This is a genomic window from Bacillus cereus, from assembly GCF_015071065.1.
Lineage (GTDB): Bacteria > Bacillota > Bacilli > Bacillales > Bacillaceae_G > Bacillus_A > Bacillus_A cereus_BA.
This window is the reverse complement of record NZ_VOVA01000023.1, coordinates 1-48,324: the sequence shown is the minus strand read 5'-3', so window position 1 is coordinate 48,324 and position 48,324 is coordinate 1. Positions and strand designations below refer to the sequence as shown.

Genomic DNA, 48,324 nt, shown 5'->3' with positions numbered 1-48,324 from the left:
GAAGCGACTTTATTAATATAACATTTCGTTATATTTTCGTCAACAACTTTTTTCAATAAGTTGTTTTTCGTTTATTTCTTTTGTTACCTTTCGTGGCAACGGATATAAATATACCAGTTTGATTATTAAAATGCAATAGTTTTTCTAATAAAATTTTTAACTTAGTAAAAAAGTATAAAAACAGCACCTTTCTTCTATATAAGTATAGTTTTTTAATCTGACATCCATTTAATGAGCAACAATCTCACTTTCCTTTTAATAGAAGATTTCTCTCCCCTCAAATAAAGAAATAAAAAAAGCTTTGGAGAAATCTCCAAAGCTTAGTCTTGTTTATGGCGCATAGCTGGGAATAATAGTACGTCACGAATAGATGGTGCGTTTGTTAATAACATAACAAGACGATCAATACCGATTCCTAATCCGCCCGTAGGAGGCATACCATACTCAAGAGCTTCGATATAGTCATCATCCATCATATGAGCTTCATCATTACCTTGCTCACGTTCTTTTAATTGAGCTTCAAAACGTTCCTTTTGATCGATTGGATCATTTAGCTCAGTGAATGCATTTGCATGTTCACGAGCAACAATGAATAATTCGAAACGATCTGTGAATCGTGGATCTTCATCATTCTTTTTCGCAAGTGGTGAAATCTCTACCGGATGACCGTAAATAAATGTCGGTTGAATTAATTTATCTTCTACTTTTTGTTCGAAGAATTCATTAATAATATGACCAACTTCCATTGTATTCTTAATTTCTACATTATGTTCTTTCGCAAGTTCACGCGCTTCTTCTACACTCATTGGATTCCAGAAATCTGCTCCAGAGTGTTGCTTAATTGCATCTACCATATGAAGACGTGTCCATTCCGGTTCTAGATTAATTTCATAATCACCATATTGGATTGTTGTTGTACCCAATACTTTTTTCGCGATATGAGCAACCATATTTTCTGTTAGTTTCATAATATCATTATAATCAGCGTACGCTTCATATAATTCAATCATCGTAAACTCAGGGTTATGACGAGTTGATACACCCTCATTACGGAATACACGGCCGATCTCATAAACTTTTTCTAATCCGCCCACAATAAGACGTTTTAAATGAAGTTCAATTGCGATACGCATATATAATTCCATATCTAACGCATTATGGTGTGTAGTGAAAGGACGAGCAGACGCTCCGCCCGCAATCGCGTGCATCATAGGCGTTTCTACTTCAAGATAACCGTTGTCATCTAAATATCTTCTCATTTCACGAATGATTTTACTACGGGTAACGAACGTTTCACGGCTTTCCATACTTGTAATTAAGTCCAAGTAACGTTGACGATAGCGTTGTTCAACATCTTTTAATCCATGGTATTTATCCGGTAATGGACGAAGAGATTTCGTTAAAAGTGTAAATCCTGTTGCTTTTACTGAAAGTTCTCCAACGTTTGTTTTGAATACTTTACCTTCAATACCTACTAAGTCACCTAAATCCGCTGTCGTAAATAACTCGTACTCTTCATCTCCAACAGTATCTTTACGAACATAAATTTGAACTTGTCCATGTAAATCTTGAATGTGCGCAAATCCCGCTTTTCCTTTACCGCGTTTTGTCATAATACGACCAGCGATAGAAACAGTGATTTCTTTCTCTTCTAATTCTTCTTTAGAAAATTCTCCATATAGACTTACTAAGTCAGTTGTTGAATTTGTGCGTTCAAATCGTTTACCGAACGGATCGATTCCTTGCTCACGTAAATTATGTAGCTTTTCACGACGAACAAGCAATTGGTCGTTTAATTCTTCGTGGTTCATGTTATCCATGATATTGATATCACTCCAGCTCTATAAATTTTTACAATATATACAGTATAGCATTTTCTACTCAACTAGAAAAACTGCCAGCAACTAACTGGCAGTTCTTCTTTCTTTCACGTAATTATAGGAAGTGTATAGAAGAATGTCAATCTCCTATGCCCCCTTATTAACCAACATAAATTGTTTGTTGTTTCGCTTCTACTTCTTCTACAAATGCACCTAATAAATTCGCAAGGTCTTCACGTGTGTTACAAATATTGATACCATTGCGCACACTCGCATTACCACGAACACCTTTTAAATACCAAGCTGCATGCTTTCTCATCTCTCTTACAGCGACATTTTCGTTCTTTAAATCGATAAGACGATCTAGATGCAACATACATACATCAATTTTCTCACGCACTGTTGGTTCCGGCATTAATTCACCTGTCTCTAAATACTTTACCGTACGATAAATCATCCATGGGTCTCCAAGAGCAGCGCGGCCAATCATAACTCCATCTACACCAACTTCATCAAGCATACGCTTTGCATCTTGCGGTGTTTCCACATCACCATTTCCGATAACCGGGATATTCACAGATTGCTTTACTTGTTTAATAATATCCCAATCTGCTTTCCCTTCATACATTTGCACTCGTGTACGTCCATGAACTGCTACCGCTTGCCCACCAGCACGCTCAACAGCTCTAGCGTTTTCAACTGCGAAAATATGATCTTCATCCCAACCAATACGCATTTTAACTGTAACTGGTTTTTCAACAGCATCTACAACTGCCGCTACCATCTCATATATTTTATTTGGATCTAAAAGCCACTTTGCTCCCGCATCACACTTAGTGATTTTCGGTACTGGGCAACCCATATTAATATCGATAATGTCTGCTGTCGTATATTTATCTACGTATTTCGCAGCATCTACAAGAGTTTCTTTCTCTCCACCAAAAATTTGTAAACTTAATGGCTTTTCTCTCTCATCGATATATAACATATCTAATGTTCTTTTGTTATTAAGTAATATTGCCTTATCACTTACCATTTCAGCACAAACTAAACCTGCACCAAATTCTTTTACTGTCAAACGGAATGCAGAGTTACACACTCCCGCCATCGGTGCTAGTACAACCGGATTTTTCATCTCAATATTTGCAATCTTTAACACCCGACTTACTCCTTCCTTTACGATCACTTCGGCATCAATTCGTCTATTGAAACGTTTAATGTTTTAGCGACTTCTACTACAAAATCTTGGGAAGGTGATCTATTGCCCCTCTCAACTTCACCTAAAACCGATACAGATACCCCTAATTCTTTCGCAAAACCTTCTTGCGTATAGCCTTTTAGCTTTCGAAAAGCACGAATGCGTCTTCCCCATTTTTCTGCTTCCATACCGTTACTCCCTCTCGCCTTTTCATTTCTTCTACTTGTGAACGTGAAATGTTTTGTTTTATATCTTGATTAATCTCTAACAACGGAACGATAACAAAAGCTCTTTCGAACATCCGCGGATGCGGAACAATAAGATTCTCTGCTTCAATATTTTCTTGATTATATAGTAAAATGTCAAGGTCGATGGTCCTCGGGCCCCACCTAATTTCCCTTTTTCTTCCTAGGTCATTCTCTACCTTTTGTGTTACTTTCAATAATTCTTGTGGTGATAAATTGGTAGAAATTTTTATAACTAAATTTAAAAAGCAATTTTGGTCAGTATAGCCAACCGGATCAGTTTCATATACAGACGAAACATCATCAACTTGGATATGCTGGTTTTTATTTAAAAACTGAATTGCTTCAGTTAAATAAGTATAACGCTCCCCAATATTCGAACCTAATGCAATGTACGCTATATTATTCATGGACGTGCTCTCGTAATTTCTACCGCTACAGCACGATAATGCCCCGGTATCGGCGGATCCGGTTTAATTACCTTAATTGTACACTGTGAAATACTCTCATATTGTTTCAATATATCTGTAGCGATATTTTCAGCGATACTCTCTACAAGCTTATACGTTCTATCTTCAACAACTTTTCTACACAGTTCGAAAAGCTCCCCGTAATTGACAGAATGCTCTAAGTCGTCACTTTCTCCTGCACGTTTTAAATCCAACTCCACCGTTAAATCCACTTTAAATCTCTGACCTAATTTATTTTCTTCTGGGAATACACCATGATAACCGTAAAACTCCATATCATGGATATAAATTTTATCCAATTACTTTACCCCCTTACCAATCATCGCGTCCATCATCTTAGCCATACGCGCCATTTCTTTCACATCATGAACACGGATAAACTCACAGCCCTTTTCAATACCAAGACAAACGGTAGCGCCCGTTCCTTCGAGACGTTCCTCCACTGGTAAATCTAATACATGGCCAATAAAGGACTTTCTTGAAGTACCTAATAGAACTGGGTAACCTAGTACATTTAACTGTTCTAAATTACGCATCGCTTCTAAATTTTGTTCAGGTGTTTTCGCAAAACCGATACCTGGGTCTAAAATAATATTCTCATCTCGCACACCAGCATCTTTAGCAATTTTAATACTTTCATACAAATCAGCAATCATATCAGCCATTAAGTTGCGGTAGTTCATATTACCTCGGTTATGCATTAAGATAATGGGCACATCATAATAGGCTGCAACTTCAGCAATCTTCGGTTCCGCCTTCGCTCCCCAAATATCATTAATAATATGAGCACCAGCTTCAATCGCTTGTTTCGCCACTTCAGCTTTATACGTATCAATAGAAATAGGTAGCTTTACTTCTTTTGACACTGCCTGAATCATTGGAACAACTCGCTTTATTTCTTCTTCTACTGAAACTTTAGCGAAACCCGGGCGGGTAGATTCACCACCGATATCAATAATATGAGCACCTTCATTTTTCATTTCTTTCGCATGGCGCACCGCGGCATCTACTTCGTTGTAACTCCCACCATCAGAAAATGAATCTGGCGTTACATTTAAAATCCCCATAATTAATGTCTTTTCATTTAAATTCAATGTATATTCGCCGCAGCGCAAATCATAATCCCACTTCAAACTAGACATCTCCTCTTCGCAATTCATTTCTGCTCCACAATTTCTCTCTCTGCACTTCATAAAGATCCATAAGTCTTTTTGTAACCACTCCCACTTTACCCGGGAAATCTTTCTCCTCTATACGATAAAGGGGGACAATCTCTTGAATAGAGTTCGTTACGAACACTTCATCCGCTGAAAGCAATTCATCTTTTGTAAAGAAACCTTCCTTTACTTCTATATCTAGCTCTTCAGCAGCCTTTATAATAAACGCACGAGTGATTCCGTTTAAAATCCCTGTTTCTAATGAAGGAGTATATAAAATATCTCCTTTAACAAAAAAGAGATTCGAAACAATACCCTCTGCAACATAACCTGTTTCAGTAAGAAAAATACCTTCCTTATTCACAACATTTCCAATTTCGCGTTTCCCTAAAATATTATTTAAATAATGATGGGACTTCAAGCGAAATGCACCCTCTGGTGTATTTCTCACTTGCTTTAAAATAACTCCTTCTTTTTCCACTACATTCCCTGGAGCTACTAACGGTTTTATAAAAACAATAACAGACGGTTCTTCATATACTTCCGTTTGTAATCCTATTTCATCTATACCCGCCGATACATTTAAGCGCACATATGCATGCTTTAACCCATTCTTAACGAGTAGATTCTTTAAAATAAGCATCACTTCATCTTTTGTCATTGTCCATTTGATTTGCAATATATCGAGCGCATCCATTAAGCGTTCATAATGATCATCCAATAAAAAGGGATGACCATTATAAATACGAAACGTCTCAAAAACCCCAAGTCCATATAGGTAACCGTGATCATACGGAGAAATTTTCGCTTCACTCGCTTCTACATACGCGCCATTTACGTAAATTAACACGATGTCACACTTGGGCTATATTTGCGAATGAAATTCTGTAGCAACTCTTTCCCGTGAGAAGTCATAATAGATTCCGGATGGAATTGTACCCCTTCAATCGGCAACGTTTTATGACGAAGCGCCATAATTTCACCTTCTTCAGTCCAAGATGTTATCTCTAAACAATTCGGTAACGTCTCTTTTTTAACGATAAGAGAGTGATAACGTGTCGCGGTAAATGGATTTGGAATATCAGAAAAAATCGTCTGCCCATCATGATGCATTAAAGATGTTTTTCCATGCATCAAACGCTCTGCCCTGACAACATCCCCTCCAAATACTTGCGCAATTGATTGATGTCCAAGACAGACCCCCAAAATCGGCAGTTTACCTGCAAAATATTTAATAACATCCATACTGATTCCTGCCTCATTAGGACTACATGGACCTGGCGAAATCATTAAAAAATCCGGTTTCATATTCTCAATATCCGAAATAGTCACTTCATCATTACGCTTAACAACAAGCTCTTGTCCAAGTTCTCCAAGAAACTGCACTAAATTAAATGTAAAAGAATCATAATTATCAATCATTAATATCATTTCTCTCACCTAACCGTTTCTTCGCTACTTTCTTTTGCACGCCATAAAGCGATTGCTTTTTTTAACGACTCTTTATATTCATTTTCTGGATTTGAATCAATTACAATACCCGCTCCAGCTTGCACATGCGCTTGTCCATCTTTAGCAAGTAGTGTTCGGATTACAATATTCAATTCCGCATCTCCAGAATAACCAATCCAACCAATTGAACCCGTATAAATTCCTCGGCGAACAGGTTCTAATTCTTCAATAATTTCCATCGTACGTATTTTTGGGGCACCAGTAATTGTCCCACCAGGAAATACAGCCTTCACCAAATCGAAAGCATCCTTATCTGCTTCCACCTCACCACGCACATTAGAAACAATATGCATAACGTGTGAGTATTTTTCAATTACCATAAATTCATCTACTTCAACAGTGCCATATTTACAAACCCGGCCCAAGTCATTTCGTTCTAAATCCACAAGCATTACATGCTCTGCTCTTTCCTTTTCATTTTCAATTAATTCTTTCGCTAATTCTTCATCCTCTTGCTCACTCGCTCCTCGAGAGCGCGTACCGGCAATTGGTCTTGTACTCACTTCTTTTCCTTGCTTTTTAATTAGCAATTCAGGCGAAGCACTAACAATTTGAAAATCTCCAAACTCCAAGTAACCCATATATGGAGATGGATTAATTTCACGGAGACTTGTATATATTTCTAATGGATGTGTTTGTAATGTTCTTTCTTGTCTTGTCGACAAGTTTACTTGAAACACATCACCCGCTCCAATATATTCTTGAATACGTTCAACGGCCTTCATAAAGCCCTCTTCCGTAAAAGCGACTGCTTCATTTTTCTTTTCAGGACATTCAAACGGCATAGTCACTTCGGGGGCTTCTTTCATCCAAAGACCCTTCCATTCATTTAATCGTTCTTCTGCCTCTTCACACTCATCTACATAATGCGTAATAATCCATAATACTCTCTCCTGTTGATCATACACAAACACCTCATCAAATAACAAAAAGAATATGTCAGGTATATTAATATCATCCTTCGCAAGAGAAGAAAGTTTTTCAATATAACGGATACAATCATAACTAAAGTATCCAATTGCCCCACCTTGAAAAGGTGGGTACTCCGGATTATAATCCGTTTTCCATTTCTCCATATACGCTTGCATTAAATCTAATGGATTCCCTCGTTCTATTGTTTCCTTACCACTTTCACTTATATGTAACGTCTCATTCTTACCCTGAATTACCGCTACTGGATCCAGCCCCACAATGTTATAACGACCACCACGTCCACTTTCTAACAAAATATGTTGCGGCTTATCCTGAGAAAGAAATTTATATTGCTTAAAGAAATCTAACTGATATGGAATAGAAAGCGCTAAAGATTTTCTTCGTTGCATATCAACACCCCGTCTTCTGTTATCCCACCCTCTTAAGCCAATCAACTCAAACTACATAAAATTATTTATATAGAGAATGATTATACTTGAGGGCTAGTGAAAATAAATAAATTAATTATACTACTTCTTATTTTACATGAAGTTTTCTAGTCATTCACTCTTTTCCTTTTTCCAATCAAAAAAGAAAAAGCATCCTTTTTTAAGGATGCTTTTCAAATCACATTCAATTATGACTCAAATTGATAAAGTGGTGTACTTAAATAACGTTCACCGTTACTTGGGATAATAACAAGTACCTTTTTCCCTTTACCTAATTTCTTCGCAACTTCTGTCGCTGCATAAACGACTGCTCCCGAAGAGATACCAACTAAAATACCTTCTTCTCTAGCCACTCTTCTCGCATATTCAAACGCTTGCTCCGTTTTCACTTGAATAATTTCATCATATACTTCTACATCCAATGTCTCCGGAACAAACCCCGCTCCAATTCCTTGGATTTTATGTGGTCCTGGCTTCCCGCCAGATAATACTGGTGAATCCGCAGGTTCTACCGCGTAAATTTTGATATCTTTATAAGCTTCTTTCAGTACTTCACCGGCACCTGTAATTGTTCCACCTGTACCAATACCTGCGATAAACGCATCTAATTGATCCCCCATCTGTTCAACAATTTCTGGACCTGTTGTTATACGATGGATTTCTGGATTCGCTTGGTTTTGAAACTGTTGTGGTATAAAGTACCCATGTTCTTCTGCTAATTCAGTTGCCTTTCGAATTGCTCCGCCCATTCCTTCAGGTCCTGGAGTCAATACTAATTCAGCACCGTAAGCGCGTAATAAATTACGACGCTCAATACTCATTGTTTCTGGCATTACTAAAATTGCCTTATATCCTTTAGCAGCTGCTACCATCGCTAAGCCAATACCTGTGTTACCGCTTGTCGGCTCAATGATTGTATCGCCTTCTTTTAATAATCCTTTTTTTTCAGCGTCTTCGATCATAGCTAACGCAATACGATCTTTAACACTGCTCCCCGGATTCATAAATTCTAATTTTAAGTATACATCTGCGCTGTCTGATTCTACGATGCGGTTCAACTTAACGATCGGCGTTTTCCCGATTAATTCTGAAACTGATTGTGCCACTCGCATTCCTGTCACTCCTAACACCGAGTATTTTTATTGGTTTTATCTATATTTAGATTTTGTCAGAAAATTCCCTATTTGTCAATCTATTTGGGCGGCTGATTCTCCACCTAAACTTCTTTATTACAGGTTCTCAATTAGGCTTGTAATATCTTCTTTAGCGAATTTATATCGTTCATTACAGAAGTGACAGTGAACTTCCGTCTCTTCTTCTTCTGCACGAATTTGTTCTAACTCCGCTTTACCTAAACTAATTAGCACACTTTCAATGCGCTCGCGTGAACATGTACAATTAAATTGAACATCCATTGTTTCTAGCACTTTCACTTTATCTTCTCCAAGCACTTCATATAGTAGCTCTTCTGGAGAAAGCCCCTGTTCAATCAATTGTGATACAGGAGGGATTTTTTGCAAACGCTCTTCAATAAATGAAATTGTTTCTTCCTGCGCACCTGGCATAATTTGAAGAATGAATCCACCCGCTGCCAATATGCTATCATCGCCATTTACGAGAACACCGACACCTACAGAAGAAGGTGTCTGCTCAGAAACCGCGAAATAATATGTGAAATCTTCCCCTAGTTCTCCTGAAACAATTGGAGATTGACCGATAAATGGTTCTCGCATACCGATATCTTTAATTACCGTTATAAATCCTTCTGTACCTACCGCTTGATATACACGTAATTTCCCTTGTTCCGTTCCTTCAAAATCAACATGTGGATTCGTTACATAACCACGTACATCCCCATTTGCATGAGCATCGACTAAGATAGGACCAATCGGGCCGTTACCCTCTACTTTAATCGTTAGCTTCTGCTCGCCTTTTAACATAGCACCCATCATTGTACCCGCAGTTAAAGAACGACCAAGTGCCGCTGAAGCTGTTCTCCATGTATCATGACGTTTTTGCGCCTCACTTACTGTATTTGTTGTACGTACACTATAAGCACGAACCTCTCCATTAAACGCTAACGCTTTTACTAAATAATCTTTCATACTTATTTATTCACCCTTCTCATGTTGTAAATTCGCATTACGTTCATATAACATATACAAACCTTTTAACGTTAAAAACGGATCTACAATATCAATTGCATTTGATTCTTCTGAAATTAATTTTGCTAATCCACCTGTTGCAATAACTTTCGGTTCTTGCTTAGCTTCTTCTTTCATACGCTTAACAATACCTTCCACTTGTCCAACGTATCCATAAAGAATACCTGATTGCATTGCACTTACTGTATTCTTCCCGATAACACTACTCGGTTTTGTAATTTCAATACGAGGAAGCTTTGCTGCCCTGCTATATAAAGCCTCTGCCGAAATCATAATTCCTGGCGTAATGACGCCACCCATATAATGCTTCTCTTCGTTAATATAACAATATGTAGTAGCCGTACCAAAATCAACAATAATAAGCGGACTTCCATATAAGTGGATTCCTGCTACTGCATTTACAATTCGGTCCGCGCCTACTTCACGTGGATTTTCATATTTAATATTCAAGCCAGTTTTTATCCCAGGCCCCACTACAAGCGGTTTAATTTTAAAATACTTTTCACACATACGCTCTAAAGCGAACATAATTGGCGGTACGACTGAAGACACAATAATACCTTTCACATCTTCAAAAGAAAGACCTTCATGCTCAAGTAACTGCTTTACAAGCATCCCATACTCATCTTCTGTTTTATGACGATCTGTTTCCATGCGCCAATGCTGACGAAGTTTCCCCTCTTCAAACACACCTAGTACCGCATTTGTGTTCCCTACATCCAATACAAAAATCATATTCTCACCACTTATCTTATTTAATCTTTATTTGTGCAGTATGTATAAAACTTATAAAAACATCATATCACACATACTTATATAATCAGTTTTTCTATACTCATCATTGTACAAAAAGATTACTCTCTATTTCAATTTTTAATAATAGTTTCATTTAAATTCTTTTGCCACTTAAATTCATTCCACAAAAAAAGGAGTGACTATTGTCACTCCTTCGTTTCTTACTTATCTTCTGTATCTTCATCGTCTTTCTTCACATTGATGTTTACTTTCACATCATCTGAAGGTGTTGGACGCTCAGGTAATCTGCCATAATCATATAAATGATTAATTTGCTCTGCATCTAATGTTTCTACTTCAAGTAACGTTTTCGCGATAATATCAAGCTTATCTCGTTTTTCAGTAAGAATTTGTTTCGCACGAGCATAACAGTCTTTAATAATTGTTTGCATTTCCACATCAATTTCATGCGCGATTGCATCACTGTAGTTTTGTTCTGAATGGAAGTCTCTTCCTAAGAATACCTGACCACCTTGTGAGCTACCAAATTGCATCGGTCCAAGCTTATCACTCATCCCGAATTCTGTAACCATACGTCTTGCAATACCAGTCGCACGTTGGAAGTCGTTGTGAGCACCTGTACTTGCTTCACCAAATACAATCTCCTCAGCTACTCGACCACCAAGTAAACCAGTGATTTTATCAAGTAACTCTGGTTTTGTCATGAAGTAACGATCTTCCTTCGGAAGCATTACCGCATATCCACCAGCTTGACCACGAGGGACAATTGTTACTTTATGAACGATATCTGCTTCATCAAGGACAACACCAATTACAGTATGGCCAGCCTCATGGAATGCAACAATATTACGTTCTTTTTCAGAGATAACACGACTTTTCTTAGCTGGACCTGCAATAACACGATCCGTTGCTTCATCGATGTCACTCATATCAATTTTCTTCTTATCTTGACGCGCAGCTACTAAAGCAGCTTCGTTTAATAAGTTTTCAAGATCGGCACCAGAGAATCCTGGTGTACGAGTTGCAATTGCTCTTAAGTTGACATTCTCATCAAGCGGTTTATTACGAGCGTGTACTTTAAGTACAGCTTCACGACCATTTACATCTGGACGATCTACAGTAATTTGACGGTCAAAACGACCTGGACGTAATAATGCTGGATCAAGAATATCAGGACGGTTTGTCGCAGCGATGATAATAATACCTTCGTTTGCACCGAATCCATCCATTTCAACAAGCAATTGGTTCAACGTTTGTTCACGCTCATCATGACCACCGCCAAGACCCGCGCCACGTTGACGTCCTACTGCATCAATTTCATCAATGAAAATGATACAAGGAGCATTTTTCTTTGCATTTTCAAATAAATCACGTACACGGGATGCACCGACACCGACGAACATCTCTACGAAGTCAGAACCACTAATAGAGAAGAACGGAACGCCTGCTTCACCTGCAACAGCACGTGCTAGTAAAGTTTTACCTGTACCTGGAGGTCCCACTAATAGAACACCCTTCGGAATACGGGCACCAACTTCAGCGAACTTACGAGGGTCTTTCAAGAATTCAACTACCTCAACAAGTTCTTGTTTCTCTTCATCCGCTCCAGCAACATCTCTGAAACGAATTTTTTTCTTTTCATCATTGTATAGCTTCGCCTTGCTTTTTCCGAAGTTCATAACACGGCTACCGCCGCCCTGAGCTTGGTTTAATAAGAAGAAGAATAAAATGAAGATAATGACAAACGGAATGATGGAAGTAAAGAACGTCACCCAAGCACTTGTTTCTTCTGCTGGTTGATACTTAACTTCAGCCCCTTGCGCTTTATCATTAATTTTCTTTTGTAATTCCTCAGTATTTGGTGCATAAGTAACAAATTGTTCTCCTTGGCTAGAAGTCTTGAATTGTCCCTTTACCTCAAACACACCATTTTTCGGTTGAAGCTGCACATTACGCACTTCACCTTTTTCAAGTTGAGTAATGAATTTATCGTAGCTAACTGATGTCGTTTTTTGCGTCGAACCATTAAAATAGCTTACGATCCCAATTACTACTAAGAATATCAGTAAATAAAAGATGGTATTACGGAAGATACGATTCATTCCTAACCTCCTCTCACGGCATAAACACTATAGTAAATCGTAACATAGAAAAAATTCCCTATACAATTGTAACGCCTATATTTAATTAATTTGAGTAAACACTTGGTTTTAATACTCCTACATAAGGAAGATTACGGTATTGCTCTTTATAATCTAATCCATATCCTACAACAAATTCATGAGGAACAGTAAATCCAACATAATCTGCTTTCAGATCAACCTTACGGCCTGTTGGCTTATCTAATAACGTAACAATCTTTACAGATTTCGCTTTACGATATTTAAACAGGTCTACTAAATAGCTTAGTGTAAGACCGCTATCAATAATATCTTCGACGATTAAAATATCGCGACCTTCTACAGAAGTATCAAGATCTTTTAAGATTTTTACTTCGCCTGTCGAAACTGTAGAGTGACCATAGCTAGATACAGCCATAAAATCCATTTCAAGATATGTATCTGTTCTCTTTAATAAATCTGCCATAAATGGCATTGCGCCCTTTAGTACACCAATCGCAAGAGGTACTGTATTTTTGTAATCCTCTGCAATAACTGCACCTAGTTCGTGCACCTTTTCCTGTATTTGTTCTTCAGAAATTAATACTTTTTCGATATCTTGATTCATCATTTCATTATCCTCCCGGAAGACTCCTTGCTTTTGTAGTGAATAATCATGTATTTACCCTTCTTTGCTATCTCTTTCGAAGTAGCAAATGCAGATCGTTTCAACAAGGGCACCCAAATAATATTTCCACTTGCGTCACAAACGATCGGCCATTCTTCTCTTTTTTCTTTCGGTACTTTTGCTTCGATAAAAACAGCTTTTATCTTTTTTGTACCAGCCATACCTTGCATTGACATGCGATCTCCATTTTCCCTAGACCGAATACGAAGTGGATACGATATATCATTATACTTAGCAACAAATACTGTTTCATTCATGTTACTCGGTATATCTTCGCTCACCTCTGTTACAAGTTTATCCCCATTCGGCAATATAATTGTCCCAGGTACTGATAAATCTTGCGAAAAAGGAGAAACAATTTCTTGTTTAAATCCAAAACTACATTCTTCGTATGTGCGAACAATTTTCAAACCACCTGGAAAATCCAGTGAACCTGAAGGTTGTGTCCGCTTAAAAAATTCAATCACCTTGTCAATATGTATAGAAGAAAGCGAAGATGGAACCTTATATTCATAAAGATAGTTTAATATTAGTTGAATCCCTCTTCTTTGTAAAGGCATAGACATGGATTCAAAGGCAGGAATTGATAAGCTAATTTGTTTATCGCTTCTTTTTGTAATTACTTTATTCATTTTCTCAAAAGCTAATTCCTGCAAATAAGCCTCATCCTCTTGCATCTGCACGCTAAATTTTTGGAATTTCTCATGCATTTGTGGATTTTCTTCTTTCAAATAAGGAAGGACATATTTACGTAATCGATTCCTTGTATATACTTCCTTTTTATTACTCGGATCTATACGCGGAATAACTTTTAATTTATTACAGTAATCAACAATTTCTTCCTTAGTTACCCCAAGTAACGGCCTAATTAAATATCCATTATGAAAAGAACGCTTCACTGCAATTCCTGCGTATCCTTTCGGAGTACTCCCTCGTACAAGGCGCATTAAAATCGTTTCTACTTGATCATCTCCATGGTGACCAAGAGCTACATATCTCGCATCATATTTCTTCATTATTCTTTCCAAAAATGCATATCTGCATTCTCTAGCAGCAACTTGTGCATTCATTCCATATTGCTGTTGATATTGCGACACATTAATCCTTAGCGTTTCACAAATAACTCCTAGCTCTTTGCAAAGACCCTGTACAAACTGTAGATCCTCATAAGATTCATTACCTCTAAACATATGATCCACATGTGCTACTACAATTTCGAGCCGTTTTTCTACCCTTTTTTCTAGCAAATAATATAAAAGAGCCAAAGAGTCAGGACCACCAGAAACCCCTACAACAATTGTTGAATGTTTCTTTAATACATCATGCTGCTTTACAAAGTCGTCTACCTTTTTAACAAATGCATCTTTCAACTTCGTAATCACCTTTCATTAAACAAGAACAACAACATTAGTTACCTTGTATATAATGGTACAACTTTTACAAACATTGTGCAAAAAAAAGATGCACAAAATCCACATTTTTATCTTACATCCCTCCTGTATATTTAACAAAGTAATCACATTACCTTTTTAATCAAAAAAACCTAGGTATCTACCTAGGTTTTTTTGATTATTTTATTGCGCCTGCATTCCTACTATTGGAATCGTAGCCCACTTCGGCATATTTTTCTTTACTTTCGCCACCACAATAGTCATATCATCATTTATATAACCATCACTAGAGCGAATCACTTCTTCCATAATAATATCAGCAATTTCCTGCGGATCCTCTGTTTGTAGTTCTTTAATTTTACGTTTTATCCATAATTCGTGATTCTCCACATGTTGCGCGCCCTCAAAAATGCCGTCACTCATCATGATAAGAAGATCACCCGTTTTTAATTGCTCACCAACCACATCAACTTCAACATCTTCAATGATTCCCATCGGTAAATTACTTGCCTCAATTTTCAAAATATTATTTCCGCGTTTAACAAAACTCGGCGTCGATCCAATCTTTAAAAACTTCGCACTCGCATCCCGTAAATCTACCATAGCCAAGTCAAGCGTTGTATACATCTCCTCTGTCGTCCTTAAAGAAAGAATTGAATTGATGGACTTAATCGCTATTTCTTCATCAATACCTGATTGAAGTATCTTTTGTAATAATTTTACCGTTTCCCTACTCTCCATATGAGCCCTTTGTCCATTTCCCATACCATCACTAATCGCAAGTGCATATTTACCAACGCTCAAATCCATCATCGCGTAGGAATCACCTGAAACAAACCCACCACCTTTTGCAGCTGTGGCCAATCCTGTATCAAGAGAATACGTCTTCGCTGAACCAAATGATATTAAACTGTGCCCATTTGGATATGAGGATTTCTCTTCATGCTTAACGACGATATTCTCTTTTAAAATATCTGAAAGCATTGGAGCAACCAACTTCTCACATTCTCCATGTTCATTAGATGCAGCTGGAATCAACATTTCAATATCAATACTTCCTCTATCTAAACAATAAATATCAACATGCTCCACTTCGACACCGAAATCACGAAACGCTTGTAAAATTTGCTCCTCCTGTGCTTGATGGTTCTCTCTTTCTCGTTGTATCTCCTTAGCGAAATCTTCCATCACTTTTGATACACCCAGTAATTGCTCCGCTACAATTCTACGATTTTCCTTCATTTGTTTTCTTAATTTCTGCCCCTCATAGAAGTGATCTAATTCACCCGCTACTAAATCTGTTACTTTCTTCCCTCTCACACAATGCTTGTCCCATTCACGAACTAACTTCCGATTATGCTGCAGCGTTCCTTCTTCTGTTTCACTCATTATTTGTTTCATATAATCGTATGTTTTATCAAAATTAACTACCCAACATTGATCCTTCTTAAAGCATGTTTGGCATGTTTTTGCAGTAATTGTACTTAAAAATAGATCAGCTTCTGTTTCTTTATCTTCCTCCTCCACATACCCGTATACAGAAAAGCTATTAGACAAAGCAGCAAATACATTAGCAAATTGATTGATTTTGTTTGCTGTAACATCGCGTACTCTTCTTAAATATTGTTGTTGATCTTGTGAATGTTCCTGTGTACCAGGCATAAATTTAGCAATACGATCCATAACAAGCTTCGGTGTTAATAAGAAGAAAACAATCGCTACACCAGATTCAATTAAAGTTGTTACAATACTTGTTTGCTTGTCTACATATAATGTAATTAAGCTTGTACCAATTAATAAGCCTAAACTAACTCCTATACGCTTCCCTTCTTTTAACAATCCCCCAAGCAATCCTGAAAAGGCAAGGAGACTAAGTTGAGACAAGCTAGCCACATTCGCTAAACTTAATATTAACCCAGTGACAACTCCTACTGTGGACCCTGTAGCTGCCCCTGCAATAAAGGCAAATACTAATACTAAATATCTAGTGAAAATATGTTGAATAGAAGCATCATAAACAAACCAATCCGTTGTGCCCGTTAAAACAGATGCTAGTAATATAATTAAACAAACAATTTCTTCTGTTTCTAACGCTTGTTGCTTCCCTTTCCTTTCCACTAAAAGCGGAACACTTTGTAAAAATATCATCGTTAATACGAAGCTAAGCCCCGCTTCGATCGTACTGACGAGCAGATCATACATGGTGACGGTTTGCTGTGCAAAATATACAACAACTAAATGTGCGGTTAATGCGGAGATAAATACTTGGAATGGTACAAGTCCAACAGTTTTACGTGTAAACCGACTAAAGAAGATATTATAAATAAAGAAGGTAAAGATCGATGCAAAAGTAAAAAATAAATTATCTATTGAAACTGAAAGTGCTCCCCCCATTAGGGCTAAGAACGCGAGCGGCATTTTATCTCGCTTCATAACATAAACAGCAGCAAAAAATGGCAATGCAAACGGTAAAATGTTTGTTAATATATATGCTCGTCCCAAAAGAAAACCAATAACAGCAATAATGAATCCCCATCTAAAGAAAACTTGTTCAAACTTCATTCGCAACTTACTCGTCCATTTTATTGTTCCAAGCTGACTTTCATTCATCGCCAATGCACTTGTATTCATAGTATTCCTTCCTGCTTTAGGCATATTTTTAACACCACCTGCATAGTTTAATTACTGTTATTATAAGAGATGATTATTGGGATTTTTGTCAAAACAACAGTTTTGACTTTTATAATCGTTCGACTTTTTATTCGAAATAAATCTACATATATACATAGTATTTAATTTATTTAAAGTAAGTTGAAAGAATGTTCAGAAAATATAGGGTGATTTTGTAGAAGTATTGTACATCTTAATTTATATTTAACAAAAAAAGATCATGCAAATTTGCATGATCTTTTCAGATGACCCGTACGGGATTCGAACCCGTGTTACCGCCGTGAAAGGGCGGTGTCTTAACCACTTGACCAACGGGCCGTTAAATTAAATATAGCGGCGGAGGGGATCGAACCCCCGACCTCACGGGTATGAACCGTACGCTCTAGCCAGCTGAGCTACACCGCCATGTCGTCGTATTTAACGGACAATTAGTATCTTACATCAGATACGTTTTAAAGTCAACACATCTCAAAAACTTTTTTAAAAATATATTCTCTCACATAAAAAAGTACCCGAGTAATTACTCGGGGTACCTCTCTATATGTTAAGAATTAAACGGATTTATTATCCGCGACGTGCGCCACGGCCACCACGTTTAGATTCTGTGTTACGCTTTAAAGAAGTTAAACGATCTTCACTATCTTTTAAAAAGCGTGCCATTTTTTGCTCAAATGTTTCTTTTGGAGCTCGTTCGTTACCGCCACCGCGGTTATCTCTGTTGGAAGAACGATTATTACGTTGTGGACGTCCAGAACGTTGTTGATCACCACCACGTTGTTGGTATTCACCACGTGGACGATCTCCTTCTGTTTTTTCACGTTCTTTCGCTTTCTTAATAGATAGACCAATTTTGCCATCTTTTTCAACATTGATAACTTTTACTTCTACTTGGTCGCCTACTTTTAAGTGATCGTTAATATCTTTCACATAATTATCAGCAACTTCACTAATATGAACAAGACCTGTTAAGCCTTCTGGCAGCTCCACAAAAGCCCCAAAATTTGTAATACCTGTTACTTTACCCTGTAACTTGCTGCCTACCTCGATTGACATAAAAAAAATGCTCCTCCTTAGTGGTTAAAAAGTCAAATTTTACTTTATTATATATAATCCTAAAATGTAGTGTCAATAAGACATACTCTACTTAGAAACAGGAAAAATTATCTCCCCTTTTCCGGAGAAGAAATAATCCCTTCTAGCAATCTTTAAAACGTACTCTTCATCATTCAACTTTTGAACTTCATCTTTTAGATTCTTTTCTTTTTTCGTTAATGAATCCAGTTCTTTTTTCATGTCCTTAACTTTTGCTTCTTTTGCTTTAATGGAACTGTTTTGTTGATAAAACGTCACACTAATACTAGCAATAATTGTAAAAGCAAAGACAAGAAAAACCGCTAAACGGCGATAAAGTCGCTTCCTGTTCTCATCCGTTTGTATTATATGTTCTTTAACAGGATTTGGACTCTGTTTTTCGATTGTTCTTTGTCTCAGTTCCCTCATTTCCGAGGTCCCCCTAACTTCTTTTTTATACGCTCCCATAATTGGAAGATATGTCCCTTCAATTTTGCTACATATTGCAGGAACCCTACACGCTTCATTATAAAAAGTTTAACACGATTAGGGAGAAGTTTCCATATGAGCGAAGCAATAAATCGAACAGGCGAGAAAAAAACTTTCCATATGAAAAGTAATATCCAAATCACCATTTTCCATAACACATGTCCAATTGAAAGCAGTATACGAAATAAGAATAATATAAATGCAATAAATAGCTGTGCTATAATAATAACAGGTTTTATCATGAGTAGCTGTATAATTCGAACAAAAAATTGTGTTGTTTGTACAAAAATATAGATGAGAAAATTTAACATCTTCATGTATAATGCTTTCAATAAGCTTTGATATGCTGCAAAACCACATAGTAACGCCAAAAATACATATATACGTAGTTCGGCTTCATTCACACGCAGTAATACATAAAAAACGAATAATGCTTGGACAATCCAAAATAGTATATCATGTATAAATACAAGCCAACGTCTACGCTCTTGGCGCTTTAAAAACCGTTGATATGTATCTAAAGATGCACCAATCCAAGCACCCATTCCAATCATTGAAAGCATTGTATACAACTGAATTGTTAGGCTCATTTAAACAACTTACTAAAGAAGCCTTTAGTTTTCTCCCCTTGGTTCTCATCAATATACAGCATCTCATGAACTTTCCCTTTAATTGATACAACACCCTTTTCTACATCTAAATTCTTCATTTGCAAATTTTGACCACGAATTGTTAAAAAACCCATTACAGTCTCAAGTAAAAACTCTTCGCTATCAAAACTCTCTACTTGCTTTACACCAGTAATATCGATTACACGCCTGCCACGCATGATAATATCATGCTCTACAGAAACATTTTGTTGATTAGAAGACATAGGTGAGTAACCATTATTCACGAAAATCCCCCCATAGCTTTATACTAGCTAATAGTAATGTATGAAGGGATAACCTATTTTAGAACAAGCCTTCTTCCGCTTTCACTTTTTCCTCACGAACGAGACTATACATGTTTGCTGCATCTTCTTTTTTAGTTGTTTCTTTCAATTCATTTACTTTCACAGTTACTATTTTTTGCCCGAAACGAATTGTTAATTCATCCTCTACCTTCACATCTGAACTCGCTTTTGCCACTTGGCCATTAATCGAAATTCTTCCTTGGTCAGACACTTCTTTTGCTAATGTTCTTCTTTTAATTAAACGTGATACTTTCAAAAATTTATCTAGACGCATATCAAATCCCCCTATTAACGCTCTGTTTGTTTTGCCTCTTCCCATAAAATATCTAACTGTTCTAATGATAAATCTTGCATTTCCTTATTCATTTCAGCTACTTTTGCTTCCATATATAAAAAGCGATCCATAAATTTCTCATTAGTTGAACGTAACGCTTCTTCTGGATCTAATTTATAATGACGAGCTATATTAACAAATGCAAATAGTAAATCACCAAATTCACCTAGCATCTTTTTCTCATCCATGTTTACAACTTCTTGTTGGAATTCTTGCCATTCTTCTAAGGCCTTCTCTATCATCGGCTGCACATCAACCCAATCAAATCCAACCTTTCCAGCTTTCTTCTGAATTTCATAAGCACGCATTAGCTGTGGCAAGCTGTTTGGAATACCCGCTAAAACCGATTCTTTCACGAATCCCTTTTCTTGTTTTTTAATTTCTTCCCAATTTGCAATCACTTCATCAGCATTATTTACATCCGTATTCCCAAACACATGCGGATGACGACGAACCATTTTCTCAGCTAACGTCCGAATAATATCATCTATAGAGAACCAACCTTCATCCTCTCCAATTTGAGCATGAAGCATAACTTGTAATAATATATCACCCAGTTCTTCTACTAAATGATCATCATCCTCTTCATCAATTGCTTCTAGCACTTCATACGCTTCTTCAATTAAGTATTTCTTTAAAGATTGATGAGTTTGCTTTTTATCCCATGGGCAACCATTCGGTCCACGCAGTTCCGCAATAATTGCTCTAAGCACATCAAACTGCTGATACAAAGACGCACGTTCCTTAACCGGAGGTACATATACACTCGTTAAATTATTTAACTCTGTTTCATGATCTAACATGTACAACGGTACCTTTTTTACTTGCTCAAATGAAGTCCCTGCAGCTGTTACGATATACACTTCGTAATCATCTGGCAAAATCTCCATTAACATCAGTTTCACATCTGAAGCAACGAACGCATCATACACTTGGCAAAAGATTAAATGTTGACGTAATTCTAATTGCCCTCTTTCAAATGATGTAGCATCAATTAATTGGAACCCTTCAATCGGATCAATTTTTAGACTTGCAAACATCGGATCAAGGAAACTTTGTCCACCTTCAATTCGCACTTCAATATTTGCTACTTCTCCTTTTTCCAAAAGTAGCTGAACTGTTCTTTCTGCTACAAGCGGATGACCTGGAACAGCGTAAATAATTTCTGCGCCTTTAGCTTGTTCTAGCAATGTATTCGCGATTGTTTCATATACGATTTCAAATGTATCATGTGCCTCATATACATTATCAAAGGCCGTATACTTTATACCTTCTTTCTCCAATTCTTCTATAACTGGATGTTCCTTCGTTCTAACAAACATATGGTCTGCTTCTTTTATCTTTCGATATACACCCATCGTTAACTGATCTAACTCACCAGCACCTAATCCTAAAATAGTAATGATTCCACTCACAACCAGTCACCTCTATCCACTCTTCTTCAATGAACCTTCTTTTTTCTCTTGTTTCATAACGGTTCCTAATTCTTCTTTTGTAAATACACGTAATTTTAAAATTAAAAACATATATGCTAATCCACCGATAGCTACACCTAACAACGCTTCAAGCGTTGCAATTCCTCTATGTCCTGTATCAATTACTAATCCGGACATTCGCAACATACGCATAAAGATTATTAATACAAACCCCATACCGATACCACTAATAGCTACACCTAACATACTCCGCCTATCAATAAGCGGATCCGATACAGCTCGCATAAGTAACACGCTATTTAGCAAGGCAATTACAATAAGCGCAACTAAAGTTGCAATTGCAGCTCCCTTTACACCAAAATACGGCATTAATATATAGTTTAAAACTAACTTCAAACAACCTCCAAATACAACGAATATTGCTGGTTTTAATGTTTGTCCCACTCCTTGCAAAATAGAAGCAGTTGTAATTGACAATGAACTGAATAAAATAGATAAAGATAAAATCGATAACACATCTGATCCATCACTATTTTCAAACAACATAATATTTGTAGGTTGAATAATACAAGTTAATCCAATAGCAGCTGCAAATCCAATAACAAATGTTATTTTCATTGCTAATTTTACCTTTTCTTGAATAAATGAAAGATCTCCTCTTTCTTTCGCCGCTGTAATAATAGGAATAAGTGACAATGAGAAAGAAGTTGTCACAACAGTACCTAATTGCATAAGTGGGATACTTCTATCATAAACACCTTTTAGTATCTTTGCATTTTCAACTTGCTCTCCCGCGCGAATAAGCAAGGTATAAAAGGAAATAGAATCCGCCATTTGTATAAAAATAAGGACTAAATTACTAACACAAATCGCTAATCCCTGCCAAAAAAGGATTCGAATAATCCTTTTTTTACCTCCAATTCTCTTCCAACTTTTAAAGAAAATAGCCTGGAAATCATGACGCATATAAAGTAAAAGTACGATAATCCCAATAAGCCCGCCTGCAATTGAACCTAGCATGGCCCCCGCACCAACTGTATATAAATCAAATCCATGAGCAATAAGGAATAGCGATAGAAATACAATAATAGAAACACGAATCGTTTGTTCAATTACTTGCGAAACAGCCGTCGGCATCATATTATTGAATCCTTGAAAATATCCTCTCGCTACAGATAAAAATGGCATTAGTAGGAATGAAAACGAAATAACACGTAATAATTTATCTAAATGTATATCACCCATAGCCGATGCAATTGTTTCGGCCCCAAAGAATAATGTAAAAAATCCTATAAAGCCAATTCCTAATAAAAACCAAAAAGATACACAAATAATTTCTTCTGCTTCTTTTTGTTTTCCTCGTTCTAATCTTTCTGCGACCATTTTTGAAATAATAATGGGAAACCCATAAGTAGCTAAAATTAAACAAAATCCATAAAACGGATAAATTTGTTGGTAAATATAAAAACCAATATCACCCGCTATATTTTGATATGGAATACGGTAAAAAGCGCTTAATACTTTCGTAATAAAACTTGCGATTGTCAATATAATAGCCCCACGCCAAAAGGCTTGGTACTTCTTCGCTTCCATACAAGAAAACTCCTTTTTCTATTCTCACCCCTCGTATTATATCACAAAGAAAAACTAGCTCTCCTTCATATTCCTTACATTCACTGCCTTCTTTCAACAGCAAAAATATCCAATGAAAAAAGGTAGCAAAGCGCTACCTTCATTCAATATACTTATATCTCCAAATAGTTAATTTCTCAAATAGAAATATCATAATTAGGAAAGATTGCTACTTATAGAAATTACACTTCACTACTGCTCCATTTGTTTCGCTAAAAAGCTTGCAGCTGTATTTACTGACTTATGCTCTACTTCACTTATAATAGCCTCTTTAGAGAAGATAACGACAGCTCCGATTGGATCTCCATTTGCAATAATCGAGCCAATTGTATAAGAGCTAACCTTTTCTGTTACTCCATCAATAATTGAAATTTCGCTTTCATCTGTCATAATAACAGATTTACGTTCTTCCATTGTCTTCTCAATTAAATCGCCAACACTTTTATTTAAGTATTCTTTTTTTGATACGCCTGCTACTGCGATAATAGAATCACGATCGCATACAAGCACATTATGTCCTAAGCTATCGTATAAAGCTTCTGTATATTCTTTTGCAAAATTACCCAGTTCACTAATCGGAGAATATTTTTTCAAAATGACTTCTCCATCGCGATCAACAAAAATCTCTAAAGGATCTCCCTCACGAATACGTAAGGTTCTACGAATTTCCTTCGGGATTACTACCCTGCCTAAATCATCAATTCGACGTACGATTCCAGTTGCTTTCATTCTAATGCTGCCTCACTTTCTACTGATGATCAAAGTGGTGAATTTACCTGTTCATGTAAAAATCACCAACTGTTAAACATAGTATTTTACACATTAGTTCTTCTATGCACGTCGAATTGTATTTTTTATCTTATATTAGGCATTTATTACTTCTTTTTTTACATCTGGTAAGCCTTTTAATAAATTTTCAGCAATTGTTAACCATTTCGATGTCTCTAATCCATTCGTTTTCATCACAATTTTCAATTGTGATCCCTCCATACCAAGACCGATCATACGACCAAAACTACTTCCTAGCATGAATAATTTTCCACCATCTACATTTTGGCTCGCTTGTTCAGAAAACAGGAATGTTACTTCAAATTTATTTTGCTTAATCAACTCAATTTGTTCTTTCATCGCTAACACTTTAATGTTTGCAATTTGTAATAAATAACCAACTTCTTGTGGATAATCACCAAATCTGTCGATCATCTCTTCCTGCAACTCTTCAATATCTTCAATTGCAGAAATACCTCTAAATTGTTTATACATCATAATTTTTTGTTTACTATCTGAAATATACGCATCCGGTAAATATGCATCTACTTCTAAATCAATTTCAACATTAACGGTATTTTCAACTCCATCTGTTCCTCTACGTTGCTCAATTGCATCTTTTAACATTTGAGAATATAGATCAAATCCGACAGAATCAATGAATCCATGTTGTTCTGCCCCTAACAAATTACCCGCACCACGAATTGATAAGTCTCTCATCGCAATTTTGAAACCAGATCCAAGCTCTGTAAACTCTTTAATTGCCTGCAGACGCCTCTCTGCAACTTCCGACAACACTTTATCACGTTTGTATGCAAAGTAGGCATACGCGACGCGATTAGAACGTCCAACACGCCCACGAAGCTGATACAACTGCGATAATCCCATACGATCTGCATCAAATACAATTAATGTATTTACATTCGGAATATCTACACCCGTCTCGATAATTGTTGTACTTACAAGAACATCATGCTGTCCTTCTAAAAACGATAGCATAACAGACTCTAATTCACCTTCATTCATTTTCCCATGTGCGTATGTTACACGAGCATCTGGAACTAACATCGAAATTTCATCTGCTTTTCTTTCAATATCCTCCACACGGTTATATAGGAAGTAAATTTGACCGCCTCTTGCCAACTCTCGCTCTATCGCTTCTCGCATTAATGCTGGATTATACTCTACTACATATGTTTGTACTGGGAACCGATTCTCTGGCGGTGTCTCAATAACAGATAAATCGCGCACACCAAGCATAGACATATGAAGTGTACGTGGAATCGGAGTTGCCGTTAATGTTAACACGTCAACATTTGCTTTCAATTGTTTAATTTTTTCTTTATGCGTAACACCGAACCTTTGTTCTTCATCGATAATAAGAAGTCCTAAATCTTTATACGTAACATCTTTAGATAAAATACGATGCGTTCCGATTACAATATCCACCGTTCCATCTTTTAAACCCTTAATCGTTTCATTTTGTTGTTTTCGTGTACGGAATCTACTCAGTAACCCTATATTAATCGGGTAATCTTGAAAACGCTCTCGAATTGTTTCATAGTGTTGTTGTGCAAGGATTGTTGTCGGTACTAAAATCGCAACTTGTTTTTCATCCATAATTGCTTTAAATGCCGCACGAATAGCTACTTCAGTCTTTCCATATCCTACGTCGCCACAAAGAAGCCTATCCATCGGACGTCCGTGTTCCATGTCTTTCTTAATCTCTTCAATAGAGCGTAATTGATCCTCTGTCTCTTGATATGGGAAAGAAGATTCAAATTCTTGTTGTTCTGCCGTATCTGGTGTATATGCATAACCTTTCGAAGCTTCACGCTCGGCATATAATTTAATTAGGTCATCTGCAATGTCCTGTACAGATTTTTCAACTTTCGTTTTGACCTTCTTCCAATCATTTCCGCCTAATTTATAAACTTTTGGCTCCTTACCTTCAGACCCTACGTATTTTTGCACTTGATCAATTTGTTCAATTGGAACGTATAACTTATCATTACCTTGATATTTAATATTTAAATAATCTTTATGAACACCATTAATCTCTAATGTCTCAATACCTAAAAATTTACCTATACCATGATTTACATGAACTACATGGTCTCCAACTTTTAATTCCGAATAACTTTTAATACGTTCAGCGTTAGATAACTTTTGCTTACGTTGTGATTTTTTAACTTTCTTATGAAAAAGCTCCTTTTCAGTAATCACAACAAACTTTTGCATCGGCATTTCAAAGCCTGCATGTAAATCACCTACAGCAATTTGTAACCTTCCAGGCAATAAGATATCTGTGGCTTCTACAATGTCTGCATCAATATCATAATCACTTAAAATATGTTGTAGTTTTTTTACACGTTCCTCATCTGTTCCAAGCACAACGGTCGTAAAATGCCCTTCATTCCATCTATCAATTTCAGTTTTTAACAACTGCATCTGTCCGTGGAAATCTTGCATCGTTTTACATGTCACATTCACAATATTTTGAGGATGTGTGTGTGCTATATGGCGTAAGAATAACGTTAAATATACAAAACTTCTTTTTTTATTATGAAGAAACTCCTCAAACGAGTGGGAGAAAGATAAATCCTGAATAATTGTTCCTTCGCCAAGAAGTGAGATATACCATTCCGCTTCTTCTGTTTCAAGATGTGATGCTGTTTCTTGAATACGGGAAATCTCATCTAAAATTACAACACCGTTTTCTGGTAAATAATCTATCAGACTAGCAGGTTCTTTATAGAAAATAGATAAATATTTAAACATTTGTTCTATACTTTGCCCGTTTTTCAACATTTCAATTTCATGACTAACCGTCTCAAGCACAGCAGTCTTTAATTTATCATCGGAAAGCTTTTGCATCGTCTTAGTCAAACCTTCTTCAAGATGCTTAATCCCCGATTTCAATTCTTCCTGTGAAAATAAAAACTCTGTTGCCGGACCAAACCGAACACTCTCCCTTTTATCTTGAGAGCGCTGTTCTTCTACATCAAATAATCGAATAGAATCAACCTGTGTATCAAAGAATTCAATACGAAATGGTAATTCTTCAGTTAATGGGTAAATATCTAATATTCCCCCGCGCAAACTAAACTCTCCCGGAGCTTCTACCATCGACTTACGCTCATAGCCAATATGATGTAAGGTATGCAAGAGTGCATCTAAATCAATCTCTTGCCCTAGATTGATTTCAATTTGCCTTTGCTTCCATAATTCTTTTATTGGTAAAAATCTACGCAGCCCTGCAACTGGCGCTACAATAATCCCATTCTCTCCCGCAGCTAAGCGATTTAACACTTCAATACGCTGCGCTTTCAATTCTGGACTTGCAACACCAACTTCCGATGCTATCAATTCATTTACTGGATATAGCCAAACATCTTTCTCACCAAGTAACGCCACTAAATCTTCATGTACCTTTTGTGCTTGGTATAAATTGTGCGTCACAATAAGCTGTGATTGCTTTGTTTTTTTATATAAAGCTGCCATTAATAATGAACGAGAGGATGTTGCCATACCCGATACAAGTTGTTCTTTCAATCCATCTTCTAGCCCATTAATAACCGATTGTATTTCTTCATTTTTATAAAATTGCTCTAATAAACCTATCATTTTCAAAACTCCTCTCAACATAAAGAGCAAGTTACTATATTTTATGCAAATATTTTGGAAAAAGAAAACAGAAAAATGCTTTGGACATGCCAAAGCGACAACATTTTATTGCAGAAATTTTTCATATTCATAATACTCAGGATAAGATGCGAGCGTTTCTTGACACGATTCACAAATCGTTTTTATATATATATTTCCATTCTCATGAAAATGAATCATATCCACTACTTCTTGCTCTGTTAGTTGAAACAAAACGTCGCTATATACTTTTTCTGCGATAATGGAGCCCACATTACTTCCGCAATGTCTACAGTAATAATAACCTTCCATACTAGCCTCCTAAATATCCAATTGCTACTAGTATGGGATAAAACAAAATAAAATATTCCAGATTGTGCGCTTAACTATTAAAAGTATTCATGATTTGGAGAAAAGGTTTATTTAACCATTCCTCACATGCATCCGCCGTCTTTTCAATGGATTGATTGACATCAGATATTTCTTCAGACCTAAAACGTCCTAATACGTAATCCACTACTTTCATCCCATTTTGCGGACGATCAATTCCCATACGGATGCGTTGAAATTCTTGTGTTCCTAAATGTGAAATTGTTGATTTCACACCATTATGTCCACCCGCACTTCCTTTCATACGAAGACGTAATTTACCTACAGGGATATCTAAATCATCGTACATAACAATGAAGTCCTCAACATCAATTTTATAATAATCCATGAGAGGGCGTATACTTTCCCCAGATAAATTCATATATGTAAGTGGCTTCAATAAGATTACCTTTTCCCCGTTAACGAATCCCGCTCCAAATAAGCCTTTAAATTTTTGTTCATTCAAAGAAATATTCCAGCGCTTTGCAAGTGCATCAATTGCCATAAATCCAATATTATGCCTTGTTAATTCATATTCTCTACCTGGGTTCCCAAGTCCTACTATTAATTTCATTCTTGTACCACTACTTTCTCTTTTCGATACGAAAAGACGTAACCAATCTTGGTTACGTCTCATTCTATCCAATTAATTGAATAATACACTTACAGATTCTTCTTCGTATACACGAATGATTGCTTCTCCGATTAATGGAGCAACTGAAAGTTCATGTACTTTATCAATTTTCTTCTCTTCTGGTAATACGATAGAGTTCGTTACAACTAACTCTTTAATATTCGAATTTTGAATACGCTCAATTGCTGGACCAGATAATACTGGGTGTGTACAGCACGCATATACTTCAGAAGCACCGTTCTCAACAAGAGCGTTTGCCGCTAATGTAATTGTACCAGCTGTATCAATGATGTCATCAATTAAAATTGCTGTTTTGCCTTCGATGTTACCGATAATGTTCATTACCTCCGATACATTCGGACGAGGACGACGCTTATCGATAATAGCGATTGGCGCTTTTAGGCGATCCGCCATTTTTCTAGCACGAGTTACACCACCGTGATCAGGAGATACGATTACGATATCTTTAAGGCCTTTTGTTTCAAAGTAATCTGAAAGAATCGGTACACCCATTAAGTGGTCGATCGGGATATCAAAGAATCCTTGAATTTGTGGAGCATGTAAATCTAGAGTGATTACACGAGTTGCACCTGCTGTTTCAAGCAAGTTTGCTACAAGTTTCGATGTAATTGGTTCACGAGAACGCGCTTTACGGTCTTGACGCGCATAGCCATAGTAAGGAATAACAATATTAATTGTTTTTGCAGATGCACGTTTTAATGCATCAATCATAATAAGTAATTCCATGATATGTTCGTTTACTGGGAAGCTTGTAGATTGAATAATGAATACATCGCAACCACGGATACTTTCTTCAATGTTAATTTGAACTTCTCCATCACTAAAACGATCAACAGAACATTTTCCTAGTCCTACTCCAATATGCTTTGCGATTTGCTCAGCAAGTTCCTTATTAGAGTTTAAAGAGAATACTTTCAAATTAGAATTTAGATATTGAGTCGACATCTAGATTAACCCTCCACATTATGATTTTTTCTTATTCAGCAATTGATCAACGTAGTCTTCTTTGTTAACTTGACGTGCACGTGCTACTGATAATGCTTTTGATGGAACATTCTCTGTTATTGTAGAGCCTGCTGCCACATAAGCACCATCTTCAACTGTTACAGGAGCAACAAGGTTTGAATTACATCCAATAAATACCCCGTTACCAATTACAGTTTTAAATTTATTCTTGCCGTCGTAGTTCACCGTAATTGAACCACAACCAAGATTCACGTCTTCTCCAACTTGTGCATCCCCGATATAACTTAAGTGTGAAGCTTTACTTCTATTACCAAAAACAGTTTTTTTGATTTCTACGAAGTTTCCAACGCGCACTTCATCTCCAATAACTGAATCTGGGCGAATATGTGCAAATGGACCAACTGATACTTCTGTACCAAGTTTGCTGTCATGTACAGTAGATTGACGAATTACCGTACGATCTCCAATTTCACTATCGCGAATTACTGTATGCGGTCCAATTTCACAATCAGAACCAATTACAGTGTTCCCCTCAATAACCGTTCCTGGGTGAAGAACTGTATCACTACCAATAATTGCATCCGCAGAAATGTATGTGTTACTTGGATCAATAATTGTAACACCATTTACCATGTTCTTTCGGTTGATACGATTTTTCATAATAATTTCCGCTTGCGATAGAGCGACTCTGTCGTTAACACCTAACGTTTCATCGAAGTGCTCTGTTTGATAAGCTGATACAATATGACCTTCATTTTTTAAAATTTCAATAACGTCCGGAAGATAATATTCGCCCTGTACATTATCATTTGAAACTTTAGAAAGTGAAGCAAATAAAGCTTTGTTATCAAAACAATACGTACCTGTATTGATTTCTTTAATAGCTAATTCTTTTTCATTTGCATCCTTATGCTCAACAATCTTTTCAACATGACCATTCTCATTACGAACGATACGGCCATATCCAGCAGGCTCTTCTATGTACGCTGTTAGTACCGTCGCCATTGCTCCCGCTTCTTCGTGTTGCTGAAGCAATGCTTCCATCGTTTCAGCAGTTATTAGAGGTGTATCACCACAAATAACTAAAGTTGTTCCTTCTTCATTTGCAAGTACACTTGCAGCTTGATCGACAGCATGAGCTGTACCAAGTTGTTCTGCTTGTAATGCAAACTCACTTACGTTTCCTAGCTGTTCTTGTACCTTTTCAGCACCATGTCCAACGACTGTTACAAGTTTCTGCAATCCTAATTGAGATACTTCATTGACTACATGTTGTACCATTGGTTTTCCACATACAGGATGCAGCACTTTGTATAGCTTGGACTTCATACGTGTGCCTTTACCTGCAGCTAGAATCACTGCAAATCTGTTTGACATATAGACCCTCCATCGCAACCTATTTATCCATTAACGATATTATCCTAAATCATCATATATTTCAAGAAACACATTATAACTATTAAATTTTACCATAATTCTTATAAGATGTTTTACTCTTTAGTATCTTTTTTAAGGAATAAGCTATACTATTTTAAATGATTTTGAAAAAATTAGAAGTTTTTTATCTTTATTTTTTCAAAATATGAATTTTTATAATTAGAAACGTGTATTATTCAAAAAAAAAACAAACTCCTGTAAATGCTTACAGGAGTTTGCTACAAAATTATAAGGCTTTCTTTCAAAAGCCCTTTTCATTCGAATTTTACGAAGCGCCTGCTTCTTCAAACTCAACCTCTTCTAACTCGCCTAAACGGTGATACTCTGTTAAAACCGCATCTTGAATTTTAGAGCGTGTATTAGAATTAATTGGATGTGCAATGTCACGGAATTCTCCATCTGGAGTACGTTTGCTTGGCATTGCTACAAATAATCCATTATTACCATCAATTACACGAATATCATGAACAACAAATTCATGGTCTAGAGTAATAGAGGCAATTGCTCTCATGCGGCCTTCTGTGTTTACGCGGCGTAATCTTACGTCAGTCACTTCCATCTTGTGTTCACCACCCTTTTCTAAATAAGCGATATATTTGTATAAATTCCACAAAATTTCTATTTTCCCTTTAATTTTTTAAAAATTTTTAAGATAAAAATTTTTATTGCAGTTGAATATAAGGATTAGTAGAGATTATCGCTTACAAAGAGTTACTTAACTAGGGCGATTACTTCGATTTCAACAGAAACATCTTTCGGTAATTTTGCTACTTGTACACAAGAACGTGCTGGTTTATGAGTAGAGAAATAAGAACCGTATACTTCATTAACAGCATTAAAATCATCCATATCCTTTAAGAATACTGTTGTTTTTACCACTGTATCAAATGAAGCACCTGCTTCTGCTAATACCGCTTGTAAATTTTCAAATACTTGCTCTGTTTGTACTGTTACATCTCCTGTTACAAGTTCTCCACTTGCCGTTAACGGAATTTGTCCTGAACTATAGAACATATTATTTACAATAATCCCTTGTGAATATGGTCCGATTGCCTGTGGTGCTTTGCTTGTTTGAACAACTTTCATACTTTTCACCCTTTTATTATTTATTTTTACTATTTAAAAATAGTGCACTAAAGTCTGTTTGTCCATCTATTTTACAATTTATCAAAAAGGATAAAAAAAAGATAAAGCTATTCGCTTTACCTTTTTATTCAGCCTCTACAAGCCCTTCATCAAATGGTGCAAGTGAATAGTTCCCTTTTTCCACATGAATTGCTTTTTCTTTCACATCAACTTCTGAAAGACGGATTAATGATACAAAGTTATTAATAAGTCTTTCCTCAATATCTGTGGATTCTACTAATACGCCAATACCAACAACATTAGCTTTAAACTCTTCTAGCATGCTCATCATACCTTGAATGGTTCCGCCTGCTTTCATGAAGTCATCAATAATTAAAACATTGGAACCTTCTGGAAGGCTACGCTTTGCTAAAGTCATCGTTTGGATTCGCTTAGAGGAACCTGATACGTAGTTAATACTAACAGTGGGTCCTTCTGTTACCTTATTATCTTTTCTAGCAATTACTACCGGTACATCTAAGTAGTTCGCCACTGCATAAGCAAGTGGAATTCCTTTTGTCGCTACCGTCATAACTGCGTCAATTGATTGCCTAGCAAAAACCGAAGCGAACAAACGACCCGCGCCATTAATTTGACGAGGATTACTTAAAAGATCCGTCATATATAAATAACCACCTGGCAAAATACGATCCGGATTTTCAAATAAGCTACAAAGCTCATTAATAATCAGATTCGCCTCTTCTTCACTTATATAGGGAATATATTTCACTCCTCCTGCTGCTCCTGGTACCGTTTGCAATGTGCCGACTCCTTGTTGTTCAAACGTTTGCTTAATAATAACTAAATCTTCACTAATGGAAGATTTAGCCGATTGATACCTTTCAGCAAAAAAAGTGAGAGAAACTAGCTGACGAGGATTTTGTAACAAGTAATAAGTCAAATCAACCAATCTTGTACTTCGTCTAATTTTCATACTCTCACCTCAAATCACGAATATTCTAAACAAATCATAACGTATTATACGTCTTTATTCAAGCGTTTCTCGCTCTCCTAATAAACGAACTGCATATACTTGTTCGCAAAATCCTTTTAATCCGTTATATATACGATGCATTCGCGAATCATGGTGTACAAGACCAAATACAGTTGGACCACTTCCACTCATTAATACGGCATCCGCACCGAATCGTTTCATCTGCGCCTTAATACGTGCAACCTCAGGATGCATCACAAACGTAACATCTTCTAAAACGTTACCAACAGTATTACAAATTCCTTTATAGTCCCCGTCATTAATGACTTCAACCATTTTATCTACATTTGGATGTGTAACACGATTTAATTTTAAATTTCCGTACACATCAGCAGTAGATACACCGGTGTGGGGCTTTGCCAAAATAACCCAACAAGAAGGTGGAGTCTTTATATGTTCAATTTTTTCTCCTCTTCCAGTGGCAATTGCAGTTCCGCCATATACACAGAACGATACATCTGATCCAATTTCTGCGCCAAGCTCTGCTAATTCCTCAATTGTCAGCCCTAAATTCCATAACTTATTAAGGCCACGTAATGTCGCTGCTGCATCACTACTTCCACCCGCTAATCCAGCGGCTACTGGAATCGTTTTTTCAATAGTAATAGATACACCTTTTTTTACATTAAACTTCTCTTTTAATAATTTCGCTGCTTGATAAGCTAAATTGCGTTGGTCGTCTGGGACATACCGATTATGGGACAAAATTTCAATACGGTCTTCTGCTAATTCCATTAGCTCTAAACGATCTGCTAAGTCGATTGTTGTCATAATCATTTTCACTTCATGATATCCATCTTGCCTTTTTCCCAGTACATCTAACGACAGATTAATCTTTGCTGGTGCTTTCACTAGTAGCTTCAATCTATTCACCCACTCTATGTACTCAATCTTTTATCGTTTATTTTACCATAAATTTATAGTAAGACGATGACACTTCCCTAATTATAACGAAAAGCATTCAGAATGAAACTACTTATGTCAAATGACAGCACCTTTTAGCGTGCAAAAAGCCGAGGAGAGATTCCTCGGCTACCGTAGCATAGAAAGTATCTTACAACTACTGGTTTCGTTTCATTAATTGCTGTTCTGCAATTTCTATAGCACGTTTCACCATATTACCAGCATCTTTCGCACGAATTCCGCCCCATCCTTCTTTCTGAACAACATCATAAAAGCCAAGCTCTTTTGCAAGCTCTTCTTTAAATTGATTTGACATGACTCCTCTTCGTCTACTCAATGCAGAGTCCCTCCTTATTTTGCTACGGTATAATTAGTATGCAAAATAATACAGCTTTTCATTTGTGGGAATATATGTAACAAATAACACATTAACTATAAAATGCTTCATTATGAGGTTCATCGTAAAATGTTAACTCTACTGTCTCTGTTAAAACATCTGCATAACTATAAGATACACGTTGCAATGCATCTTCTTGCTGATCTAACTGTACAACAAACACAGAACGATACGTTTCTGCAAGTACACCCGATTGCTCCACAGTTTTTCTTCTTCCACTATTCGCCTTTAACACAAGTCGCTGTCCAAGATGGTGATCTAGTTCGCTTTTAATTTCATCTAAACGTTTTGACATATACCTTGCTACACCTCGCTGTAATTTAGATTGAACGCTTAAAACACGATATATATATCCCAATTATTAACCGCAATTTACAGACAATATCATTATAAAAGCATTATGCGTTCAAATAGATAGAAGAAATACTATATTGTACAAGTATCATTGTATAGTCTGCACGTTCTTGTCGCTTTTTATCCAGATTCATTTAAATCATTTCCACATAAAAAAGCAAGATACGTATGTACCTTGCTCATTCATCATAATGTTGAAAGGGTAATCCCGTTCGTAAAATTCCTCTTGTTTCAATTCCACCTAGTCCCTTTTCACCAGTAATTGTATTACGCACAACGTCCCATACATTGACTCTTTCCATAAATGAGGTGAAACTAATTTTGCCGACTACATATACCGGATCTAGAGCATGAATATTAATTCTAGATGGTGAACTAGCGAAATTAGCACCTGCTCGAATCAACGCCTCAAAGTGTGATTGACAAGCCCCAGCAAAAATAACGAGTTGATCTAATGATGGATACTTTTTTCGCACTTCTCGAACAGCCTGTACAAAATGTCTAGAATGTCTATATGCTGCTAAATCTCCCATAACTCCTTTTGACTTTGTATATGCATCATGTCCTGTAATAACTAAAATGTCTGGGCGAAAATGATCTATTAAGTCTACTACCTTTTCATGCATCTCCGTTTCCTTACAATGAATACCTTGAACAGGAACGCCTATTTTATTATATAAATCTAAGCACTTGCGCAAATATAAAGGATCTCCATCTATATGCAATACACGCCCTGGCATTTGAAAATAATTCACTTCACTTGTATATCCACCAGTTGAAGTATGTTCATGTCTTTGTTTCATCAACACGTAATCTTGCTGAAACAACCGGTAAGTACGCTCCATTGTTTCTTTTTCACGCTTCACTCTTTTTTTATGTTCTCGTTGATCTATACTAATTAAATCTGCAAGTGGCGCATCCGCCACAAGTCTAATTTCTTCTCCAAATAATATTGCTATCTCGCCTTTTATTTCTATAATACGAAAAAGAATATCCCTATTATGAGAATATCGTTCAACTAATTCTCCAACATGTAAAGCCATTCTCCTACCTCCAAACTCGTTAGGCCATCTTACCTGTTTTTAAAGTATGAATTTAGGAAAGGAAAGGTGACAAAAGGGACAGCTCAAGTTGAACTGTCCCTTTCATATTCTTATGACAATTTATGAAGAATTAATGCATTACTTAATGTTGCAAACTCTTCGATAGATAGCGTTTCGCCTCTTCGCTTCGGATCAATTCCTACTTCTGTTAAAATTCGATCCAACAACTCTTTATCTTTCGGGAAACCATTTAAATTATTTGATAAATTATTCATTAAAGTTTTACGACGCTGTGCGAAACTTGCTCGTACTACTTCAAAGAAGAAAGTTTCATCTGTCACTTCTACAACTGGTTTAGGACGCTTTAGAAGACGGATAATCGCAGAATCAACATTTGGTTGTGGTACAAACACTGTACGCGGTACAGTCATAACTGTTTCTACCTCTGTATAATACTGAATGGCAATTGATAAAGAACCATACTCTTTCGTTCCAGGTTTAGCAGCTAAACGATCTCCAACTTCTTTTTGCATCATAACAACAAATCCACGAACCGGTAATTTTTCTTCAAGCAATTTAAATAAAATTGGCGTTGTAATATAGTATGGTAAGTTAGCTACTACCATTACATCTTGCCCTTCTTCAAATTGCTCACTAAACACTTCATGTACATCTGCTTTTAGTACATCTTTATTTATAACTGTAACGTTGCTATATGGAGCTAACGTCTCGTCTAAAATTGGTAATAGTCTCTGATCAATTTCAAAAGCCACTACTTTTTTTGCACGCTTCGCCAATTGCTCTGTTAATGCACCGATACCGGGTCCAATTTCAATTGCGCCACTTTCTGAACCGATTTCTGCGTGATCAACGATACGATTTAATACATTTGTATCAATTAAAAAATTTTGTCCTAAACTTTTTTTGAATGAAAATCCATACTTTTCAACAATGTCTTTCGTACGATTTGGTGTTGCGATATCCTTCATTTTTTTTCCTCCTGTATTACTTGCTTATAAGCTTCTGCAAATGATTCCTTTGAAACTTGAAACATTTGTAAACGTTTATGTAACTGTTTTGCGTTTGTATAACCAATCTTTAATAGCTTACCCACTCTGTCTCTGCGACTCTTTGCCATTTCTCCGCCCACTAAGCCCGCATCGACTAGATCACTCCAACTAATTTCACTTGTGTAAGCTTCCATTTCTTCATGTATATTCTCTAAAGCACGACGAATCGACTCATTAGAAGCATGTTCGATTCCAACACCTTTTTTCCTTTTAGCAAGTGCTTCTTCCTTCGTTAAAAAAGCATGCTTACATCCAGGAACCTTGTCAGAAATAATTTTTCGAATACGCTCTCCAGGATAATCCGGATCTGTGAAAATAATAACGCCTCGTTTTTGCTGCGCTAATTTAACTTGCTCAATAACATGATCACCGATTGCTGAACCGTTCGTTTCGATTGTATCCGCATCCACAGCACGTTTAATCGCAACTGTATCATCTTTACCTTCTACAACGATAATCTCTTTAATTTTCATGCTTGCCTCCACACTCGTTTCATCTCTACTTAGTAAAACAAAAAAATGATGACTTTTCCATTATTATTTTCCCAATCTTACATTTTAAAAAGTAGAAGAGAAAAATCTTTGTTCACTACCCTTATTGTAACACTTCTATCTCCATCTTAATTTATCCACAATATTTCTACACTTATGTTATGAGTAAATAGTGGGTTCTTATCATTTCTACTATCTCTCTTCTCAAAAAACAAAAAAAGAATGGGCCTCCCCACTCTTTTTTATTCAACACCAAATAAAGCTTTTGCATTCTTTGTTGTGATTTGTGCTACTTCGTCATAAGAAATCCCTTTTAAATTTGCAATTTCTTCTGCTACCAGTTTTACATAACTAGGTTCATTTCGTTTTCCTCGAAATGGATGTGGTGTTAAATATGGACAATCTGTTTCTATTAATAATTTTTCTAGTGGAATTTCAACAGCAACTTCTTTAGGTTTCTTGGCATTTTTAAATGTTACCGGTCCACCTAATGAAATTAAAAAATTCATATCGACACATCGCTGCGCTACTTCTACACTACCACTAAAGCAATGCATAATGCCTCCCACTTCAGCAGCTTGTTCTTCTTCTAAAATATCAACGATATCCTGGGTTGCATCACGATTATGTATAATAATCGGTAATTTTACCTTTTTCGCTAATGCAATTTGTTTACGAAATACTTCCTTTTGTATTTCCTTTGGAGACTTATCCCAGTGATAATCTAGTCCCATTTCTCCAAGAGCAACTACCTTTGGATGTGAAGCAAGTTCCTCTAACCAAACTAAATGTTCTTCTTTCATATCGATTGCATCCACAGGATGCCACCCCACCGCAGCATAAATAAAATCATAAGCTTCTGCTAATTCAATTGCTTTCTTTATTGTTACTTCATCAAATCCAACAACAACTGTATATGTAACTCCCGCTTCTTTCATCCTTGCAATAACTTCTTGTAAATCTTCTTCAAACTGCTCCGCATTTAAATGTGAATGTGTATCAAACAACATAATAAATAACTCCTTTTATATTGAAATCAATTCTACCCTAGAGAAAAATTAAGCTCTTTATAACTTAACGATAACAATACTACAATTTTAATGCAAAAAAAGGGAATTTAAAAAGAAAAAAGATGCTTCACACATGTTACACGTGAAACATCTCTTTTCTTGTCTCAATTACTTGATCTTTGTACCATTCGGTAAATTTTGGTCGATTGTAGCTAATGACAATACGCCATTCTCTTCACCTGCTAAAATCATACCTTGTGATAATTCACCACGTAATTTTACAGGCTTTAAATTCGTTACACAAATAACCTTTTTACCTTTTAGTTCTTCTGGTGTATAGAACTTTGCAATCCCTGAAACAACTTGACGCTTCTCTGTACCTAAATCAAGTTGAATTTTTAACAACTTATCTGCTTTTTTCACAGGTTCCGCGGATATTACTTCAGCTACTCGCAATTCTACTTTAAAGAAATCATCAATTGTAATTTCTTCTGCCTTCGTTTCTTCTTCTTTTTTCTCTTCTACTTTAGGAGCAGAAGCTTGCATTTGTTCTTTAATATAATCTACTTCTACTTCCATTTCCAAACGAGGGAAAATTGGGTTTCCCTTTTCTACTTTTGTTCCATCTGGAATACATCCAATTGTAGATAGGCTTTCCCATGATTTATGCGCCTCTTCAGTAAGGCCAAGTTGAGCAAACATCTTACTTGGTGCTACTGTTAGGAATGGCATAAGCATAATACCTGTTTGACGAAGTACCTCAGCCAAGTGGGCCATTACAGACGCAAGTTTTTCACGATCATTCTCATCCTTCGCTAATACCCATGGCTGCGTTTCATCAATATATTTGTTCGTACGGCTAACTAATTGCCAAATGGAACTTAGCGCTACAGAGAATTCCATATTCTCCATTGCCTCTTCTACTTTTTTCAATGTATCTTTGGCAAATGTCACTAGCGTTTCATCGAACTCAGTTACATTTGCTTTAAATGCAGGGATTTCCCCGTTAAAGTATTTATCAATCATAGCTACTGTACGATTTAATAAGTTCCCTAAATCATTCGCTAAATCAAAGTTGATTCGTTCAACAAATCCTTCTGGTGTGAATACTCCATCAGACCCAAATGGAACTTCGCGAAGTAAGTAGTAACGCAATGCATCTAATCCGTAACGATCAATTAGTGTAACTGGATCTACTACGTTTCCTTTTGACTTACTCATTTTTCCATCCTTCATTAAAATCCAGCCATGAGCAAAGACTTTCTTCGGAAGTGGTAAATCTAAAGCCATTAAAATAATTGGCCAATAAATTGTATGGAAACGAACGATTTCTTTCCCAACTAAATGGACATCTGCTGGCCAGAATTTTTTATACTTCTCGTCATTTTCTGTTCCATATCCTAATGCAGTAATGTAATTAGACAACGCATCTACCCATACGTAAATAACGTGTTTTGGGTTACCTGGAACACGAACTCCCCAGTCAAATGAAGTACGAGAAACAGCTAAATCTTCTAATCCTGGTTTAATGAAGTTATTAATCATTTCATTTTTACGGGACTCCGGCTGAATGAAATGAGGGTTATCTTCATAGAACTTTAATAGTCGGTCAACATATTTACCCATTCTAAAGAAATAAGATTCTTCACGAACAAGTTCTACAGCGTGACCACTATCTGGGCTTTTTCCACCAACTACTTTGTCACCTTCCATAATTGGATCTACTAATTGATGCGCTGTATAGAATGTTTCATCTTGTACAGAATACCAACCTTCATATTCATCAAGATAAATATCGCCTTGATCTACCAGCTGCTTGAAAATTTTCTCAACAACATCTTTATGACGATCTTCAGTTGTACGAATAAAATCATCATAAGAGATATCCATCTTCTCCCAAAGTTCTTTAATCCCTGATACAATGTTATCCACATATGCTTGTGGTGTAACATTTAGTTCTTCTGCTTTCTTTTGGATCTTCTGTCCATGCTCATCAGTTCCTGTTAAATAATGAACATTGTATCCTTGCATACGCTTATATCGTGCCATCGCATCTCCTGCTACTGTCGTATAAGCATGTCCAATGTGTAACTTTCCACTTGGATAATAAATTGGGGTAGTAATATAAAAGGACTTATTTTCCTCTTTCATCATTTTGGACCTCCCGAATAACCTCATATGTATTTATAAACAGTATATCAAAAACTCATATATAAAGTGAAACTTTAATCCGTGGGGGGGTGTTCATCCCCCCATGGATTATTAGCCCACATCAATCGGGCTTTTACGAGCAGCCCGACTCCCACTTAACTTCTTTGCTCTGGCTAAATTTTGAAGTGGGAGTCTTACTGCTCACAAATAGCGGGATAAAAACGAGTTAATGCTCGATATCTTTATCATCTATTACTCATATTCAAAAAAATATACAATATTTTTTTCCGAAAAATATAAACATTATAAAAAAATAATACGAAACAATTGTAGAAATGACTTACATTCTATTATATATAAGAAGTATAAAAATCTATAAATCTTTTTTAAAAATATAGAATTTAAGAATTGACGGAAATGTAAATGATTGGTATCATATGTCCATAGGGTATTTTGTCGAAAAATGACGAATCAAAAAAATAGACTCGAAACTTATAAACTATTTATTTAGGAGGAAAAGAATTATGAAATCTACTGGTATTGTTCGTAAAGTTGATGAATTAGGTCGTGTAGTAATTCCAATCGAATTACGCCGTACTTTAGGTATTGCAGAAAAGGATGCTCTTGAAATCTACGTTGATGAAGAAAAAATCATCTTAAAGAAATATAAACCAAACATGACTTGCCAAGTAACTGGTGAAGTATCTGATGGTAACCTATCTTTAGCTGAAGGTAAAATTATCTTAAGCAAAGAAGGCGCTGAGCAAGTCTTAAACGAACTTCAAGATTATATCGAAACAGCAAAATAAGCTTCTCAATTATGAGAAGCTTATTTTTTATCAACATGATAGATTTGATATACATCACGTTTCGACAAATCTCGGTCTTTAGCGACTGTTTTAATCGCTTCTTTTGAATTCATACCTTTTTCATTTATATAATGTTCAATATGATTATATACTGAAATAGCTTCCCACCATTGTTCTTCTGGAGTAGGTTCTTCTGTTGAACCTGCTACTAAAATACAAAACTCACCACGAACTTCATTTTGCTTCGTCCACTCAATCGCTTCTTCAATTGTTCCACGAATAAACTCTTCAAATTTTTTCGTTAGCTCACGACATAATACGATTTCCCTATTTCCTAATACTTCTTGCATAGAGATTAAAGTGTCATCTAAACGATGTGGCGCCTCGTAAAACATCATTGTAGTTGGAATATAGCGTACTTTTTCTAATTCAAGCTTACGTCCCTTTTTATTTCTTTGCAGGAAACCATAGAAATAAAAATGTTTTGTCTCAAGTCCTGATGCAATTAATGCTGTAAGAGCTGCATTTGCCCCAGGAAGCGGGATAACATGATATTGTTCTGCTACAGCCTCTACAACGATATCATAACCAGGATCTGAAATACATGGCATACCAGCATCGCTCACAATGGCTACAGTCTTACCTTCTTCTAACTTATCTAAAATTTTCCGTCCACTTACTCCTTTATTATGCTCATGATAACTCATAACTGGTGTTTCAATTTCAAAGTAATTACAAAGCTTCTTCGTTTGCCTTGTATCTTCCGCAGCAATTACATCTGCCTCTTTTAAAATTCGGATTGCACGAAATGTCATATCCTCTAAATTTCCGATTGGAGTCGGTACTAAATATAAAACTCCCTTTTCATTTTGCTGAAAGCTTTTTTGCTGCCACATAGCGTTCTCCTTTTTGCATATATTCTTCTTTTTGTTTCCTCGTTAACTGTTTAAAGTGATATTCAGCTTGCATAGCCGTTCGTTTATCCTCGTGATCCTCTACATATTTTAAAACAACTGGGAGCCTAGCGCGTGTATATCTAGCACCTTTTCCACTATTATGGGTCTGAATCCGTTTTTCTATATGATTTGTATATCCAGCATAATAACTTCCATCAGAACACTCCACCACATAAAAACAATGCTTATTCATCTCCATATAAAATTGAACGAAGCTCCTTTGTATATTCGTTGTTTTCTTCATATACAAAAAGAGGTGGTAAGATTTTTAAATCTGCATTCCCATCCTTAATTCCTTCAATTAACAATGTATTCGCTTCTTTACCAGCCTTAGGATAAACAAATCGCACACGTTTCGGTTCGATTTTGTATTTACGCATTAATGTGACGATGTCGAGCAAACGACCTGGACGATGTACAAACGCTACTTTCCCGCCCTGTTTCACTAGCTGGCTACTTGCATATACAACATCCTCTAATGTGCACATAATTTCATGACGAGCTATCGCTAAATGTTCATTGATATTCTTCTCAGAAGTTTGTGGTGTTTGAAAATAAGGAGGATTACATGTTACAACATCATATTGATGACGTCCAAGTTTCTCCGGCATATCTTTCAAATCTCCATGGATTAAATGAATTCTTTCTTCTAAATTATTATATTGAACGCTTCTTATTCCCATATCATATAAGCGCTCTTGAATTTCTACACCTGTAATTTTCCCTTTTGTCCTTGTACTTAATAAAAGAGGGATAACTGCGTTACCTGTACACAAATCAAGTAAATTACCTTTTTGAATTGGCACCCAAGCAAAGTCTGAAAGTAAAACAGCATCCAAAGAAAAATTAAATACTGATGGACTTTGTACAATCTTCATATCTTGCGCTAATAAGTAATCTAAACGCTCATCTTCATATAAATTCATATATTGCTCCCTTTCTTACACTTAACCTACCCTATTTCATCCTCTATTAATGTAAAAATAAATTTCATTCTACTCTCATGTATAAAAAATTACCTTTCCAATTATATTGGAAAGGTAATCTCACTTTTTATTTAAAAATGACAGACAGAATAAACAATCTCCCTCTTTACGTACACTTCCATAATGTAGATTGCAAATATGAAAACCTTCTTGATATAGTCTCGCTAGGTTATCGTAGCCTTCACCAATATCTGTCTTCGCCTTCATTTCTTTGCGTTTTTGAGTTTTTTGTTTTTCCTTGTTCTGCACTTCTTCAAAACGATGTCGCAAATTTTCATTTTCCATTTTTATATGTTGGTTCTCTTCCAATAATTCTGCAAGATGTTGTTTTAATTCTCCCAACTGTTTGTATAAATGTCCAATTTGCTCTTCCATACTAGAAACCGATGCAAAAATATCCTTTTTCTCCACAAGCACCCACCTCATTAATCTGTGGTTTGACTCGAAACGACCCCTTTATTAATTAATTCATCTAACGTATATTCTACTATCCGTTCCTTGTCTACTAGTTCCACTTGAATTAATCTTTCTAAAATATTTAATCCGATAACACGACCAGTACCGTCCGGTGTTTGTATACGTTGATCTAAATCAGGAAGTTGTTCCTTTGCTGCCTCATATTCATCATTCTCATATTTTAAGCAACACATTAAGCGACCACATAAACCAGAGATTTTTGCAGGATTTAATGATAAATTTTGATCCTTTGCCATTTTAATGGATACAGGTTCAAAATCTCCTAAAAAAGTAGAACAACAAAGCATACGACCACATGGACCAATACCACCAAGCATTTTTGCTTCGTCACGAACGCCGATCTGTCTCAGCTCAATTCTTGTCCTAAAAATTGCCGCTAAGTCTTTCACTAGTTCCCGGAAATCAATCCGACCATCTGCAGTAAAGTAAAAAATAATCTTATTACGATCGAACGTATACTCTACATCTACAAGCTTCATATCAAGATTATGTTCTCCTACCTTTTGTTGACAAACTTGATATGCTTCTTTCGCAGCATGCCTATTCTCTTCAACAATGGTACGATCATTTTCATTTGCAATACGAATAACTTTTTTAAGCGGTAATACAACATCATTTTCATCAACTTGCTTTTTGGTAATAACTACTTTTCCGTATTCAATACCTCTTACCGTTTCTACAATTACAAACTCATTTTCTGAGATATCGAACTGATTTGGATCAAAGTAATATACCTTTCCGGCCTTCTTAAAGCGAACACCTACTACATCATACAAAACGGTCATCCCTCCTGCAACCGCAACACTAACTGTTCGAACACAAGCTGCGCATTTACATTAGCGTTGATTCTATTTTTTGCCTCTAATATATTAAAGAGAGCTGATACAATGCGCTTCTGAGCATAAGAAAAGGATTCAAACATCTCTTTCTGCTCATGAAAAACAAGACGATCTTCTTCTCCAAGTTGAACATATAATAAATCCTTATAAATAAGGAGTAACATATCTAAGCCTTGCTGTAATTGTTCTTTCTCTCCAAAGTGCTTCCCCCATTTTTCTTGTACAAAAAAAATAGAGGCCTTATCTTTTTCGAGCGCTTCACATAATTTTATCACTAAAGCTCTCGCTTGTGCAAACCATTCATCATTACACATTAATAAAGCTTCTTCAAAACTATTTGTAAGCTGCGCAGCAAGTGTAGATAAAGAAACTGTAATACCTTCTTCCTCTAACCTCTTAATTAAAGATTCTGTAGGCAACGGCCTAAACGTAACAACTTGACAACGAGATAAGATTGTATTTAAAATCTGATGACTTTGTTCAGTAAGTAAAATAGCTGTTGTATCACTACTTGGTTCTTCTAAAAACTTTAAGAGCGTATTCGCTGCATTTGCTGTCATACGATCTGCATGCTCAATAATATATACTTTTTTATTTGCTTCTAATCCTGTTTTTGAAAACTCTTCTTGTAAATCATGAATTTGCTGTTTTTTAATAGATAATCCATCTGGTTTTACAATATGTAAGTTTGGGTAGTTACCTGAATCAATTCGGCGACAATTCGTACATACATGACAAGGCTCTACACCATTTCTTTGTAAACAGAGAAAACTTTTTGCCATTTGAATTGCTGTGGCGAACTTCCCAGTCCCTTTCCCTCCCTCTAACAAGTAAGCGTGGGATATACGCTCTTTTGCAATGCTATTCATCAACATTTTGACACCGATGGGCTGTATAGCAGAAAGCTGCTCCCACGTATTTATCATACTGCATACCTCACTTATTTCATTCTTTCCTTCTATTATAACAATTTATCTTCTATAATCTGAACAACTTCTTCTATAAGTTTTTTCATTGGTTGATCAGCATTTACTAATACAATGCGATTAGAGAAACGCTCTACAACTTGTAAATACCCTTCACGCACACGTTTATGAAAAGAGATATCTTCCATATCTAGTCGATTTACTTCACGTCCTGCATCTTTTTCAATTCGTGCTAAACCTACCTCTGGCTCAATATCTAAATAGATTGTTAAACCAGGCATACAATCTTCCGTTGCGAAACGATTAATTTCAAATACTTTATCCATACCTAAGCCTCTTGCATATCCTTGATACGCTAAAGAGCTATCTATAAAACGATCACATAGTACAAGATAGTTTTCCTCAAGTGCTGGCATAACTTTTTCCACTAAATGTTGTCTACGTGCAGCAGCATATAAGAGCGCCTCTGTACGTGCTTCCATCATCGTATACTCTTGTTTATGTAAAATCGTTCTAATATCTTCAGAAATTGCAATACCACCCGGTTCTCGCGTCGCCATTACCTTTTGTTCCTTTTGCTCGAAATATGGTAATAAGCTTTTAATTAATGTTGTTTTACCCGAACCTTCTGGCCCTTCAATTGTTACAAATAATCCCTTCATCCTAAAACCTACTTTCTATATCATACACGTTCATATATTTCGTACTACCTTGAAAACGAGCCCCTGTTTTCTCTAAATGAGTAATTTGCTTTGTATGTTCCTGAGTAATTCTCTCTCCATACATGATCAATGGAATTCCAGGTGGATACGGAATCACCATTTCTGCAGCTATCATACCAACGGCTTCTTCTATAGATACTAACTTCGTTTCGTATCTCTCTAATTGTTTATACGTATACGGTAAAGGGGAAATCTCCCCTTTATAAGTATAACGAATTGATGCTGTCTTGTCTTTTACCTTATATTGCTGCAAAGCCACTCGAATTATCTCTATAGCTTTCATATACCCCTCATTTACTTGTAACGGTAATATAAATAGGACGTTATATGGATCTGCCATTTCCGTATATATACCAACCTTTTCAAATACAGACTGTAATTCATACCCCGATAACTGACAGCGAGTTTGCACCGTAACCTTTAATTCATCTTGCAATGGATATTGCAAAATGGATATTTGCGGGATAGATCGCAATCCTTCTTTAAATCGGCGTAAAAACTCAACGATTTCATCATGACCCTCTTCCTTTATAACTGCTATTGCAAAACGTGCTATATCAAGAGAAGCCATAATTGGATACGATGGGCTACTAGATTGTAGCATACTTAAATAGGAGGAAACTTTTTCTTCGCTCACCAAACGGCTATTTATATGTAAATAAGATCCCATTGTCATCGCAGGTAATGTTTTATGTGCGGAATGAACCACAATATCCGCACCATAAACTAATGCTGACTTTGGGAAGGGGTCCCCTATACAAAAATGTGCCCCATGGGCTTCATCTACTAGAACAGGAATTTTATGTGCATGTGCGTAAGCGATACTTGCCTCTAAATCAATTCCCATACCATAGTAATTAGGATGTGTTAAAATAAGTGCTTTTGCATTTGGATACTTTGTAATTGCCTCCTTAATAATTTCATCATGAACACCTACTGGTACGTTATGTACTTTATCAATCCATGGATTTAAAAAGACCGGATTAGCCCCTACTAATTTCAAACCATTAATGATTGATTTATGACAATTTCTTTGTACGAGGACAATATCATGTTCGCCGCAGCAAGACAAAATCATTGCTAAATTTCCAACTGTTGAACCATTAATTAAAAAATAACTTTTGTGCACGCCATATACTTCAGCTAATAATTGCTGTGCTTCATCTATACATTCAAACGGACTATGTAAATCATCTAATCCTGTTAACTCTGTTACATCAATCGATAATATGTCCTTAAACCCCCCTGAAGCTTTCTGAGGGAAGTTTAAACCATTCTTATGACCCGGAACATGAAAAGATAGTAGGCGCCTTTCTTTAAATCCCATTAACGCCTCATATAAAGGCATACGATTTTGATTCATATATATCTTCCTTATTATTCATTTTGTATCTATTATACAGATATTAGGGCAAAAAAAATAATAGGCATAATGCCTATTTAAAAATATGATACTTCTAATTTTCGCAGTTGTTTTAAATAATGCATATACTTCGGGTCATTTGTCTCAGTATTCACCAGATTTCTTTCGCACTCGTAACATATTAAATTATTATATACATATATTCCTTCTTCTCTTTTCGTCTCACAAACGATGCAAATTTCACTTGGTAATTTCATGATTTTTCCTCCCTTTTTAAATAAACATATTATATACCTCTATTCCTTAACAAATTTCCGGAAAATATACATCAATTTCTTATATAATATGATTTACTCTTGGGCAACGTGTTTGTATTACTTATGTATTCCCTTTACTTCTTTTGTGTACTGTTTAAAAAC

General features: G+C 36.1%; 50 protein-coding genes and 2 tRNA genes. 1 reads left to right on the top strand and 51 read right to left on the bottom strand.

Translation table 11 applies throughout. From position 1 onward, the window contains the following. Positions 1-320: 320 nt before the first annotated feature. The 42 genes from lysS to metG all read right to left on the bottom strand — a co-directional run bounded on the left by lysS (position 321) and on the right by metG (position 40,854). On the bottom strand, positions 321-1,820 hold the full coding sequence (lysS, locus tag FT637_RS26810; protein ID WP_193648839.1) for a lysine--tRNA ligase: 1,500 nt from the start codon (positions 1,818-1,820) through the stop codon (positions 321-323). 160 nt (positions 1,821-1,980) lie between these two features. After that, positions 1,981-2,979 carry a tRNA dihydrouridine synthase DusB gene (dusB, locus tag FT637_RS26805; RefSeq protein WP_002159621.1) on the bottom strand — a complete coding sequence of 333 codons (999 nt, stop codon included), beginning with the start codon at positions 2,977-2,979 and terminating at the stop codon, positions 1,981-1,983. A gap of 23 nt (positions 2,980-3,002) precedes the next feature. Next, a complete protein-coding gene (locus tag FT637_RS26800) occupies positions 3,003-3,206 on the bottom strand; it encodes a helix-turn-helix domain-containing protein (RefSeq protein ID WP_002009706.1) in 204 nt (67 codons plus the stop codon). After that, a complete protein-coding gene (gene folK, locus FT637_RS26795) occupies positions 3,158-3,673 on the bottom strand; it encodes a 2-amino-4-hydroxy-6-hydroxymethyldihydropteridine diphosphokinase (RefSeq protein ID WP_002130229.1) in 516 nt (171 codons plus the stop codon). Before folK ends, FT637_RS26800 begins: the two co-directional genes overlap by 49 nt. Next, positions 3,670-4,032: a dihydroneopterin aldolase gene (gene folB / locus FT637_RS26790; RefSeq protein WP_193648838.1), complete on the bottom strand. Its 363-nt coding sequence runs from the start codon at positions 4,030-4,032 to the stop codon at positions 3,670-3,672. Before folB ends, folK begins: the two co-directional genes overlap by 4 nt. Further along, a complete protein-coding gene (folP, locus tag FT637_RS26785) occupies positions 4,033-4,893 on the bottom strand; it encodes a dihydropteroate synthase (protein WP_193648837.1) in 861 nt (286 codons plus the stop codon). Then, positions 4,868-5,740, bottom strand: coding sequence for an aminodeoxychorismate lyase (pabC, locus tag FT637_RS26780; RefSeq protein WP_193648836.1), 873 nt, complete (start codon positions 5,738-5,740; stop codon positions 4,868-4,870). Before pabC ends, folP begins: the two co-directional genes overlap by 26 nt. Then, positions 5,734-6,321, bottom strand: coding sequence for an aminodeoxychorismate/anthranilate synthase component II (gene pabA, locus FT637_RS26775; RefSeq protein ID WP_193648835.1), 588 nt, complete (start codon positions 6,319-6,321; stop codon positions 5,734-5,736). The genes pabC and pabA overlap by 7 nt, the downstream gene beginning before the upstream one ends. Positions 6,322-6,326: 5 nt before the next feature. Then, positions 6,327-7,724 (bottom strand): anthranilate synthase component I, encoded by a 1,398-nt coding sequence (trpE, locus tag FT637_RS26770; RefSeq protein ID WP_193648834.1) that lies wholly within the window; start codon positions 7,722-7,724, stop codon positions 6,327-6,329. A 227-nt stretch (positions 7,725-7,951) separates the two neighbouring features. After that, entirely contained in the window at positions 7,952-8,875 is a 924-nt protein-coding gene (cysK, locus tag FT637_RS26765) for a cysteine synthase A (RefSeq protein WP_193648833.1), read from the bottom strand. A gap of 117 nt (positions 8,876-8,992) precedes the next feature. Next, complete coding sequence (gene hslO / locus FT637_RS26760; protein ID WP_193648832.1) at positions 8,993-9,868, bottom strand: redox-regulated molecular chaperone HslO; 876 nt, start codon at positions 9,866-9,868, stop codon at positions 8,993-8,995. Positions 9,869-9,874: 6 nt separating this feature from the next. Then, complete coding sequence (locus FT637_RS26755) at positions 9,875-10,663, bottom strand: type III pantothenate kinase (protein ID WP_193648831.1); 789 nt, start codon at positions 10,661-10,663, stop codon at positions 9,875-9,877. A gap of 221 nt (positions 10,664-10,884) precedes the next feature. Continuing rightward, positions 10,885-12,786: an ATP-dependent zinc metalloprotease FtsH gene (gene ftsH, locus FT637_RS26750; protein WP_193648830.1), complete on the bottom strand. Its 1,902-nt coding sequence runs from the start codon at positions 12,784-12,786 to the stop codon at positions 10,885-10,887. Positions 12,787-12,871: 85 nt separating this feature from the next. Further along, positions 12,872-13,414: a hypoxanthine phosphoribosyltransferase gene (gene hpt, locus FT637_RS26745; RefSeq protein WP_002124550.1), complete on the bottom strand. Its 543-nt coding sequence runs from the start codon at positions 13,412-13,414 to the stop codon at positions 12,872-12,874. Next, the gene (gene tilS, locus FT637_RS26740; RefSeq protein ID WP_193648829.1) at positions 13,411-14,841 is read right to left on the bottom strand and encodes a tRNA lysidine(34) synthetase TilS; all 1,431 of its coding nucleotides are present in this window, start codon (positions 14,839-14,841) and stop codon (positions 13,411-13,413) included. The genes hpt and tilS overlap by 4 nt, the downstream gene beginning before the upstream one ends. 204 nt (positions 14,842-15,045) lie before the next feature. After that, entirely contained in the window at positions 15,046-17,517 is a 2,472-nt protein-coding gene (spoIIE, locus tag FT637_RS26735; RefSeq protein WP_193648828.1) for a stage II sporulation protein E, read from the bottom strand. A 261-nt stretch (positions 17,518-17,778) separates the two neighbouring features. Further along, positions 17,779-17,850 (bottom strand) — tRNA-Glu (locus tag FT637_RS26730). 13 nt (positions 17,851-17,863) lie between these two features. Continuing rightward, positions 17,864-17,937 (bottom strand) — tRNA-Met (locus FT637_RS26725). Between the two features lie 159 nt (positions 17,938-18,096). Then, positions 18,097-18,585, bottom strand: coding sequence for a S1 domain-containing RNA-binding protein (locus FT637_RS26720; protein WP_193648827.1), 489 nt, complete (start codon positions 18,583-18,585; stop codon positions 18,097-18,099). A gap of 87 nt (positions 18,586-18,672) precedes the next feature. After that, entirely contained in the window at positions 18,673-19,032 is a 360-nt protein-coding gene (gene divIC, locus FT637_RS26715) for a cell division protein DivIC (protein ID WP_002124547.1), read from the bottom strand. After that, complete coding sequence (gene yabQ / locus FT637_RS26710) at positions 19,029-19,682, bottom strand: spore cortex biosynthesis protein YabQ (RefSeq protein WP_193648826.1); 654 nt, start codon at positions 19,680-19,682, stop codon at positions 19,029-19,031. Before yabQ ends, divIC begins: the two co-directional genes overlap by 4 nt. Continuing rightward, positions 19,679-19,987 (bottom strand): sporulation protein YabP, encoded by a 309-nt coding sequence (gene yabP, locus FT637_RS26705; protein WP_001059101.1) that lies wholly within the window; start codon positions 19,985-19,987, stop codon positions 19,679-19,681. Before yabP ends, yabQ begins: the two co-directional genes overlap by 4 nt. Positions 19,988-20,045: 58 nt before the next feature. Next, on the bottom strand, positions 20,046-20,321 hold the full coding sequence (locus tag FT637_RS26700; protein ID WP_002009677.1) for an RNA-binding S4 domain-containing protein: 276 nt from the start codon (positions 20,319-20,321) through the stop codon (positions 20,046-20,048). 14 nt (positions 20,322-20,335) lie between these two features. Beyond that, positions 20,336-21,796 (bottom strand): nucleoside triphosphate pyrophosphohydrolase, encoded by a 1,461-nt coding sequence (gene mazG, locus FT637_RS26695; RefSeq protein WP_193648825.1) that lies wholly within the window; start codon positions 21,794-21,796, stop codon positions 20,336-20,338. Positions 21,797-21,808: 12 nt separating this feature from the next. Then, a complete protein-coding gene (locus FT637_RS26690; protein ID WP_193648824.1) occupies positions 21,809-23,410 on the bottom strand; it encodes an oligosaccharide flippase family protein in 1,602 nt (533 codons plus the stop codon). A gap of 231 nt (positions 23,411-23,641) precedes the next feature. Beyond that, positions 23,642-24,178, bottom strand: a complete 537-nt coding sequence (gene spoVT, locus FT637_RS26685; RefSeq protein WP_002144535.1) for a stage V sporulation protein T — start codon at positions 24,176-24,178, stop codon at positions 23,642-23,644. Between the two features lie 135 nt (positions 24,179-24,313). Next, positions 24,314-27,844 carry a transcription-repair coupling factor gene (gene mfd / locus FT637_RS26680; RefSeq protein WP_193648823.1) on the bottom strand — a complete coding sequence of 1,177 codons (3,531 nt, stop codon included), beginning with the start codon at positions 27,842-27,844 and terminating at the stop codon, positions 24,314-24,316. A 105-nt stretch (positions 27,845-27,949) separates the two neighbouring features. Continuing rightward, positions 27,950-28,174 (bottom strand): anti-sigma-F factor Fin family protein, encoded by a 225-nt coding sequence (locus FT637_RS26675; protein WP_002091576.1) that lies wholly within the window; start codon positions 28,172-28,174, stop codon positions 27,950-27,952. 70 nt (positions 28,175-28,244) lie between these two features. Next, positions 28,245-28,805, bottom strand: a complete 561-nt coding sequence (gene pth / locus FT637_RS26670) for an aminoacyl-tRNA hydrolase (RefSeq protein ID WP_319805970.1) — start codon at positions 28,803-28,805, stop codon at positions 28,245-28,247. A 72-nt stretch (positions 28,806-28,877) separates the two neighbouring features. Beyond that, entirely contained in the window at positions 28,878-29,831 is a 954-nt protein-coding gene (locus tag FT637_RS26665; RefSeq protein WP_000107420.1) for a ribose-phosphate diphosphokinase, read from the bottom strand. A gap of 18 nt (positions 29,832-29,849) precedes the next feature. Continuing rightward, positions 29,850-31,229, bottom strand: coding sequence for a bifunctional UDP-N-acetylglucosamine diphosphorylase/glucosamine-1-phosphate N-acetyltransferase GlmU (gene glmU / locus FT637_RS26660; RefSeq protein WP_002091584.1), 1,380 nt, complete (start codon positions 31,227-31,229; stop codon positions 29,850-29,852). Between the two features lie 325 nt (positions 31,230-31,554). Next, positions 31,555-31,848 (bottom strand): septation regulator SpoVG, encoded by a 294-nt coding sequence (spoVG, locus tag FT637_RS26655; RefSeq protein ID WP_000454042.1) that lies wholly within the window; start codon positions 31,846-31,848, stop codon positions 31,555-31,557. A 152-nt stretch (positions 31,849-32,000) separates the two neighbouring features. Further along, a complete protein-coding gene (locus FT637_RS26650) occupies positions 32,001-32,375 on the bottom strand; it encodes a RidA family protein (protein WP_000869819.1) in 375 nt (124 codons plus the stop codon). 124 nt (positions 32,376-32,499) lie between these two features. After that, the gene (purR, locus tag FT637_RS26645) at positions 32,500-33,348 is read right to left on the bottom strand and encodes a pur operon repressor (protein WP_098786679.1); all 849 of its coding nucleotides are present in this window, start codon (positions 33,346-33,348) and stop codon (positions 32,500-32,502) included. A gap of 54 nt (positions 33,349-33,402) precedes the next feature. Beyond that, positions 33,403-34,272: a 4-(cytidine 5'-diphospho)-2-C-methyl-D-erythritol kinase gene (gene ispE / locus FT637_RS26640; RefSeq protein WP_193648822.1), complete on the bottom strand. Its 870-nt coding sequence runs from the start codon at positions 34,270-34,272 to the stop codon at positions 33,403-33,405. A gap of 196 nt (positions 34,273-34,468) precedes the next feature. Next, on the bottom strand, positions 34,469-34,648 hold the full coding sequence (sspF, locus tag FT637_RS26635; protein ID WP_002094215.1) for an acid-soluble spore protein SspF: 180 nt from the start codon (positions 34,646-34,648) through the stop codon (positions 34,469-34,471). 91 nt (positions 34,649-34,739) lie between these two features. Further along, a complete protein-coding gene (gene veg / locus FT637_RS26630; RefSeq protein ID WP_193648821.1) occupies positions 34,740-35,003 on the bottom strand; it encodes a biofilm formation stimulator Veg in 264 nt (87 codons plus the stop codon). A 238-nt stretch (positions 35,004-35,241) separates the two neighbouring features. Then, positions 35,242-36,105, bottom strand: coding sequence for a sporulation peptidase YabG (gene yabG, locus FT637_RS26625; protein ID WP_193648820.1), 864 nt, complete (start codon positions 36,103-36,105; stop codon positions 35,242-35,244). Positions 36,106-36,215: 110 nt separating this feature from the next. Next, positions 36,216-37,094: a 16S rRNA (adenine(1518)-N(6)/adenine(1519)-N(6))-dimethyltransferase RsmA gene (gene rsmA, locus FT637_RS26620; RefSeq protein WP_002091590.1), complete on the bottom strand. Its 879-nt coding sequence runs from the start codon at positions 37,092-37,094 to the stop codon at positions 36,216-36,218. Next, on the bottom strand, positions 37,091-37,648 hold the full coding sequence (gene rnmV, locus FT637_RS26615) for a ribonuclease M5 (RefSeq protein ID WP_193648819.1): 558 nt from the start codon (positions 37,646-37,648) through the stop codon (positions 37,091-37,093). Before rnmV ends, rsmA begins: the two co-directional genes overlap by 4 nt. Positions 37,649-37,908: 260 nt before the next feature. Then, a complete protein-coding gene (locus FT637_RS26610; protein ID WP_098474784.1) occupies positions 37,909-38,676 on the bottom strand; it encodes a TatD family hydrolase in 768 nt (255 codons plus the stop codon). A 168-nt stretch (positions 38,677-38,844) separates the two neighbouring features. Beyond that, the gene (gene metG, locus FT637_RS26605; RefSeq protein WP_193648818.1) at positions 38,845-40,854 is read right to left on the bottom strand and encodes a methionine--tRNA ligase; all 2,010 of its coding nucleotides are present in this window, start codon (positions 40,852-40,854) and stop codon (positions 38,845-38,847) included. Positions 40,855-41,351: 497 nt separating this feature from the next. Between metG and FT637_RS26600 the strand changes: the two genes are divergently transcribed. Then, positions 41,352-41,636: an AbrB/MazE/SpoVT family DNA-binding domain-containing protein gene (locus FT637_RS26600; RefSeq protein WP_002063374.1), complete on the top strand. Its 285-nt coding sequence runs from the start codon at positions 41,352-41,354 to the stop codon at positions 41,634-41,636. A 20-nt stretch (positions 41,637-41,656) separates the two neighbouring features. Here FT637_RS26600 and rsmI read toward each other — a convergent pair whose 3' ends face one another. The 9 genes from rsmI to FT637_RS26555 all read right to left on the bottom strand — a co-directional run bounded on the left by rsmI (position 41,657) and on the right by FT637_RS26555 (position 48,162). Next, entirely contained in the window at positions 41,657-42,532 is an 876-nt protein-coding gene (rsmI, locus tag FT637_RS26595; RefSeq protein WP_193648817.1) for a 16S rRNA (cytidine(1402)-2'-O)-methyltransferase, read from the bottom strand. Further along, the gene (locus FT637_RS26590) at positions 42,501-42,791 is read right to left on the bottom strand and encodes a GIY-YIG nuclease family protein (protein ID WP_193648816.1); all 291 of its coding nucleotides are present in this window, start codon (positions 42,789-42,791) and stop codon (positions 42,501-42,503) included. The genes rsmI and FT637_RS26590 overlap by 32 nt, the downstream gene beginning before the upstream one ends. Further along, a complete protein-coding gene (locus FT637_RS26585; RefSeq protein WP_193648815.1) occupies positions 42,778-43,518 on the bottom strand; it encodes a tRNA1(Val) (adenine(37)-N6)-methyltransferase in 741 nt (246 codons plus the stop codon). Before FT637_RS26585 ends, FT637_RS26590 begins: the two co-directional genes overlap by 14 nt. Before the next feature lie 120 nt (positions 43,519-43,638). Continuing rightward, the gene (yabA, locus tag FT637_RS26580) at positions 43,639-43,989 is read right to left on the bottom strand and encodes a DNA replication initiation control protein YabA (RefSeq protein WP_002009639.1); all 351 of its coding nucleotides are present in this window, start codon (positions 43,987-43,989) and stop codon (positions 43,639-43,641) included. Positions 43,990-44,003: 14 nt separating this feature from the next. Next, positions 44,004-44,831, bottom strand: coding sequence for a stage 0 sporulation family protein (locus tag FT637_RS26575; protein WP_193648814.1), 828 nt, complete (start codon positions 44,829-44,831; stop codon positions 44,004-44,006). Positions 44,832-44,836: 5 nt separating this feature from the next. After that, positions 44,837-45,820, bottom strand: coding sequence for a DNA polymerase III subunit delta' (holB, locus tag FT637_RS26570; RefSeq protein ID WP_193648813.1), 984 nt, complete (start codon positions 45,818-45,820; stop codon positions 44,837-44,839). 35 nt (positions 45,821-45,855) lie between these two features. Continuing rightward, positions 45,856-46,482 (bottom strand): dTMP kinase, encoded by a 627-nt coding sequence (gene tmk / locus FT637_RS26565; protein WP_193648812.1) that lies wholly within the window; start codon positions 46,480-46,482, stop codon positions 45,856-45,858. 1 nt (position 46,483) lies between these two features. Further along, a complete protein-coding gene (locus tag FT637_RS26560) occupies positions 46,484-47,905 on the bottom strand; it encodes an aminotransferase class I/II-fold pyridoxal phosphate-dependent enzyme (RefSeq protein ID WP_193648811.1) in 1,422 nt (473 codons plus the stop codon). 77 nt (positions 47,906-47,982) lie between these two features. Beyond that, on the bottom strand, positions 47,983-48,162 hold the full coding sequence (locus FT637_RS26555) for a sigma factor G inhibitor Gin (RefSeq protein ID WP_193648810.1): 180 nt from the start codon (positions 48,160-48,162) through the stop codon (positions 47,983-47,985). Between the last annotated feature and the right edge of the window lie 162 nt (positions 48,163-48,324).

Excerpts from the sequence above, each read along its gene's own strand:
- lysS (WP_193648839.1), bottom strand. The coding sequence starts at position 1,820 with ATGGATAACATGAACCACGAAGAATTAAACGACCAATTGCTTGTTCGT.
- FT637_RS26800 (WP_002009706.1), bottom strand. The coding sequence starts at position 3,206 with ATGGAAGCAGAAAAATGGGGAAGACGCATTCGTGCTTTTCGAAAGCTA.
- folK (WP_002130229.1), bottom strand. The coding sequence starts at position 3,673 with ATGAATAATATAGCGTACATTGCATTAGGTTCGAATATTGGGGAGCGT.
- folP (WP_193648837.1), bottom strand. The coding sequence starts at position 4,893 with ATGAATTGCGAAGAGGAGATGTCTAGTTTGAAGTGGGATTATGATTTG.
- pabA (WP_193648835.1), bottom strand. The coding sequence starts at position 6,321 with ATGATATTAATGATTGATAATTATGATTCTTTTACATTTAATTTAGTG.
- trpE (WP_193648834.1), bottom strand. The coding sequence starts at position 7,724 with ATGCAACGAAGAAAATCTTTAGCGCTTTCTATTCCATATCAGTTAGAT.
- cysK (WP_193648833.1), bottom strand. The coding sequence starts at position 8,875 with ATGCGAGTGGCACAATCAGTTTCAGAATTAATCGGGAAAACGCCGATC.
- hslO (WP_193648832.1), bottom strand. The coding sequence starts at position 9,868 with ATGAAAGATTATTTAGTAAAAGCGTTAGCGTTTAATGGAGAGGTTCGT.
- FT637_RS26755 (WP_193648831.1), bottom strand. The coding sequence starts at position 10,663 with ATGATTTTTGTATTGGATGTAGGGAACACAAATGCGGTACTAGGTGTG.
- ftsH (WP_193648830.1), bottom strand. The coding sequence starts at position 12,786 with ATGAATCGTATCTTCCGTAATACCATCTTTTATTTACTGATATTCTTA.
- hpt (WP_002124550.1), bottom strand. The coding sequence starts at position 13,414 with ATGATGAATCAAGATATCGAAAAAGTATTAATTTCTGAAGAACAAATA.
- spoIIE (WP_193648828.1), bottom strand. The coding sequence starts at position 17,517 with ATGCCTAAAGCAGGAAGGAATACTATGAATACAAGTGCATTGGCGATG.
- FT637_RS26720 (WP_193648827.1), bottom strand. The coding sequence starts at position 18,585 with ATGTCAATCGAGGTAGGCAGCAAGTTACAGGGTAAAGTAACAGGTATT.
- divIC (WP_002124547.1), bottom strand. The coding sequence starts at position 19,032 with ATGAGGGAACTGAGACAAAGAACAATCGAAAAACAGAGTCCAAATCCT.
- yabQ (WP_193648826.1), bottom strand. The coding sequence starts at position 19,682 with ATGAGCCTAACAATTCAGTTGTATACAATGCTTTCAATGATTGGAATG.
- FT637_RS26700 (WP_002009677.1), bottom strand. The coding sequence starts at position 20,321 with ATGCGTCTAGATAAATTTTTGAAAGTATCACGTTTAATTAAAAGAAGA.
- FT637_RS26690 (WP_193648824.1), bottom strand. The coding sequence starts at position 23,410 with ATGGAAGCGAAGAAGTACCAAGCCTTTTGGCGTGGGGCTATTATATTG.
- spoVT (WP_002144535.1), bottom strand. The coding sequence starts at position 24,178 with ATGAAAGCAACTGGAATCGTACGTCGAATTGATGATTTAGGCAGGGTA.
- mfd (WP_193648823.1), bottom strand. The coding sequence starts at position 27,844 with ATGATAGGTTTATTAGAGCAATTTTATAAAAATGAAGAAATACAATCG.
- FT637_RS26675 (WP_002091576.1), bottom strand. The coding sequence starts at position 28,174 with ATGGAAGGTTATTATTACTGTAGACATTGCGGAAGTAATGTGGGCTCC.
- pth (WP_319805970.1), bottom strand. The coding sequence starts at position 28,805 with ATGAAATTAATAGTAGGACTTGGGAACCCAGGTAGAGAATATGAATTA.
- FT637_RS26665 (WP_000107420.1), bottom strand. The coding sequence starts at position 29,831 with ATGTCGACTCAATATCTAAATTCTAATTTGAAAGTATTCTCTTTAAAC.
- glmU (WP_002091584.1), bottom strand. The coding sequence starts at position 31,229 with ATGTCAAACAGATTTGCAGTGATTCTAGCTGCAGGTAAAGGCACACGT.
- spoVG (WP_000454042.1), bottom strand. The coding sequence starts at position 31,848 with ATGGAAGTGACTGACGTAAGATTACGCCGCGTAAACACAGAAGGCCGC.
- FT637_RS26650 (WP_000869819.1), bottom strand. The coding sequence starts at position 32,375 with ATGAAAGTTGTTCAAACAAGCAAAGCACCACAGGCAATCGGACCATAT.
- purR (WP_098786679.1), bottom strand. The coding sequence starts at position 33,348 with ATGAAAATTAGACGAAGTACAAGATTGGTTGATTTGACTTATTACTTG.
- veg (WP_193648821.1), bottom strand. The coding sequence starts at position 35,003 with ATGTCAAAACGTTTAGATGAAATTAAAAGCGAACTAGATCACCATCTT.
- yabG (WP_193648820.1), bottom strand. The coding sequence starts at position 36,105 with ATGGCTTTACATGTTGGAGAATTAGTTGAACGATATTCTCATAATAGG.
- rsmA (WP_002091590.1), bottom strand. The coding sequence starts at position 37,094 with ATGAAGGATATCGCAACACCAAATCGTACGAAAGACATTGTTGAAAAG.
- rnmV (WP_193648819.1), bottom strand. The coding sequence starts at position 37,648 with ATGAAAATTAAAGAGATTATCGTTGTAGAAGGTAAAGATGATACAGTT.
- FT637_RS26610 (WP_098474784.1), bottom strand. The coding sequence starts at position 38,676 with ATGTTGTTTGATACACATTCACATTTAAATGCGGAGCAGTTTGAAGAA.
- metG (WP_193648818.1), bottom strand. The coding sequence starts at position 40,854 with ATGAGGTTATTCGGGAGGTCCAAAATGATGAAAGAGGAAAATAAGTCC.
- FT637_RS26600 (WP_002063374.1), top strand. The coding sequence starts at position 41,352 with ATGAAATCTACTGGTATTGTTCGTAAAGTTGATGAATTAGGTCGTGTA.
- rsmI (WP_193648817.1), bottom strand. The coding sequence starts at position 42,532 with ATGTGGCAGCAAAAAAGCTTTCAGCAAAATGAAAAGGGAGTTTTATAT.
- FT637_RS26590 (WP_193648816.1), bottom strand. The coding sequence starts at position 42,791 with ATGGAGATGAATAAGCATTGTTTTTATGTGGTGGAGTGTTCTGATGGA.
- FT637_RS26585 (WP_193648815.1), bottom strand. The coding sequence starts at position 43,518 with ATGAATTTATATGAAGATGAGCGTTTAGATTACTTATTAGCGCAAGAT.
- holB (WP_193648813.1), bottom strand. The coding sequence starts at position 45,820 with ATGATAAATACGTGGGAGCAGCTTTCTGCTATACAGCCCATCGGTGTC.
- tmk (WP_193648812.1), bottom strand. The coding sequence starts at position 46,482 with ATGAAGGGATTATTTGTAACAATTGAAGGGCCAGAAGGTTCGGGTAAA.
- FT637_RS26560 (WP_193648811.1), bottom strand. The coding sequence starts at position 47,905 with ATGAATCAAAATCGTATGCCTTTATATGAGGCGTTAATGGGATTTAAA.
- FT637_RS26555 (WP_193648810.1), bottom strand. The coding sequence starts at position 48,162 with ATGAAATTACCAAGTGAAATTTGCATCGTTTGTGAGACGAAAAGAGAA.